This window comes from Niallia oryzisoli (genome assembly GCF_043641075.1).
Lineage (GTDB): Bacteria > Bacillota > Bacilli > Bacillales > Cytobacillaceae > Bacillus_BD > Bacillus_BD oryzisoli_A.
The window spans coordinates 1-57,671 of the sequence record NZ_JBHZRC010000005.1; the positions used below are offsets into that span (position 1 = coordinate 1).

A 57,671-nucleotide genomic window follows, 5' to 3' on the forward strand; every position below is an offset into this window, starting at 1 on the left:
GATCAGGTTGATAGGTTTGGGGTGGAAGCGTGGTGACACGTGGAGCTGACAAATACTAATCGGTCGAGGACTTAACCAAAACGAAATGCAGAGGCGCTTAGGCGTCGTAGCAGGATAAATCAATGTTTATTACTCACGTTTTTTCTTCAGCATTATCTAGTTTTGAGGGAACAATTCCTCAAACCAAATAGTTTGGTGGCAATAGCGAGAAGGTCACACCCGTTCCCATCCCGAACACGGAAGTTAAGCTTCTCAGCGCCGATGGTAGTTGGGGTCTTACCCCTGTGAGAGTAGGACGCCGCCAAGCAAGAGAGTATCCAATAGGGTACTCTTTTTTTGTTATGTAGAAAATTTGAAAAATGGTTGAATGGACTTCAATAACAATTACAAACTGTGACAAAGGTATGCTAGTATGAACAATCCCGTATGTTAAAATAAGTAAAAAAAGTGGTGAGTGAATAATATGACAATTAAGTGGGAAGAAATCACTGATGACCGTAGTAACAATTTAGAAAGAGTATTAAAGTTGTACGACAGCGCATTTCCGATTGATATTAGAGAACCCCATCATATTTTATATAAAGGCCTTGAATACGCAGAAAATAACACGCCTAATCGATTTAGGATGCTCGTCGGATTGAAGAATGATGTGCCAGTTTCTTTTGCGACAGGTCATTATTTAGCAGACGTTAATTGTGGATTTATTGTCTATTTAGGTACTGATCCAAATGAACGATTTAAGGGCTTAGGCTCACAGACTTTAGCTCAATTAGAAGAGGCTCTTAACAAAGATGCGATATTAGCCTCTAATCATCCAATAAATGCATTTATTTTAGAAACCGAAAGAGTAGAATTAGCTAAAACAGATGCTGAAAAGGAAGACTGTAGAAAACGAGACCGTTTTTATCAAAAAAATGGTTATGTACAGTTAAAAGACATTGATTACGTACAGCCTCCACTGAATGGAGGAAACAAGGCGATCCCTCTCAAACTCCTCATCAAGAATAGCGGAAAAATGGACCTGACTAAGACGGCTCGGGAGGTCATTTATTCTATGTATAACCATAAGTATCATGCAGTCAATGATATTCCTCTGGAAGTTCTAAATCACTGTTTACAAAAAATGAATATCTCAGAAGCATTTCAAAAGGTTAAATAAAATAAGTGAAATCCAGCTTTTATTATTATTATGGCTAAATTAGGCATGCATGTAATATATATAAAGGAGCAAATAATGAAGACAGATACCAAATCTGCTGTCTATATTGTGAAAAAAGTACGTTATAAGCATGTAGAAAGGAATCGTACATAATGAAAAATAAGCAACAGAAGAAAGTAACCTATGAAGTACAAGAGAATGAGACTGTTTCGGACTGTCTGGATCGGATACAAAAGGACGGATATACACCCGTTAGAAGAACGGAGGTACCTATTTTTCAAGAAAAAACAGGTGGGAAAGACGTATCTTATGAACCAGTAGGCAGGCAAATAATATTCGAGGTAAAAAAAGCAGATATGCTATAAATCCGAACAATGGAATTTATTACGAATAAATTGTTCGGTGTTTTCTGTTGACAATTGTCGAAATTCATTGTTAAATGGGAGTAACGAAAACAAAATATCTAGCCCTCGTATAATAATAGGAATACGGCCTATGAGTCTCTACCCAATTACCGAAAATAATTGGACTATGGGGGAAAGTAAATTGCCCGGCAAACCAACATGCATTGACATTACGGTCTATTCTTCGATGTCAGCATACTAACCTGCAGCCCGGACAGATTGCTTTCCCATGGGGAGGCTTCTGTCTGGGCTTTTTTCATAAAGCATAATAAAAAATACTTACTAAATAATTTGATTTACGGGGGGATACGATGAAGGCTCAAGTTGGAGTCATTATGGGCAGCAAATCAGATTGGGAAACAATGCGTCTTGCCTGTGAGATACTAGAATTATTTGAAATACCTTATGAAAAGAAAGTCGTATCGGCACATCGAACACCTGATTTGATGTTTGAATATGCGGAAGGTGCAAGAGAGAAAGGAATAAAGGTTATTATTGCTGGAGCAGGCGGTGCAGCACATCTGCCAGGCATGGTAGCAGCTAAGACAACCCTGCCTGTAATAGGTGTTCCGGTTCAGTCTAGAGCGTTAAACGGACTTGATTCCCTTCTATCAATCGTTCAAATGCCAGGGGGCATTCCAGTTGCAACGGTAGCAATCGGTACTGCAGGTGCAAAAAACGCTGGGCTGTTAGCGGCACAAATACTTTCTGCTTTTGATGATAGATTAGCAGTTAAATTAGAAGAATACAGGTTGGAAATGAAGGCACAAGCCATAGAAAGTAGTGATCAGCTTGTCTAATAAAGTGATTTTGCCTGGACAGACAATTGGCATCATCGGTGGCGGTCAGTTGGGAAGAATGATGGCACTAGCCGCAAAAGCAAAAGGCTTTCGGATTGCTGTCCTTGATCCAACGGAAGATTGTCCATGTGGTCAAGTTGCTGATATCACCATTACAGGTGAATATAGTGATCTTGATTCGATTAAAAAATTAGCTGATGTTAGTGATGTCATCACATATGAGTTTGAAAATATTGATGCAGCCTGTTTGCAATGGCTGAATGAGCATACCTATGTTCCTCAAGGTGTCAAGCTGCTAGAAATCACACAGGATCGGACGAAAGAAAAAGCGGCTATTCAACATGCAGGTGTTGAGGTTGCGCCTTACGCAGTGATTGAAACAAAAGAAGATATCACTAAATATCTAAAGGAATTAGGCCTTCCTGCTGTATTAAAAACAGCTAGAGGAGGATATGACGGCAAAGGGCAGTTTGTCATTCGAACTGAAGAACAGGCTGCTGAAGCAGCAGAGCTTTTAAAGGCTGGAACCTGTGTATTGGAAAAATGGATTCCGTTTGAAAAGGAAATCTCGGTTATTATTTGTCGAAATGGAAATGGCGAGCATGCTGTCTTTCCAGTTGGAGAAAATATCCACCGTGATAATATCCTGCATGAGACAATCGTGCCAGCAAGGATAAATGAAGAGTCAAAGAAATCAGCCATACAAAAAGCGATCCAGCTTGCAGAAAGCTTTCAGCTTGTTGGAACGTTGGCAGTAGAAATGTTCTTAACGAGTGACGGTATTTATGTGAATGAATTAGCACCAAGACCGCATAATTCCGGCCATTACTCGATTGAGGCATGTGAGACGTCTCAATTCGAACAGCATATTCTTGCCGTTTGTAACTGGCCTCTCGGAAGTACTGAGCTGTTAAAGCCTGCTGTAATGGTCAATATATTAGGTGAACATCAAGAGGCTGTTATTGAAAAAATACCTGAAGTGAAAGACTGGAAAATTCATTTATACGGTAAAAAAGAGGCAAAATATAAAAGAAAGATGGGTCATGTGACGATACTTAGTCATTCCATCGAAACGGCATTAACTGAAATTGAGGAAAGCGGAATTTGGCAAGAAGCTGTAGAAAAGATCGGAGGATAAAACATGATTGATCGTTATACAAGACCTGAAATGGGCGCTATTTGGACAGAGGAAAATAAATTTAAGGCATGGCTGGAAGTTGAAATTCTAGCAGATGAAGCTTGGGCAGAACTTGGAGTTATTCCTAAGGAAGACGTTGCTAAAATTCGTGAAAATGCATCTTTCGATATTAATCGTATTTATGAGATTGAAAAGGAAACAAGACATGATGTTGTAGCCTTTACTCGTGCGGTTTCAGAAACATTAGGCGAAGAAAGAAAATGGGTTCATTATGGACTAACATCAACAGACGTTGTAGACACAGCATGGTCTTATTTAATCAAACAGGCCAATGATATTCTTTTAAAGGATATTGAAAACTTCATTGAAATTTTGAAGAATAAAGCCCAAGAACATAAATATACAGTCATGATGGGACGTACACATGGGGTCCATGCTGAGCCAACAACATTCGGTTTGAAGATGGCTCTTTGGTATGAAGAGATGAAACGTAATCTAGAGCGATTTAAACAAGCTGCAGCGGGTATTGAATACGGAAAAATCTCCGGCGCAGTTGGAACATACGCTAATATTGATCCATTTGTTGAAAAGTATGTATGTGAGAAGCTTGGTACAACGCCAGCGCCAATCTCAACTCAAACATTACAACGCGATCGTCATGCACATTATATGTCAACAATCGCTTTGATAGCGACCTCTATCGAAAAATTTGCTGTTGAAATTCGCGGCCTGCAAAAAAGTGAAACACGTGAAGTAGAAGAAGCTTTTGCAAAAGGACAAAAAGGCTCCTCTGCAATGCCGCATAAGCGTAACCCAATCGGTTCGGAAAACATGACGGGGATGGCACGTGTTATCCGCGGTTATATGCTGACAGCCTATGAAAATGTTCCACTTTGGCATGAACGTGATATTTCGCATTCATCAGCAGAAAGAATTATCATTCCAGATGCAACGATTGCATTAAACTATATGCTGAATCGTTTCGGAAATATCGTGAAAAACTTAACGGTATTCCCTGAAAATATGAAACGCAACATGGATCGTACGCTTGGTCTAATATACTCTCAACGCGTTCTTCTTGCCCTCATTGATAAAGGATTAGTCAGAGAGGAAGCATATGATACGGTTCAGCCAAAAGCAATGGAAGCGTGGGAAACACAAGTTCCATTCCGTACATTAATAGAAGCAGATGAAAAAATCACTTCTAAGTTATCCGCGGAAGAAATTGCCGACTGCTTTGACTATAACTATCATCTTAAAAATGTAGATTTTATTTTCGATCGTTTAGGTCTGTAAGAGATAAATATAACAGGGGCTGGCGTGAAACATTCGTCAGTCTCGCCAATAAAGAGGAGGCTTTCCAATGGAAAAAGGTGCGCTGCTTTATGAAGGCAAGGCAAAAAGAGTCTATGCGACAAATGATGAACAAATTGTTTGGATTGAATATAAGGACTCAGCAACTGCTTTTAATGGTGAGAAAAAAGCTGAAATTAGCGGCAAAGGCCGTTTAAATAATGAAATCACAAGCTTAATTTTTGAAAAATTAAAAGAAAAGGGAATTGAGTCTCATTTCGTTAAACGTCTTTCAGAAACAGAACAGCTTGTCAAAAAAGTCACAATTATACCTCTTGAAACGGTTGTCCGTAATACAGCAGCAGGCAGCTTTTCAGCTAGATTGGGCATTGAAGAAGGAAAGCCATTACGTAAACCAATAGTTGAATTCTATTATAAAGACGATGCACTAGGTGATCCGCTAATTACGGATTCACATATCGAAGAGCTTCAGCTTGCAAGCGAAGCTGAACGAGAAGAAATTAAAGAGAAAGCCTTAAAAGTAAATACCGTTCTATCAGAGCTATTTGCTGATCTAGGTATTCGCCTAATCGACTTTAAGCTTGAATTCGGTAAAGATGCTTCAGGAGCCATTGTACTTGCAGATGAAATTTCTCCTGATACTTGCCGCCTTTGGGATGCAAAAACAAATGCGAAGCTTGATAAGGATGTATTTCGAAGAGATCTTGGCAGTTTAACGGAAGTATATGAAATCATTTTAACTAAACTAGGGGGCGGCCAGCATGTTTAAAGTAAAAGTGTATGTAACATTAAGAGAAAGTGTATTAGATCCACAAGGTACAGCGGTTATGCATTCTTTGCACGCTATGAATTATAAAGAAGTTTCTGATGTGCGTATTGGTAAATATATGGAGTTAATGGTAGAGAAATCAGATCGTCCGGTAGAAGATGTTGTGAAAGAAGTTTGTGATCGTCTGCTAGCGAATCCAGTTATCGAAGACTATCGATTCGAAATTGAGGAGGCTGTTGCTCAGTGAAGTTTGCAGTCATCGTTTTTCCAGGGTCCAATTGTGATATAGATATGTATCATGCGATAAAAGATGAGTTAGGCGAAGAAGTAGAGTACGTATGGCATACGGAAGAAAGCCTTGATGAATTTGACGGGATCCTTCTTCCTGGAGGATTCTCATATGGAGACTATTTACGTACCGGTGCCATTGCCCGTTTCAGTAATGTCATGAAAGAGGTTAGAAAGGCTGCCGAAGCTGGCAAGCCGATTTTAGGCGTGTGTAACGGATTTCAAATCCTGCTTGAGGCCGGTCTTCTGCCAGGCGCAATGAAGAGAAATGAAAGCTTAAAGTTCATTTGCCGACCAGTTAAGTTAAAGGTTGAAAACAATGAAACGATGTTTAGTAATGTGTATGAAAAGGAAGAGGTCATCACGATTCCAATCGCACATGGTGAAGGAAATTATTATTGTGACGAAGAAACATTAGCAAAATTAAAGGAAAATAATCAAATTGTATTCACATATGAGAGCAATCCAAACGGTAGTCTTGTGGATATTGCCGGAATTATAAACGAAAAAGGGAATGTATTAGGCATGATGCCACACCCGGAAAGAGCGGTTGATGAATTGCTTGGTGGTGCTGATGGTCTGAAAATATTCCAATCAATCGTCAAACAATGGAGGGAATCACATGTCGTTAATGCTTGAACCAAGTCCGCAGCAAATTAAAGAAGAAGAAATTTACAAAACAATGGGCTTATCCTCTGAAGAGTTTGAGATGGCGGAAAAGATTATCGGTCGTACTCCTAATTATACAGAAACAGGACTTTTTGCTGTTATGTGGTCAGAGCATTGCAGCTACAAAAATTCAAAGCCTGTACTAAAAAAATTCCCTGTAACTGGACCACAGGTTCTTCAAGGACCAGGTGAAGGAGCAGGTATCGTTGATATCGGTGATCAACAGGCAGTTGTATTTAAGATTGAGAGTCATAACCACCCATCAGCTATTGAACCATACCAAGGTGCTGCAACAGGTGTCGGCGGTATTATTCGTGATGTTTTTTCTATGGGTGCAAGACCAATTGCCATGTTAAATTCTCTTCGTTTTGGAGAGCTTGATTCATCTGCCCGTGTTCGTTACCTATTTAAAGAAGTCGTTGCCGGAATTGCTGGTTATGGAAACTGTATTGGTATTCCAACAGTTGGCGGTGAAATTCAATTTGAGTCTAGTTATGAAGGAAATCCGCTTGTCAATGCTATGTGTGTTGGTTTAATTGATCATAAGGATATCCAAAAGGGCCAGGCAAAAGGTATTGGCAATACAGTCATGTATGTAGGGGCGAAAACAGGTCGTGATGGAATTCACGGGGCTACATTTGCTTCAGAAGAATTAACGGATGAGTCGGAAAAAGATCGCCCAGCGGTTCAGGTTGGAGATCCGTTTATGGAAAAATTATTGCTTGAAGCATGTCTTGAAGTGGTAAAATCCGATGCGCTTGTGGGAATTCAAGATATGGGAGCTGCAGGTCTTGCCAGCTCATCAGCTGAAATGGCAAGTAAAGCAGGTACGGGAATTGAAATGAATCTTGACTTAGTTCCACAGCGTGAAACAGGAATGACAGCCTACGAAATGATGCTGTCTGAGTCTCAGGAACGTATGCTATTAGTTGTTACAGCAGGTCGTGAAGCAGAAATTAAAGAAATCTTTAAAAAATATGATCTTGACTGCGTGGCAGTAGGGAAAGTAACCGACGATAAAATGCTTCGCCTTTTACATAAAGGAGAAGTAGTAGCAGAAATACCTGCTGATGCATTGGCAGAGGATGCGCCAGTATACCATAAGCCTTCTAGTGAGCCTGCCTACTATCGTGAGTTCCAGGCAATGAATGTGGAAGCACCTGAAATTGACAATCTTGAAGAAACACTTATTAAATTATTGAAGCAGCCAACCATTGCAAGTAAAGAATGGGTATATGATCAATATGATTATATGGTACGTACGAATACAGTTGTTTCACCTGGCTCAGATGCTGCTGTTGTCCGTGTCCGCGGTACAAAAAAGGCACTTGCCATGACGACAGATTGTAATTCACGTTATCTGTATTTAGATCCAGAAACAGGCGGAAAAATTGCTGTAGCTGAAGCAGCAAGAAACATTGTTTGTTCCGGAGCAGAGCCACTTGCTATTACAGATAATTTGAATTTTGGCAATCCTGAGAAACCCGAAATCTTCTGGCAAATTGAAAAATCAACAGACGGCATGAGCGAAGCTTGTCTGACATTAAATACACCAGTTATTGGCGGAAACGTCTCACTTTACAATGAAACAAACGGTGAAGCCATTTATCCTACTCCAGTTGTAGGAATGGTGGGTCTGATTAAAGATACTGACCATATTACAACACAATCCTTTAAAGAAGCTGGAGATTTAATTTATCTTCTAGGTGAAACAAAGACTGAGTTTGGCGGTAGTGAACTTCAAAAATTATTACACGGCAAGATTTTCGGTCAAGCACCTTCTATTGATTTGGACGTTGAAAAGAAATACCAAAAGGCAGTTCTTGAAGCCATTCAAGCAGGTCTTGTTTCTTCTGCACATGACTTAGCAGAGGGCGGCCTTGGAGTGGCTGTTGCAGAAAGTATTATCGGTTCTAATGGATTAGGAGCGAAGATCAATACAGAGGGTAATGCAGTAACTGCATTATTCAGTGAGTCACAGTCACGCTTCCTGCTAACAGTGAAGAAAGAAAATCAAGCTGATTTTGAAAAAATAACAGGCGCTGTTTTAATTGGAGAAGTAACAGGAGAACCAACATTGCAAATTGTGCACAACGGCGAAACTGTTATTAATACCCAAGTTGAAACATTAGAATCTGCTTGGAGAGGAGCTATTCCATGCTTGCTGAATTAAAGGGGATTAATGAAGAATGTGGAGTCTTTGGTATTTGGGGCCATTCCGATGCTGCTCAAATTACGTATTACGGGCTTCATAGTCTGCAGCACCGCGGCCAGGAAGGAACAGGAATAGCAGTTACCGATGGAAAAACAGTAAAAGGGGTAAAAGGTGAAGGTCTTGTTGCTGAAATTTTTACAGCGGAGGCCATGAAGGAGTTAAATCATGGTAAAGCCGCTATTGGTCATGTCCGCTATGCAACTGCTGGCGGCAGCGGCTATGAAAATGTTCAACCGCTTGTGTTTCACTTTCAAACAGGAAGCCTTGCTCTTGCCCATAATGGAAATTTAGTCAATGCTGATCAATTGAAGGGTCAGCTAGAAGGACAAGGAAGTATTTTTCAAACTAGTTCCGATACAGAAGTATTAGCACATTTAATTAGACGCGGCGGTTTTTCGCCTTATATAGATCGTGTGAAAAATGCTTTGAGCATGGTGAAGGGTGCTTATGCATTTCTCATCATGAATGAAAAACAGCTTATGGTTGCTCTTGATCCAAACGGAATGCGTCCTTTATCATTAGCGAAACTCGGAGATGCCTATGTTGTAGCATCAGAAACCTGTGCATTTGATGTTGTTGGAGCTGAATTTATCCGTGACATTTTACCAGGAGAGCTGCTAATTATCGATGATGATGGTTTCCGTTCTGAGATGTTTGCCCATGCTTCCAATCAAGCTATGTGTATGATGGAATATGTGTACTTCTCCCGTCCTGACAGCAATATTAATGGAATTAATGTTCATTCAGCGCGGAAAAGACTTGGCAGGAAGCTTGCAGAAGAGGTCAAAATTGAGGCGGATGTTGTTACAGGTGTCCCTGACTCTAGTATTTCTGCTGCAATTGGTTATGCTGAAGCATCAGGAATTCCTTATGAGTTAGGATTAATCAAAAACCGCTATGTGGGACGTACGTTTATTCAGCCTTCTCAATCATTAAGGGAGCAAGGGGTGAAAATGAAGCTTTCACCTGTACGGGGCGTTGTAGAAGGAAAAAGAGTCATCATGGTAGATGACTCAATCGTTCGCGGAACAACGAGTCGACGGATTGTTAATATGCTTCGTGATGCGGGTGCCACAGAGGTACATGTTGTCATCAGTTCACCGCCAATTAAAAATCCTTGCTTCTACGGAATTGATACTTCAACAAAAGAAGAGCTGATTGCTTCTGATAAGTCTGTTGAGGATATTAGAAAAATTATTGGTGCGGATACATTAACGTTTTTGAGTGTGGAAGGAATGTTAGATGCGATTGGCAGAAAAGACGGGGGAGAAACTCGTGGACATTGCCTAGCCTGCTTCACCGGGAAATATCCGACCGAAACTTATCCTGCCATAACCAGGAATATGAACGAAGAAGAGCTTGTTTAACAAAATAATGAATCTAGCGTAAGAAAGCAAAAGGCGCCTGCCCTCTCTAGAATTTAACTCGGGGGAGGTCAAAGGTGCCTTTGCTTTTCATCACTTTCTAGCTCCAGCGCCTAGCCCCTCGAGGTCATAAGCCAATCCGTCAAGAAGGTTAAAGAACAACCTTCATGCCGGCTTGTCTTATGCTTGTCGGGGCTGGTCAAGGCGCTTGCGCTTTAACATGAAATGGAGGATCAATCACTATGGCGAAAGCGTATAAAGACGCAGGTGTCAATATCGAAGCAGGATATGAGGCTGTTTCAAGAATGAAAAAGCATGTGCAAAAGACAATGAGACCCGGCGTACTTGGCGGGTTAGGTGGATTCGGAGGCATGTTTGATTTATCCACATTAAATTTGAAAGAGCCTGTATTAGTATCCGGTACGGATGGTGTTGGAACAAAGCTAATGCTCGCTTTCATGATGGATCGCCATGACACAATCGGCATCGATGCTGTTGCGATGTGTGTGAATGATATTGTGGTACAAGGTGCAGAGCCAATTTATTTCCTTGATTATATTGCATGCGGCAAAGCGGAACCAGCAAAGATTGAAGCAATTGTAAAAGGTATTGCTGATGGCTGTGAACAAGCAGGCTGTGCACTTGTTGGCGGTGAAACCGCGGAAATGCCTGGTATGTACAGTGAAGAGGAATATGACCTTGCTGGATTTGCGGTAGGGGCATGCGAAAAAAGCAAGATTATTACTGGTAATGAAATCAAGCAAGGTGATATCTTAATTGGCTTAGCATCAAGCGGTATTCATAGTAATGGATATTCCCTTGTACGAAAGCTATTTTTACAGCAGGCTGGAATGGCTTTAACTGATCATGTAGAGGAGCTTGGCTGTACGTTAGGTGAAGAGCTGCTTCGTCCGACAAAAATCTATGTAAAGCCAATTCTTGCTGCTCTTAAGAAATTTAATTTAAAAGGTCTTGCCCATATTACAGGCGGCGGCTTTATTGAAAATATTCCAAGGATGCTTCCGGAAGACCTTGGTGCAGAATTAAATGAAGAAAATTGGGAGCTTCCCCCAGTGTTTAAACTAATGGAAACAATCGGTGAGCTGGAAAGAAAAGAAATGTACAATATCTTTAACATGGGAACAGGCATGGTGATCGCTGTAGACGAAAAAGAGGCAGCGGACGTAGTGGCGTTTTTCAATCAAGCTGGTGAAAAAGCTTATCCTATTGGGGTTATCACAAATAAACCGGGAATTGAAATTAAATTAAAATAGGCTTCCACAAACAAAACAGCCCGATTATTCGGAAATACGGAGGAAAGTCATGAAAAAAATTGCTGTGTTTGCTTCTGGGAGTGGCACGAATTTTCAAGCCATAAATGATGCAATAAAAGATGGGAAGCTTGAGGCGCAAATTGGCCTGCTGGTATGTGACCGCAAAGGTGCGATGTGTATAAAGCGAGCTGAATCAGAAAACATTCCAACCTTTGTTTTTACAGCGAAGGAATATCAGGATAAAACCAGTTATGAGGAAGCAATCCTCCACAGGCTTCATGAGCAGGAAATCGAATTTATTGTTTTGGCTGGTTATATGAGATTAATCGGGCACACGTTATTGAATGCATACCGGGGAAGAATCGTGAATATTCATCCTTCCCTTCTTCCTGCTTTTCAAGGAAAAGATGCAATTGGACAGGCATTAGCTGCAAAAGCAGCGATGACCGGAGTAACCGTTCATTTTGTAGATGAAGGCATGGATACAGGTCCAGTGATCGACCAGCGTGAGGTTGTCATTGATGAAGGTGACACGAAAGAAATGCTGGAAGCGAAGGTTCATGATATAGAACACAAGCTATACCCAGCTGTTTTACAAAGATTGTTTAAAAGTGAAGATGCCTCTATATAAGAAAAGAGCGGCATTCATAGTAAATCATAATCGTTAGTTATTTTTCAAAATGAGTGTGTGTAAATCACCGAGGGGGGACTTTATCATGAAAAAACGTGCGTTATTGAGCGTATCAGATAAAACAGGCGTAACAGAATTTGCAAAGCAGTTAGTTGAGCTTGGTTTCGAATTGATTTCAACAGGTGGTACGAAAAAGGCAATCCAAGAAGCCGGTATTCCGGTTATTGGTGTCAGCGATGTAACAGGATTCCCAGAAATCTTAGACGGTCGTGTTAAAACATTAAATCCGCTTATTCATGGCGGTTTACTTGCGAAATTTGACGAGCCAAGTCATATGGAGCAAATGAGTCAGCATCAGATTGATCCGATTCAAATCGTTTGCGTTAACCTATATCCATTCCAACAGACTATTGAAAAGCCGGATGTAACTGTAGAAGATGCAATTGAAAACATTGATATCGGCGGTCCAACAATGCTTCGCTCTGCAGCAAAGAACCATCAATATGTTGCGGTTGTTGTTGATCCATCAGACTATGAAAAAGTAATTAGTGATTTGAAGGATGCTGGCGAGGTTACATTTGAAACACGCCGTGCCCTTGCTGCAAAGGTATTCCGTCATACTGCTGCATATGATGCAATTATTGCTGGCTATATGACTGAGCTTATCGGTCTTGAAACACCTGAAAAATTAACGGTTACGTATGAATTAAAGCAAGGCTTACGCTACGGAGAGAACCCTCATCAAAAAGCAGCATTCTACAGTAAACCATTAGGCTCTAAGTTTTCCATTGCATATGCTGAGCAATTACATGGCAAAGAGCTTTCTTATAATAATATCCACGATGCGGATGCAGCATTGCAAATCGTAAAAGAGTTTTCTGAACCTGCTGCTGTTGCAGTAAAGCATATGAATCCATGTGGAGTAGGTACTGGAAAGGATATCTTCACTGCATTTGAAAAAGCCTTTGAAGCAGATCCTGTTTCTATTTTTGGTGGAATTATTGCCTTAAATCGTGAGGTAGACAAAGCATTAGCGGAAAAGCTGCATGAAATTTTCCTTGAAATTGTCATTGCACCTTCTTTTACAGAGGAAGCTCTTGCTGTACTGACTACAAAGAAAAACCTTCGTCTATTAACGATTGCATTTGACCAGCAGGGTACAAATGAAATGACATTAACCTCCGTTGAAGGTGGATTGCTTACACAGGATCAAGACAGTTACTCTCTAGATAATGCAACGATTACGATTCCAACAGACCGTAAGCCTACCGATGAAGAGTGGGAAGCTTTAAAGCTTGGCTGGAAGGTTGTTAAACATGTTAAGTCCAATGCGATTGTTGTCACTGATAAACAAATGACGCTTGGAGTTGGAGCAGGACAGATGAACCGTGTTGGATCAGCAAAGATCGCTCTAGAGCAAGCAGGTGAAAAAGCAAAAGGAGCAGCACTTGCATCGGATGCATTCTTCCCAATGGATGATACAGTAGAAGCGGCTGCACAGGCAGGAATTACGGCCATTATTCAACCGGGCGGATCTATTCGTGATGAAGATTCGATTAAAAAGGCTAATGAGTACGGAATTGCGATGGTATTTACAGCTGTTCGCCATTTTAAACACTAAAACAGGCAAATTCGACGGGCGAATTTGATTTATGTAATAAAATTACGGGGAGCTGAACGGAATGAATATATTGGTAATCGGCCGGGGCGGCAGGGAGCATGCCATTTGCCGTAAAGTGAAGGAAAGTCCGAAAGTCGATAAAGTATTTGTGGCACCAGGAAATGCTGGGATGACGGATGTTGCTGAATTGATTCAAATCGACGAAGCGAGCCAGGAGAAGCTTGTTGAATTCGCGTTAGCGAATAATGTAGGTCTTACGATTATTGGTCCTGAAGTACCGCTTTTAGAAGGACTTGCTGATCGTTTTGCGGAAGCTGGCTTGAAGGCCTTTGGTCCAAAGCAAAAAGCGGCTGAAATTGAAGGAAGTAAAGCCTTTGCTAAGGAGTTAATGCAGAAATATCATATCCCGACTGGCGAGTATGCTGTGTTTACAGACTATGAACAAGCGGTTGCCTATATTAAGGAAAAAGGTGCACCGATTGTTATTAAGGCGGATGGGCTTGCAGCTGGTAAAGGTGTAACAGTTGCTTTAACATTGGAGGATGCCTTAGCAAGCATTAAAGAAATGATGGTTGATGCAAAATTTGGGACTGCTTCAGCAACAGTGGTTATTGAGGAATTTTTAGAGGGTGAGGAATTTTCACTCATGGCCTTGGTTAATGGTGAAAAGGTAACTCCGTTAGAAATTGCTCAGGACCATAAGCGTGCGTTTGATGGCGATCAAGGGCCAAATACTGGCGGTATGGGGGCTTATTCTCCGGTTGAACACATTGGTCAAGAAACGGTAAATACAGCAATTGAAACAGTATTAAAACCGGCTGCAAAGGCGATGGTACAAGAGGGCCGCAGCTTTTGCGGTGTGCTTTATGCCGGCTTGATTAAAACAGAAAAAGGTCCAAAGGTTATTGAATTTAATGCCCGATTCGGCGATCCGGAAACACAGGTTGTTCTTCCACGCATGACTTCAGATCTCGTTGACGTTATTGAGAAGGTAATTGACGGTGAAGAAGTAGTAATCAGCTGGGACGAGCAAGCGATGCTGGGTGTGGTTGTAGCATCAAACGGATATCCTGAGGAATATGAAAAAGGTGCGGTATTGCACGATTTAGATAAAGTAAGCAGTGATTTATTTGTCTTCCATGCTGGTACGAAGCTGGGTGATTCCGGTGAATTTGAAACAAATGGCGGTCGTGTGCTTTTAGCCGGCGCAAAGGCAAATTCACTTAAAGAAGCACAAGAGGCTGTTTATAAAGGGCTGGAAAACCTTCAATGTGACGGAGTATTCTACCGTAAAGATATTGGGTATAAAGCAATTGCCTTTATGAACAAATAATAAACAAAAAGGATGGCAGGCCTTTTGGCTACCATCCTTTCCATTATCTATCAGAAGAAGCTTTAAGATGGAACAGTTTCATCAAATGCGTGTCTTGATTCGGTCGGCTCTGATTTCGTCTCTAACAGGTTTGCTCCCTGTCCGTTTTGAATAAGCGCTGTAATTGGACAAAAACGAACAATCCCCTCAGCCACTTTCATTGCTCCACATATGGACATTAATAAATAGGAATTACAGTAGGGTCTTTTAGAAAGCTTTGCTGTACACCAGGATAAAAGAGAGAGACCTATCGTAATTCTAATTAGTGCATTAAGAATCCCAATATTTTTTTCTACCTTTATCATGCTATCAGTCCTTTCTAAGAATGAATAAATTTACAATATTTTTACGTTCAACTTTAGTGCGCTAAACCGTAATATATGTTAATATGGGTTATGAACACCTTGTAAGGGTTTACATTATATCGATAAAAAGGAGGGGCGTAACATGCTTGAACAACGCTACCGATGGAAAAATAAACATTTACGAGAACATGTTGCAGTCATGGATGGTAATCTTGCCCCGACCATACTTCTAAAAAATGCTCGTTACTTAAATCAAACATTTCGCAAATGGATGACAGCTAACATCTGGATCCATGATGATCGAATTGTTTATGTTGGAAATAGTTTGCCGCAAAACACGAAAGGCTGTGAAGTGGTTGATTGTACAGATGTAACACTTGTGCCTGGTTACATTGAGCCGCATTCACACCCATTTCGTTTATATAATCCCCTTTCACTGGCCGCCTATGCATCCCAGTTTGGAACAACGACGATGATCAATGACAATCTTTTGTTATTTTTGCAGCTCGATAAAAAGAAAGCGTTTACCTTCTTGAGGGAAATGAGACAAATTCCATCCACCATGTATTGGTGGAGCCGGTTTGATTCTGAGACAGAAATTAAGGATGAGGAAGTGACCTTTTCCCACAGTCATGTTAAGTCTTGGCTTGAGCATGACGCAGTTCTGCAGGGCGGAGAGTTAACTGGTTGGCCTAAATTGCTGGACGGCGATGATATGATGCTTCATTGGATTCAAGAAGCAAAACGAATGAGAAAGAAAATTGAAGGTCACTTCCCCGGTGCTTCTGAGAAAACATTGGCAAAAATGGTTCTGTTAGGTGCTGACAGTGACCATGAAGCTATTAACGGAGAAGAGGTCTATAACAGACTGATGCAGGGATACACAGTATCATTAAGATATTCAAGCATACGTCCGGATTTACCGAGACTTTTAGATGAAATTCATGAGCTCGGGATTGATGTCTATGATAAATTTATGTTGACGACTGATGGTTCCTCAGCGGATTTTTATGAACAAGGAATCATTGATAATATGATCAGAATAGCAATTGAAAAGGGTGTCCCTGTTATTGATGCGTATAATATGGCGACAATCAATGTTGCTAGACATTACAATATCGATTATTTACATGGAAACATCGCCACAGGCCGGATTGCTAATATCAATTTCTTAACGGATGAAAACAACCCTACACCTGTATCAGTATTAGCAAAAGGACAATGGGTTAAACGTGATGGGGTCATTAATCGAGATAGTTATAAGATATCTCCAGGATATGAATTCGATTTAGTTCCATTGCAATTAGATTGGGATTTAACGTTTGAAGACCTGCAGTTCTCTATGCCTGTTGGAATTTCAATGGAAAATGCCGTTATTACGAAGCCTTATTCACTATCCATTGATGTCTCCGGTGATATTCTAAACAATAGCAAAGATGAATGCTTCTTTATGTTTATTGACAGGAATGGAAAGTGGAGAATCAATACAATTATAAAAGGTTTTGCCGAAAACCTTTCCGGCTTGGCAAGCAGCTTCACACATACAGGAGACATTATTTTAATCGGAAAAAATAAACATGATATGCTAAAGGCTTTTGAGCGGATGAAGGAAATAGGCGGCGGAATTGTTATTGTTGAAAATGGTGAAGTTGCAAAGGAAATCTCACTGCCATTAAGAGGATTAATGTCTAAAAATCCAGTTGAGGAGCTCATAACAGAACAAAAGGAGTTTGTCACATACATGCAGGAAAAGGGATATCGTTATGCAGATCCTTTCCAAACGTTACTATTTTTCTCAGCAACCCATTTGCCGTATATTCGGATTACGCCAGTCGGAATGTATGAAGTGAAAAAGAAAATGGTACTCTTTCCGACTATAATGCGTTAAAATATAAAAGTGGTAAAATAGAACAATGAATGAGGTGTGTTCTATATGTGGAAAAGGTTAGTAACCATTGCAGCCATTTCCTTCTTTATTATTCTAGCAGGCTGCAGTCCGAAAGAACAGACTGTTAAAGAGAATGAAGATGCGTCAGAATCAAATAAGGGAGAGGTTAACGAAGAGGCAGCACCGCAAGAATTACCTTATCAATTTCCGTTAACCGGTATTGGGAGTTCCGAAGCTGTTGATGGAAGAGCGGTAGCCGTTATGGTGAATAACCATCCTAAGTCAAGACCGCAGTCTGGACTTACTAAAGCGGATCTTGTCTTCGAAATTCTGGCTGAGGGAAATGTAACACGGTTTCTTGCTATTTTCCAAAGTGAACAACCTGATATCATTGGATCTGTTAGAAGTGCTCGTGAATACTATATTGAGCTTGCTAAAGGCTATGACAGCCTTTATATCGCCCATGGAAACAGCGCAGGTGCGAAGGATATGCTTGATAGAGGATATATCGATCATCTAAATGGTCTATACTATGATGGAACATTGTTTGAACGGGCTGACTTCCGTGACGCACCACATAACTCCTATATCTCTTTTAAGAATATACTAAAAGGGGCAGAACAAAACAACTACGATATGGAGAAGGCTCCTGAACCACTGGTATTCTTAACAGAGGATGAAGTGAATGCTTTGTCTGGTGATAAAGCTGAGAAGGTTTCAATCTCCTATTACGATAAAACCTTTAGCTCAACGTTTGAATATGACGATAAGTTAAAGAAATATAAGCGTTTTTCAAATGGAGAACAGACAATTGATTATGACACGCAGGAGCCGGTGTTAGTTGATAATGTGTTTATTGTTGAAATGAAACATACCATTATTGATAGTAATAACGGATTGCGTGATATTGATTTATTAAGCGGTGGAAAAGCCTATCTATTGCAAAAAGGACAAAAGATTGAAGTGGAATGGAGAAATGTTGACGGCAGGATTCTACCTTATGCGAATGGTGAAACCGTAGGATTTGTACCAGGAAAAACATGGATTAACGTGGTTCCGACAGATCCTGGACTTGAGCAGCTTGTTTCCTTTGAGTAAATTGTTACTTTTTGTATGCTTATAAAGGAGTAATCTTAATGCAAATCGAAAAATTACGAGGAAAAGAACTAGATCAGTTATTTAATGCTGTCCTGTCATTGAATGATTTAGAAGAATGTTATCGATTTTTTGATGACCTTTGTACTGTAAACGAAATTCAGTCATTGGCGCAACGTTTAGAAGTGGCAAGAATGCTTCGTGAAGGAAAAACGTATCATACAATCGAAACAGAGACAGGTGCTAGCACAGCTACCATTTCCCGTGTAAAACGTTGTTTGAACTACGGAAATGATGCTTACGAAATGGCATTGGAACGAATTAAGGAAGACCAACCAACCGCAGCTGAAGAATAATACACCGAAAACCGATGGAAACATCGGTTTTTTTGTGCTTACAGGCTTAAGTTTATGTAGTTGCAAGGCTCTTTGGCTACCTTTTTTGGTTGATATACAGCACAATGGTCATCAGAAAAGGCTCTTGGTTCCCTTTTTCAACCTCTTACTTTATAACTTGAATTAGTCTGTCAATACAAGGTCCAATTTCTTTTTTCATTTAAATTCTCTAATGCTATAATGATGTAATGTAAACATGGAATGGAGGAAGTTTTGCGTGTATGATGTACGTGAGTGGAGGCATGTTTTTAAACTTGATCCGAATAAATCAATTTCAGATGAGCAGCTCGAAAGGATATGTGAATCCGGAACAGATGCCATTATTGTGGGCGGTACTGATGGAGTCACACTTGAAAATGTGCTAGACTTGATGGCTCGGGTCCGCCGTTACACAGTCCCATGTGTATTAGAAATTTCTTCAATTGAAACAATCACACCTGGGTTTGATCTTTATTTTATCCCGACCGTTCTAAATAGTCGTAACCCAAAATGGATTACAGGTTTGCATCAAGAGGCTATTAAGGAATATGGGGATATTATGAATTGGGATGAATTTTCCTTTTTAGGCTATTGCATTCTAAATAATGATTGCAAAGCAGCCAAACTGACGGAGGCAAACACCGATTTAACTAAAGAAGATGCTGCAGCGTATGCCATGATGGCTGAGAGAATGTTCCATCTGCCTGTTTTTTATTTGGAATATAGCGGTACATACGGTGACCCGGCTGTAGTAAAAGAGGCAAAGAGTGTATTAAAAAATACGCTTTTATTTTATGGGGGCGGTATTTCCAATCGTGAGCAAGCAAGGGAAATGGCGGCACTAGCCGATGTAATTGTGGTAGGAAATAGTCTTTATGAAGATATTGATGAAGCTTTGCAGACTGTAAAAGCAGTTAAAGAAAAATGATTGAATAATGGATGTACGAAGCGTAAAATAAATACAGAAAACTAGAACAAATGTTCGAATGGCGGTGGATAATCAAAATGAATTTTTTAACAGATAAACTGTTAAATGGCCTGAATCCGCAGCAGCAGGAAGCGGTGAAAACGACAGATGGCCCGTTGTTACTTATGGCAGGTGCAGGAAGTGGAAAGACAAGAGTACTAACACATCGAATAGCTTATTTAATGGTAGAAAAGCAAATCAACCCCTATAACATCTTAGCGATTACGTTCACGAACAAGGCGGCGCGCGAAATGAAGGACCGTATCTATCGATTGATGGGCGGAGCGGCAGATGAGGTATGGATTTCTACCTTTCACTCTATGTGCGTACGGATTTTAAGAAGAGATATTGACCGGATTGGCTATAACCGAAATTTTTCGATTTTGGATTCGGGAGATCAGCTTTCCGTTATTAAGCAGATATTAAAGGATAGGAACCTCGATCCGAAAAAGCATGATGCGCGTGCAATTTTAGGCGCCATCAGTTCGGCAAAAAATATCTTAATCGATCCTGAAGAGTTTGCAAAAAATGTCGGAGATTATATGGAACAAATCGTAAGCGATGTTTACAGCGAGTATCAAAAACGCCTGCGTAAAAATCAAGCCCTAGACTTCGACGACCTCATCATGATCACAATCAACTTATTTAAACGAGTCCCAGAGGTACTTGAATTTTATCAAAGAAAATTTCAATATATTCACGTTGATGAGTACCAAGATAGTGCGACACGTTGCTAATTGAAAAGATTAGCCACTAGAAATTTTTTCTAGGAGAACTAAGAATCTGAAGAGTCGAATGATGGAGTAACGCCCTGAAAGGCTCGCCTAATCCTCCGAATAGCGTTCGGACGGTGCAAAACGTCTGAAGGTTATAAGCTCGGTGAAGTCGGTTGAAGGTCATCCTAACGTGAAAGACGAGGAAAGCTCTCTGGAGGCAGAGGGTATGGCTGATAGACCGGGGTTCTACAAGACAATCTATGGTGAGAAATTAGATGTCACAGCCATCTATTGACGAAATTCCGAATGTACGGCTCTAGAGGTATAGCTATTCGAAACGGATAGTCCCGCATGCCGGGGTTAGTGAGGTAGAGTAAAATTTGTCTTTATGAAATACTTTATGATGTTACAGGCATCATCCAGCTAACAGGGCTAGAGGAATCACCTACGGATTGTGTATGTATAGATAGGATTCTTGGAACGTGGTAAGCCGGCAACGTGGAGAGTTTGCACTCTGTGAAGCGGTGGCAGGAAAAGCGTATATTTCGAAAGAATATACGTATAACCTCCTTTGTGTCGGTGAAGGTAATGGCATAGTACCAATGAAACTGTGATAACAAACAGTGGAGGGATAGCCATTAGTCAACTGTTAGAAGACGACATTATTAACACAGAAGTTCAGGTTCGCGTATGACTAAGAGAAATGAAAGCTGAAATCACAAACCAATATGGTATGTGAATGAGGTGAGTAATTGACTGATACCAATGAAAAGCCGAAGAAGTTAAAGTCACAAAAGCTGAGAAACAATGAGTAGTACAACACGCAAGACGTATTTGACAAGTTATATCAACAAAGCTCTGAAGGGTACTCCTTCACGAAACTTTATGAGTTAGTGATAAACCCAGCTAATGTAAAACTTGCTTTTCGCAACATAAAGAAAAACAAGGGAAGTAAAACGTCTGGAGTGAATCAAAATACTATATTCAATATAGGTCTCAGGAGTCCGGATAAACTTGTACAATATGTAAAGAACCGCCTAGAGGATTACAAACCTCATAAGGTAAAACGTAAGGAAATCCCAAAACCAAATGGTGGAGTTAGACTGCTCGGAATACCAACAATCGAAGATAGACTTATACAGCAGTGTCTTAAACAGGTATTAGAGCCAATATGTGAAGCAAAGTTCCACAAACATAGTTATGGTTTTCGCCCAAACCGTGGAACGCTGCATGCATTTTCAAGAGCGGTCACACTAGCTAATAAAAACAAACTACATTATGTTGTAGATGTTGATATTAAAGGCTTCTTTGATAACGTTGACCATGGTAAATTGCTAAAACAACTCTGGTCATTAGGGATTAGGGATAAAAGAATACTTTCAATCATAAGTAAGTTACTCAAAGCTGAAATCAAAGGAATAGGTGTTCCGACAAAAGGAACTCCGCAGGGCGGAATTATTTCACCGTTACTTTCAAACGTAGTTCTAAATGAATTCGATTGGTGGATTAGTAATCAGTGGGAAACATTTAAAACAAAACGGAATTATACGAGAGAACGTGTAATTAGCGGTAAAATGAGAGTTGACGAAACTGGTAAATACCGAACCCTAAGAAATTATTCCAATTTGAAGGAAATGTTTATTGTACGATATGCAGATGACTTCAAAATTTTCTGTCGAGACCACAAAACAGCATTTACAGTGTTCGAAGCGGTTAAAAAGTGGTTGAAAGAAAGATTAGGCTTAGAGATTAATCATGAAAAATCGAAAGTAGTCAACTTACGCAAGAATTACTCTGAATTTCTAGGTTTTAAGTTCAAAGTAATTCAAAAGGGTAAAAAGCGTGTTGTTAAATCACACATGTCGGACAAATCAAAGCGTAATGTAGTTGAGAAAATCAAAACGAAAGCTGAATTTATTCGAAGACTTCAGAGTAAAGCAGAAGTCACTAAATTCAACTCAACGGTTCTAGGTATGCACAACTACTATCGACATGCGACTCACACAACAAAGGATTTCAGCGAAATCTCATACTCAGTCAAACGAATCCTGTATAACAAACTCAAAAAAGTAAAGAGCAAAAATGGACTTATCACTTCCTACTTTAAAAAGACATACAAAGATTACTTGAACAAAAAGAAAAACTTTGTGTGTGGAATGATATTGTTTCCAATAGATGGGGTAAAGCATAAAAGCCCATTAAACTTCACTCAAGAAAAGAATAGTTATACTGCTGAAGGCAGGCTCTTGATTCATAACAGTCAAGAAGCTGTACCACCCTTCATGGTACATTATCTTATGGAGAACCCAATTAAATCCGAGAGTATGAAATACAACGACAATCGGATATCCAGGTATATCGCTCAGTTAGGTAAATGTGCGATAACTGGAAGGGATTTAGAAATAGGAGAAATGGAATTACACCATAAAAAGCCAAAGGTTAAGGGTGGAAGTGATGCTTACAACAACCTTGTATTTATAACCAAGGAAGTTCATAAGCTTATCCACGCAGTAAACGAGAAGACTATTATCAAATATCTTTCGGTACTAAATCTAGAGGGAGATCAATTGAGTAAAGTTAACGCTCTTCGTAAACGAGTTGAAAACTGTGCAATAGATAATGTAACGAGCTAGTAGTTGATGGGGCGCCGTATGAGGTGAAAGTCTCACGTACGGTGCTAAGCGGGGGAAAAGACGGAGATGACTTCAAACTCTTACCTATCGCAACCCAATAAATCCCAATATTTATTAGTTAAATTATTAGCTTCCAGATTCCAGAACCTGTGTGTTGTCGGTGATTCGGATCAATCCATCTATCGTTGGCGTGGAGCGGATATTGCGAATATCCTTTCCTTTGAAAAGGATTATCCAAGAGCACAGGTCATTCTGCTGGAACAAAATTACCGCTCAACGAAGAATATTCTGCAGGCGGCTAATAAGGTTATTGCCAACAATATGAACCGGAAAGAAAAGAATCTTTGGACGGATAATCCAGAGGGGAATAAAATCCAATATTATCGTGCAGACAGTGAACAGGGAGAAGCACAGTTTGTTGTCGGTAAGATGAAGGAACTAGCGCAAAAGGAAAATCGTAAGTGGTCGGAAATCGCTATTCTTTATCGGACCAATGCGCAGTCACGTGTAATGGAGGAAGCATTACTCAAGTCGAATATTGAATATACGATTGTAGGAGGCACAAAGTTCTACGATCGTAAGGAAATTAAAGATATTCTTGCGTATCTTCGCTTGATTGCAAACCCTGATGATGATATCAGTTTGCAAAGAATTATCAATGTTCCGAAGCGGGGCATTGGTTCAAGCTCCTTTGATAAAATGGCTAACTTTGCTGGGAGTTATGATCTATCGATTCACAAAGCCCTTGATTCTGTTGAACTAATGGGATTAAGCCCTAAAATCACTAAAGCAACAGCAGAATTTAGAGATTTAGTTAATAATTTCTCAAATATGCAGGAGTATTTGTCGGTAACGGAGCTCGTAGAAGAGGTTCTAGAAAAAATAGGCTACCGTGAAATGCTTCAGGCAGAGAAATCAATTGAAGCCCAAAGCAGGCTGGAAAATATAGACGAGTTCCTCTCCGTTACGAAAAACTTTGAGGAAAATAATGATGATAAAAGCTTAGTCGGCTTTTTAACGGACCTTGCATTGGTGGCAGATATTGATAGGCTTGATGATGATGGAGAACAGACAGATGCAGTTGTGCTGATGACCCTTCACTCAGCAAAAGGATTGGAATTCCCTGTTGTGTTCTTAATTGGACTGGAAGAGGGCGTGTTCCCGCACAGTCGTTCACTAATGGAAGAAGCTGAAATGGAAGAAGAACGGCGGTTGATGTATGTTGGGGTGACAAGGGCGGAACAGCAGTTATTTCTAACCAATGCCAAAATGAGAACCTTATTTGGACGAACCAACATGAATCCTCCATCTCGTTTTATTAAGGAAATTCCTGTGGAATTATTGGAAGGACTGGAGCCGGCCAAAAAGACTTCATTCTCTCCAAGTACAGGAGCAGGTGGAACGAGACTTCAGTCGCAGCGTAAGGCGGTCATGAGGCCTGCCGTAACGGACACAGGCGGAAATGACGTTCAATGGAAGGTTGGGGATAAGGCCCAGCATGGAAAATGGGGAACCGGCACGGTCGTTAGTGTCAAAGGCAGCGGCGACGGTACGGAGCTCGATATTGCTTTCCCAAGCCCAACTGGTATTAAGAGGCTATTGGCTAAGTTTGCCCCGATTAAGAAGGCATAAGACTATTTAAGTTTGGAGGAAAAGAAGCAAATATGGATCTTCAAACAGCGGAAAAAAAGATAAATGAATTACGCAGTCAGTTAAATCAATATAACTATGAATATTATGTTCTTGATAAGCCATCTGTTCCAGATGCAGAATACGATCAGCTATTGAAGGAATTAGGGAAGCTTGAAGAGGAATTTCCGGCGCTTGTTACCCCCGATTCGCCTACACAGCGTGTCGGGGGACAGGTTATTGACATGTTTCATAAAGTGACACATGACAGTCCGATGCTAAGTCTAGGAAATGCCTTTAATGAAGAAGATTTACGTGATTTTGACCGAAAAGTGCGCCAGGCTGTCGGCGATCAATACTCATATGTATGTGAGCTGAAAATTGATGGGTTAGCAATTTCCTTAAAGTATGAGAACGGTCTTTTCCTACAAGGCGCAACCCGAGGTGATGGAACGGTTGGTGAGGATATTACAGCAAATTTGAAAACGATTCGCTCCATCCCGCTTCGTCTCAAAGAGCCGGTTACATTGGAGGTACGCGGTGAAGCTTTTATGCCAAAGCGTTCATTTCTTAGATTGAATGAGCTAAGAGAAGAAAATGGCGAAGAATTATTTGCAAACCCAAGAAATGCAGCGGCTGGTTCTCTGCGTCAGCTTGATCCGAAAATCGCAGCTTCAAGAAATTTGGATATTTTCTTATATTCGATTGCCAATACAGGAGATACCAGAGTAGAATCTCATAGTGAAGGTCTCGATTGGCTTGATCAGCTTGGATTCAAAACCAATAAGGAACGGAAAACCTGCGCGAATATTGAGGAAGTGTTGCAGTATATAGCAGGCTGGGGTGAAAAACGGCCGAATTTGCCATATGAGATTGACGGGATTGTTATAAAGGTCGACTCCCTGTCCCAGCAGGAGGAGCTTGGTACTACTGCAAAAAGCCCGCGCTGGGCCATTGCCTACAAGTTTCCGGCAGAGGAGGTTGTAACGACTTTACTTGATATTGAACTAAATGTAGGACGGACCGGGGTGATTACACCAACGGCTATCTTAAGTCCTGTAAAAGTAGCCGGTACAACCGTGCAAAGGGCATCCCTTCATAACGAGGATTTGATTCGTGAAAAGGACATAAAAATCGGGGATCAGGTCGTAGTGAAAAAAGCCGGTGATATCATTCCGGAAGTGGTTAATGTTTTGCCGGAAAGAAGAACAGGTGAAGAAAAGGAATTTCATATGCCTACCCATTGTCCAGAATGTGACAGTGAGCTTGTTCGCATCGAGGGTGAAGTGGCGCTTCGCTGCATCAATCCGAAATGTCCGGCGCAAATCCGTGAGGGGTTAATTCACTTTGTTTCACGAAATGCGATGAATATTGATGGTCTTGGTGAAAGAGTCATCAGTCAGTTATTTGCTGAAGAATTAATTCAAGATGTTGCAGATTTATATAAATTAACGAAGGAGCAATTACTTGGATTAGAGCGGATGGGCGAAAAGTCAGTAACGAATTTGCTGGCCGCGATTGCGGCATCGAAATCCAACTCACTTGAGAAGCTGCTATTTGGCTTAGGAATCCGCCATGTTGGTGCCAAAGCAGCGAAAACACTGGCGCAGCAATTTGAGGAAATGGACAGACTATCGCAAGCATCCCGTGAAGAATTAACAGCTATTAATGAAATCGGTGAAAAAATGGCCGATTCCATTGTTACTTTCTTTGAACAGGAGGAGGTCCAAGAGCTCCTTCAAGAGTTAAAAGAATTAGAAATAAATATGAAGTATACGGGTGCAAAACCGATTGCAAGTGAAGAAAGTGACTCTTTCTTTTTCGGTAAAACAATCGTGTTAACTGGAAAATTAGTCGATTTGACAAGAAATGAAGCGAAAGAAAAGATTGAAGCACTTGGCGGAAATGTAGCTGGGAGTGTGAGTAAAAAGACAGATTTAGTGATTGCCGGTGAAGATGCAGGCTCGAAGCTAAAGAAAGCGGAAGACTTAGGCATCACGGTGTGGAATGAGGAGAGACTGGTTGAAGAATTATCGAAATAAGAGGTGTTATACGTGAGGAAAGTCTTAAGTATAGCTCTCTTTTCAGTCTTGTTATTATCAGGCTGTGCACCCAACTTCCAAAAACAAGAAGAGGTTGTACAGGATCAGAAGGAATCAGATGAGAAAGCGATTATTCCTAAGTATAAAATTTCTGATGATTATTATCGGACGATTTTACCTTTTAAATCATCAGAGGCTCGTGGATTAGTCGTAAATAATTTGAATTCGAAATATGATCTGAATGAGTTTGAGACGGGATTGATGAGAGTAGCTCATAATACGTTTGATCCTGATAAGTATTTGTTTCAAGAAGGACAATACTTAAAGGCTGATACGGTAAGATTGTGGTTGAATCGTAAGTTTACTCCAGCGCAATTGGAAGCAAAAGAATTGAAGGAATCACAGAATATCGGTTTGAATCCAATTGATGATGAGCAGGGGAGCATTGAGGAAAGAAACGAAAAGAGCCCCATTTATTTGGCACATATTTTAGAGCATAATTACCTGGTAAAAGGTGATAATGGCAAGGTAAGTCTTGGCGGCGTAGTGATTGGACTTGCCATGAATTCAATACACTATTATCAAAAGGAACAATATGGTGCAACATTTGAAACAAAAATTTCGAAGGAAACAATGGAAACTGAAGGAAAGAAGATAGCGGAAGAAGTCGTTAAACGATTACGAAAAATCGATGGATTGAAAGAGGTGCCGATTACGATTGCCTTGTTCCAGCAGGAAAAAAGAACATCTGTCGTGCCGGGCAACTTTTTCACTTATTCAACTGCTGGGAAAGGGAGCTCTGAATTAGGAGACTGGAAGGCGATTGATGAGAAGTACATCCTATTTCCATCCAGTGAAGCCACAGAGCAGCATAGGGATGATGCTACTTCCTTCTCTAATTTTAAACAGGACGTGGAGACGTATTTTCCAAACTTTAACGGGGTAGTAGGAAGGGCCTTTTATGCAGGTGGGCATTTACAGGAATTAAATATTGATATCCCAATCCAGTTTTATGGTAAATCGGAAGGGATTGGCTTTACACAGTTTGTTACGGGGAAAGTGATGGAGCATTTTCCGGATTACATTTCCGTTCAAGTGAATATTTCCTCTGTAAATGGACCGGAAGCGTTAATTGTGAAAGACGTAGATCAAAAAGAGCCTTTTGTTCATATTTATCATTAAAGCGTAATAAGATAGAGAGACAAGCGTTTCTCTATCTTTTTTCGTTGGTGAAAAAAGTGAGTCTACGTTCATCGTTGGCAGCTGCCTATCTCTAGTATAGGACTTTGTCGAAAAGTATATTTGCTAAATTTTTAAAAAGTTATACATTTTCGAAAATTCTGTTATATAATACTGTACAGAGGACGATGAATGTTTTATAACAGGGAGGGGATTCATTAATATGTCCACACAAAAGGTTGGAATTCAAATTGTCGGAAAATTATTGCCGGGCTATGAGACGATCTTATCTCCAGATGCATTAAGTTTTATCGAGCAGTTGGAAGAGAGATTCGGTAAACGGCGTAAGGAGCTGCTTAAACAAAGACAAGTAAGGCAAAAGGAGATTGATCAAGGAAAGCTGCCAGATTTTCTGCCTGAAACCGCTCATATTCGAAATGGAGATTGGACCATTCGGCCGCTTCCGAAGGATCTTCAAGACCGACGTGTGGAAATAACCGGACCAACCGATCGAAAGATGATTATCAATGCTCTCAATTCCGGTGCTAAAGTCTTCATGGCGGATTGCGAGGATGCCACTGCTCCGACATGGAGAAATATGATTGAAGGGCAGATTAACCTACGAGATGCCGTAAGGAGAACAATTTCTTTTCATAATCCTGCCGGAAAAGAATACAAATTAAAGGAACAAACCGCCGTGCTTCTGGTACGCCCAAGGGGATTCCATTTAGAGGAAAAGAATATTCTTTTAGACGGCCAGCCTATTTCCGGAAGTCTTCTTGATTTTGGCTTGTACTTTTTCCATAATGCAAAGCAGCTAATCGAACGGGGTACGGGTCCATATTTTTATCTTCCGAAGCTTGAAAGCCACCATGAAGCAAGATTGTGGAATGATGTCTTCGTCTTTGCACAGGATTATCTGAATATCCCGCAAGGTACCATCAAGGCAACGGTATTAATTGAAACCATCATGGCTGCCTTTGAAATGGACGAAATTCTCTATGAACTGAGGGACCACTCAGCGGGCTTGAATTGCGGAAGATGGGATTATATTTTCAGTTATTTGAAAAAGCTGCGTAATCAGGATCATGTTATTTTACCTGATCGCTCACAGGTCACAATGACTGTTCCATTTATGAGATCCTATTCTTTATTAACGATTCAAACCTGTCATCGAAGAAAGGCTCCGGCCATTGGCGGAATGGCTGCACAAATTCCGGTCAGCGGGAATCCAAGAGCAAATGAGGAAGCATTTGCGAAGGTTCGTGCCGATAAAGAACGTGAAGCACGTGATGGTCATGATGGAACATGGGTAGCACATCCAGGCTTAGTACCAGTAGCGATGGAGGTATTTAATCGTGAAATGCCTGAAGCTAACCAAATACATTCATCAAAGCAGCAATCGATTAAGGTGAATGCAAGCCATTTATTGGCTGTGCCAACGGGAACGATTACTGAAGCTGGGTTACGCATGAATATCAAAGTCGGTATTCAATATATCGCTTCCTGGTTATGTGGTAGAGGTGCAGCACCGCTCTATCATTTAATGGAAGACGCTGCAACCGCTGAAATTAGTAGAGCACAGGTTTGGCAATGGATTCGTCATCCAAAGGGTGTATTGGATGATGGAAGAAAAGTAACAGCAGAGATGTATGAAAGATTAAAAACAGAAGAGCTGGAAAACGTCAAATCAGAAATCGGTGCAGAGGCCTATCAAAATGGCCGTTTCAATGAAGCGATTCAATTATTTGATAGGCTGATTCTTAGAGATGAATTTGTGGATTTTCTAACCTTACCTGGTTATGAAATTTTAGAGTGATTTTTTTGAACGACCGTTCGTTATAAAGTTAATATTTCTATTAATTCATTCTATAAAAAGTATACATTTTGGTCAATAGATTAGTAGATTCATAGGAAAACATACTCGTCGTTCTCTATGTGATGAATTTTGAATCTATTCTGTATGAACAAAGGAGATGTTTGTAGATGGTACAAAATCGTGTTCAACAATTAAAAGAAAGCTGGAGAAATGAAGAAAGATGGAAAGGGATTAAAAGACCATATACAGCCGAGGAAGTTATTAAGCTGAGAGGTTCGATTGATATCGAACATACATTGGCAAGACGAGGTGCAGAGAAGCTTTGGAAAATGATCAATGAAGAGGATTATGTTGCTGCACTTGGTGCTTTGACTGGTAATCAGGCTGTCCAACAGGTAAAGGCAGGCCTTAAGGCTATCTATTTAAGTGGCTGGCAGGTTGCAGCAGATGCAAACCTTTCCGGGCATATGTATCCTGACCAAAGCTTATATCCGGCAAACAGTGTACCGCATGTAGTAAAGCGTATCAATCAGGCTCTCCAGCGTGCAGACCAAATTCATCATGTAGAAGGCGATAGAAGAATTGATTGGTTCGCACCAATCATGGCGGATGCTGAAGCAGGCTTTGGCGGACAGTTGAACTGCTTTGAATTAATGAAGAGTATGATTGAAGCCGGCGCAGCAGGAGTTCATTTTGAGGATCAGCTCTCCTCTGAGAAAAAATGCGGCCATTTAGGCGGGAAGGTACTACTTCCGACTCAAACAGCGGTTCGAAATTTAGTTGCAGCTCGTCTTGCGGCAGATGTAATGGGTGTTCCGACGATTCTCGTGGCCCGTACAGATGCAAATGCAGCAGATTTAATTACAAGTGATGTGGATCCATATGATGCACCGTTTATTACAGGGGAGAGAACATCAGAAGGGTTCTTCCGCACAAAGGCTGGCTTAGATCAGGCCATCGCACGTGGGCTTGCATATGCACCGTATGCCGATCTGGTTTGGTGTGAGACATCTGAACCGAACCTTGAAGAAGCAAGACGATTTGCTCAGGCAATTCACGAGAAATACCCAGGCAAACCGTTAGCTTATAACTGTTCACCATCCTTTAACTGGGAGCAAAAGCTTGATAAGCAAACCATTGCAGAGTTCCAGAAGGAGCTTGGTAAAATGGGCTATAAATTCCAGTTTGTTACACTTGCAGGCTTCCATGCGTTGAATCACAGCATGTTTGAACTAGCACGCGGCTATCGTGATTATGGTATGGCAGCATACTCTGCATTACAGCAGGCAGAATTCGGCAGCGAGCAATACGGCTATACGGCTACAAGACATCAAAGGGAAGTAGGAACAGGCTATTTCGACCAGGTTTCAATGATTGTTACAGGCGGACAGTCATCTACAACGGCTCTAAAAGGTTCAACAGAAGCCGAGCAGTTTAACTCTAAATAAAGTTGTCCATGCAATCCCCTCTTTTATCCGAAGAGGGGATTTTTTGATTTGAGGATGGAAAAGCTGATATTATTCACTTGTAGAGAATTAGAAACATACATAATAGTAGGTTCATTAGTCAAGGAGGTGTGGCAAATGCCGAAACCAGACGTTGAAGAGTATCTTCAGCAAGGCATTCATGGTCCAAAGGAGACGAATCCCGATGAAAGAAGAAAGTACCTAGGGACATTACGTGAAAGAATCGAAGTTGCCCTAACACAGGGGCAGGTAATGGAAGAGGAGATTTACAGCGATGTGGAGCAGGAAATGAAGGAGCATCCGCAAACACATCTATATTTAAATGGACATATCGATTACAGCTATTTATCGAAATATATTAAAAAGGCCAATCAAAATAACATTGAGTTCACTATAGTGACCAACAATGAGCATAACACGGATATTGGCTTAATTCTTGCTCATTCAGATGCTGTTAATAAAGAAAATATTCTAGTCACAAGAAAACCAGCCTTTACAGAGGTGCAGGAAGAGAAAAAGGGAGTATTTTCCTTTTTTAAAAAACTAATCCCATAATAAAAAAAGTGTCAGGTATTGTCTAATAAGCAGGCCTGACACTCTTGTTTAGCATACTAAAGTTTGATATTATCAAATTATTGTGTGATTGTTCGAATACTGTAGGAGGTGACCAAATTGACAAAAATTACAATTGATGAAGTGAAGCATGTGGCGAATTTAGCAAGACTTGGGATTACTGATGAAGAGGCTGAAAAGTTTGCTGAACAGCTAGGTGCCATTATTACCTTTGCTGAACAGCTGAATGAACTTGACACTGACAATGTAGAGCCAACTTCACACGTATTAGATATGAAAAATGTTATGCGTGAGGATATAGCAAAGCCTGGTCTGCCGGTTGAAGAAGTATTGAAAAATGCTCCAGCCCATGAATACGGACAAATAAAAGTACCAGCCATTATTGAGTAAGGAGGAGAGGCCCTGTGAGTTTGTTTGATCATAAAGTATCAGATCTACATGAGCTGCTACATAAAAAAGAAATTACAGTGTCTGATCTTGTCGATGAATCGTATAAACGAATTCAAGAAGTAGATGACAAGGTACAGGCCTTTTTAACGTTAGATGAGGAAAGAGCCCGGGAAACGGCGAAAAGTCTAGATAATAAAATAGGGACAGACGAATCTAAAGGATTGCTGTTTGGGATGCCAATCGGCGTGAAGGATAATATTGTGACAAAGGATTTACGTACAACCTGCGCCAGCAAGATTCTTGAAAACTTTGACCCTATCTACAATGCAACGGTAGTTGATCATTTACATAAAGCAGAAACGATTACAATCGGTAAATTAAATATGGATGAATTTGCAATGGGTTCTTCCAATGAAAACTCTGGATTCCAAAAGACCTTTAACCCATGGAATCTAGAAAAGGTTCCAGGAGGCTCATCAGGTGGCTCTGCGGCAGCTGTTGCAGCTGGAGAAGTGCCTTTTTCATTGGGTTCCGATACAGGCGGTTCCATTAGACAACCGGCTTCCTTCTGTGGTGTTGTAGGATTAAAGCCGACATATGGCCGTGTATCCCGATTCGGTTTAGTGGCATTTGCCTCTTCATTAGATCAAATTGGTCCAATTACGAGAAACGTTGAAGATAATGCGTACTTACTTCAGGCTATTTCCGGTCTTGATCCGATGGATTCTACTTCAGCAAATGTTGAAGTACCAAATTTTGTCCAAGCATTAACAGGCGATGTTAAGGGATTAAGAATTGCTGTGCCTAAGGAATACTTAGGTGAGGGTGTTGAAGAAGAAGTACGTCAATCTGTTTTAGATGCATTGAAAGTATTAGAAAAGCAGGGTGCGGTTTGGGAAGAAGTGTCACTGCCTCATTCTAAGTATGCTTTAGCTACTTACTATTTACTTTCATCCTCTGAAGCATCAGCCAACCTGTCCCGCTTTGACGGTGTCCGCTACGGCTATCGTTCACCAAACGCTGAAACGCTGATAGACTTGTATAAGAATACAAGAGCAGAGGGATTTGGCGATGAGGTTAAGCGTCGTATCATGCTTGGAACCTTTGCATTAAGCTCCGGGTATTATGATGCTTATTATAAAAAAGCACAGAAAGCTCGTACGTTGATTAAGAAGGATTTCGAAGATGTATTTGAAAAATATGATGTTATTGTAGGGCCGACTACACCAACACCTGCTTTCTCAATTGGTTCAAAGATCTCTGATCCATTAACCATGTATATCAATGATATTTTAACGATTCCTGTTAACCTGGCAGGAGTGCCGGGAATTTCTGTTCCTTGTGGATTTAGTAATGGAATGCCGCTAGGATTGCAGATTATTGGAAAGCATTTTGATGAAAGTACCGTTTACCGCGTTGCCCATGCGTATGAGCAGGCAACAGATTATCATAAGCAAAAGCCTGCACTGTAAGGGGGGAGAACATTGGAATTTGAAACGATAATTGGACTTGAAGTCCATGTGGAATTAAAAACAGACTCAAAAATCTTTTCAGCGAGTCCCAATCAATTTGGAGCAGAGCCGAATACAAATACATCTGTCATCGAACTAGGTTATCCAGGCGTGCTGCCTGTTTTAAACAAAAAGGTAGTCGATTATGGTATGAAGGCTTGTATGGCATTAAACTGCGAAGTAGCATCTGAAACAAAATTTGACCGAAAAAACTATTTTTACCCGGATAATCCAAAGGCGTATCAAATCTCACAATTTGATAAACCAATTGGTGAACACGGATGGATTGAAATTGAAGTGGATGGCTATAAGAAGAAGATTGGTATTACCCGTATTCATTTAGAGGAAGATGCTGGTAAATTGAATCATGGTCCTGGTTATTCACTTTGTGATTATAATCGCCAGGGAACACCGTTAATTGAGATTGTATCGGAGCCGGATATCCGTACCCCAAATGAAGCGTATGCTTATTTGGAAAAATTGAAATCAATCATTCAATATACAGGTGTATCTGATTGTAAAATGGAAGAGGGTTCACTACGCTGTGATGCCAATATCTCACTTCGCCCAGTAGGCCAAGAAAAGTTTGGTACGAAAGCAGAGTTAAAGAACTTAAACTCCTTTAACTTTGTCCGTAAAGGTCTTGAATATGAAGAAAAAAGACAGGCACAGGTATTACGTTCAGGCGGTGTTATTGAGCAGGAAACACGTCGTTATGACGAAGCAACCAATACAACGATCCTTATGCGTGTAAAAGAAGGATCTGACGACTATCGTTATTTCCCAGAGCCTGACTTATTAGATATTTATATCGATGAAGAATGGAAGGCACGTGTTCGTGCAGAAATTCCAGAGCTTCCGGATGAACGCAAAAAACGTTACGTGGAAGACCTTGGACTGCCAGCATACGATGCGGCCGTTTTAACAGTAACAAAAGAAATGTCTGATTTCTTTGAAGCAACTGTTCAAGCAGGTGCAGATGCAAAGCTTGCTTCTAACTGGATCATGGGTGATGTTTCAGCATACTTGAATGCGGAACAAAAGGAGTTACATGAAGTGGCGCTTACTCCGGAATCGCTTGCCGGCATGATTAAATTAATCCAGGACGGTACGATTTCATCCAAAATTGCGAAAACTGTTTTTAAAGAGTTAATTGAAAACGGCGGCGATGCTGCAACGGTTGTTAAAGAAAAAGGACTTGTACAGGTTTCTGATGAAGGCGCCCTTCTAAAATGGGTAACTGAAGCAATTGATGCGAATCCGAAGTCAGTTGAAGACTTTAAAAATGGAAAAGCAAAGGCGATTGGCTCCCTAGTTGGACAAGTCATGAAAGCATCAAAAGGACAAGCAAACCCACAAATGGTTAATAAGCTTTTGATGGAAGAATTACAAAAACGTTAAATAGGTAAAAAGCTGATGGAGGATTCCATCAGCTTTTTTTGATAATATGTCTTTTAAATCCGACAAATTTATCTTTGATTTCCCGGGAAAAGATAGAAAAAGACAAAAAGGAGGGCTTCAATGCCTTCCTTTTTGTCTTTTATTGTTTATCGTGTTTAAGTAAAGCAATACTTTCGTTAAATGATTTCTCGACTGAATCGTTATGCTTGAAGGTCATTAAGCTGACAACGACTGAGAAAATCAGGTTAATAATAAACCCAGGGACAATTTCATATAACTGGAATGGAATGACACCTGCTTCTGTTAAGTTAGCCCAAAGGATAACGGTAACAGCGCCGGAAACCATACCTGCAATGGCTCCCCAGTTTGTCATTTTTCTCCAGAATAAGCTTAAGATGATGACAGGACCGAATGATCCTCCAAAACCCGCCCATGCATAGGCTACTAGATTTAGGATTGTATTATCTTGTTCAAAAGCTAGAATGGCAGCAACTACTGATACGACTAGAACGGCCATTCTTCCTAAGAAGACATATTCTTTATCGCTGCCATCTTTGCGCAATAACACTTTGTACAAGTCCTCTACTAATGCACTTGAGGTGACAATTAATTGGGAAGAAACGGTACTCATGATGGCTGCAAGAACAGCTGCTAATAAGAATCCGGCTACAAGTGGATGAAATAGAATTTGACCCAATGTAATGAATACTGCCTCAGGATTACTTAATGTATACTCTGTATGCTTTTCAAAAAAGGCGATACCAATTAGGGCTGTAAGAATAGTTCCAATCAAGGAAAAAATCATCCAGCTCATCCCAATTCTTCGTGCACTTTTTATTTCCCTGACCGTCGTAATCGCCATAAAGCGGACAATGATATGTGGCTGTCCGAAATATCCGAGTCCCCAAGCCATAGCGGAAACGATACCAATTAAGGTCGTTCCTTTAAAAAGATCAAGATGCGTAGGATCAATTGCCTTAATCGTGTCTAGTGTTTCAACAGGCCCGCCAGTATGGAATATGGCAAGAGCGGGAACAAGTAAAAGGGCAATCACCATCATAAGTCCTTGGAGAAAATCGGTATAGCTTACGGCTAAGAATCCTCCAAAAAGAGTATAGGCAACTGTAACACCGCCAACAATAAGTAATCCGGCATGATAACTAATACCAAAGGAATTTTCAAAGAATACACCGCCGGAAACCATTCCTGAAGAGACGTAGAAAGTGAAAAAGACGAGGATAACAATACCTGAAACAATTCTTAACAGTTTTGTTGTATCGTGAAATCGGTTTTCTAAATAACTTGGAATTGTAATCGAGTCATTCGCCACTTGTGTGTAAGCGCGCAGCCGCGGTGCAACAAAGAACCAGTTACAATAGGCGCCAATGGTAAGACCTATGGCAATCCATGCATCGGCAAGTCCTGTGACATACACTCCACCCGGCAAGCCCATTAAGAGCCATCCGCTCATATCTGCTGCACCGGCACTTAAAGCTGTCACAGCTGGTCCAAGAGAGCGTCCGCCAAGCATATAATCAGTTAAATTTTGCGTTTTCCTATAGGCATACCAACCAATCCACAACATGGCCGCAAGATAAAAGACAATGGCTATCAGTTGATAGGTTTCGTTTGACATAAAAATTCTCCTTTAAAAATCTATTATATTAATATTGTATCTTTACTATTTCTATAATAATTTAAATGGTCTACCTTGTACAAGGGTTCACAATGTGAAATATTAAAATTATCTACATTCTTTATAAAATTCATATAACTAATAGATATAATACTTCTTTTTGGTACGTATTTATAGAATATTTCTAAAAGTTTATGATCGATTGCAAACGTAATACTTGAAATTAGCTACAGGAATATGGGTAAAATGATAGAAGTAGTAATGAAGCAATGATATTAATAGATATTGAGGTGTAACGACGGATGGAATTATTAGATTGGTTTAATAAAGGGTTAACACCAGAAGCATATATTGAAGGAATGAATGTGAATAAGGATGAGATGAATAAAATCTATTCCGCTTATTCATTGAATAGTGAAGAACAGGAGCAAATCCAGGCTATCAAGGATAAGGGGCTGAAGGTTATTGTCCTATCCGAGGATTGGTGCGGCGATGCTATGTTAAATAACCCCATTCTATTAAAGCTTGCTGAGGCTGCAGAAATGGATGTCCGGTTTATTTTACGCGACCAAAACCTTGAGCTGATGGATCAGTACTTAACAAATGGAACATCAAGAGCTATTCCAATCTTTATTTTTATCGATCAGGATGGTGAGGAAAAAGCCGTGTGGGGACCGAGAGCAGAAAAGCTGCAAGAGCTTGTAACAAGTGAACGAGGCAAGCTGCCTGATCAGGAAAGTCCAGATTTCAAAGACAAACAGATGGACATGTACAAAGGATTAAAAGCAAGATATCTCCAAGAGGAAGAGCTCTGGCACACCGTTGCAGGCAGCATTTTAGCCTCATTAAAGTAGTACCTGGTGTCAGGCACCACAAAAAGACAAAATCATTCATTTGTCCATAATCGGTGTCAGGCACCGCAAAAGGACAATATCGTTCATTTGTCCATAAATGGTGCCTGACACCTCTATTGTGACACCTTTATTGGATCTTTTTGGTTTTAATCCGATCTTTGGCTAGGTTTTTATCATTGATTTTCGGTTCTTGATGATGGATAAAATTACGTATGTTTGTCCGATGGAGGAAAATAAGCAGCAACAGGAAAATAATAAAGAGGATATCATTTTCAGAGCCAGCCTCCATAATGGAATAAAGAAGTAAGACAATCCCGACTGAAAGAGAGCCAAAGAAGACGTACTTTGTAATAAAAATAACGAGAAAAAACGTAATATAAGTGATGAGGAATAACCAAAAATTAACGGCAAGCAGTGCGCCTGCAGTGGTGGCAATAGCCTTACCACCTCTAAAGCCTGCAAAGACAGGGAAGCAATGACCGATTACGGCAATCAGCCCAGGGTAAAGTGGATTCATTTCGGTTTGAAAAAGGATGGGTAATGAGGCTGCCAATGCTCCTTTTCCAACATCAACTAATAAGACTATAATGGCTGCCCTTTTTCCCAGCACTCTAAGTGTATTGGTTGCTCCCGGATTATTACTCCCATGCTCCCGTATATCAATGTTAAAGAACACCTTGCCCACGATTAAGGCTGTCGGGATGGAGCCGACTACATATGCAAGTATAGATATAAATAATGTCATAAGATCATCCTTTTAAATAGCTTATCTATAACAAATGTAATAAAAAGACATAAAAAATAGAAGTTATTTTTTTCTTTTTTTTCATAAAATAGAAAAGAGTTTGGAAACATTTATTGCTTCTAATATTCTATAATGGAAATATGGAATAGTTAGGAAATTACGTTTAAAAGGAGTTGGAGTTATGTTTAAGAAAGTAGCATCTGATGTACTAGGATTGAGTGATATTGGGAGTGTCATTAAACCAGCAGATTATGATAAGGTAGATGCCGATGATTATGTAATGCATGAAGAAAATGAAAAAATCTTCTTTTTAATTAAATCAAAAACAGATGAGTATTGCTTTACCAATAAGGCTGTTATCCATCTGGACGGCACAAGTGCAATAAGTAAAAAAAGATCCTTACGCCGTTACAGCTATGCAGAGCATAGCATTACAAATGTTGTTCTTGAAACAGCGGGTACGGTTGATTTAGATGTTGAAATTAAATTCACAATTGGTTCAGTACCGTTTTCTATCGATGTTCATAAAAAGTATATTGAAGAGTTGAAGGACCTGTACAAAGCATTGATTTCCATTGCTGAAATCTGTCGCGAGAATGCACTTTCATTGCAATATGCAGAGCAAAGCTTGAATTTAGCGTCCAACACCTTGGGTCGTTCAGCAGTTAACGGTGAAAATATGGTCGATAACTTCAAGCAAATCAATGATACGGCATTTAATTGGTTGATGGACAGCAGAAAGAAATACAAAGTTAAAGACTTTGGTTATGTGTTTGAGAAATTTATTAATAATTAATGGAAACCGGAAAAAAGGGAACTGTTATCAGTTCTCTTTTTTTGTCTAATGATAGAATAAACCTCGTTCTATTCAAGTTGTAATTTATTGATATAAAGGACATTTGTATGTATAATTCATAAAAAGTATTTCGTTCTGATTGATTTATTTTATAGTGGAGGTCTATCTATTGACGGTCGCAATTATCACACTTATTGTATTAATCCTGCTGAATGCCTTTTTTGCCGCATCAGAGATGGCATTGGTTGGATTAAATGATAACAAAATAAAACGAATGGCTGAAGATGGAGATAAAAAAGCCAACATGCTGCTTCATCTCATCTCTGAACCCAGCCGATTTTTAAGTACCATTCAAATTGGTATCACACTAGCAGGGTTTTTGGCCAGTGCTTTTGCAGCGGATTTCTTTGCAGGTCCATTAGCAAAAGCTTTATATGAGTTAGGAGTTCCGCTGGAGTTAAGTGTACTTGGCACAGCTTCCGTTGTCGTCATCACAATCTTGTTTTCTTTCATTACATTGGTTTTTGGTGAGCTTGTACCAAAGCAGCTTGCACTGCAAAAAGCTGAGACGATTGCCAATTTTGTAGCTGCACCGCTAACCTTTTTATTCAAAATTTTCTTGCCATTGGTAAAATTTCTAACCTTTACAACAAATACTGTTGTTCGGTTATTTGGTGTTGACCCAAACGCAAAAAGCGTTGAAGCAACAGAAGAAGAGATTAGAATGATGGTAGATGTAGGCAGTGAGCGTGGGACCATTCAAGAAGATGAGAAATTGATGATCAACAATATCTTTGAATTTAACGATAAAATGGTTTCTGACATTGTTACACACCGCACAGATATGGTTGCTCTTCCGGTAGATGCAAGTTTACAAGAAACAGTAGAATTAGTGAATCAGGAGAAATATACAAGATTTCCAGTTTATGAAGGTGATTTTGATAAAATCATAGGCATTTTTCACGTAAAGTATTTATTTCAATTTATGGATCGAGAAAATGAGAAGGCGTTTGACTTGAGGAAGTTAATTAGAAAACCATACTTTGTTCTTGAGACCCAAAGAGTAGATACATTATTTTCGGACATGAAGAAAAACAATGTTCATATTGCCATTGTTCTGGATGAATACGGCGGTACAGAAGGACTTGTTACAATCGAGGATGTCATTGAAGAGATTGTAGGAGAAATTTCCAGTGAAATGGATGGTCCGGAAGAGAACGAAATTAACCAATTGGACAACGATAAATACTCTGTTGAAGGCACTACAAACCTTACCAAACTTGCAAAGCTACTAAAGGTCAATCTACCGACAGATAGCTTTGATACACTAAATGGCTTTCTAATTAGTAAAATAGGATATATTCCTACAATGGAAGAACGGCCAGTGGTTATTTATGAAAATCTTCATTTTGAGGTCACTGACGTAACAGAAAATCGTATTGAAAATGTAATTATAACGATTAATGATGATGCTAACGATAAGTCAGGTCAAGGAATACAGGAGCTTGTTAAGCAAAAGGGATAAGGTTCCGAACGGTTCAAAACCTCCTTTTGAAAAATACAAAAGACATACTAGGAAGGATCTGTCATCAGGTCCTTTCTTTGCGGTTTTTTCGTATGAAATAAAACGAACATAGGTATTAAACAAACGTTTGATTGATAAGCTAGGATCTCTTATCGGGTACGGAAAAAGCGATTGTACTAATCAGAATGGGACTCCTGCTGCTGCCATTTACGTTTGGAGTTGTTCAAGAGGGTTCAGTTGGTAAATATTGATAAGTTTGTGTCTTTTAGTTATGATGGTAAATGGAAAACTTATATTAAACGAAAACTCGTATTAACTATGATATTAGGATGATGGGGTAATGAAAAGAGCAAGAATAATTTATAATCCAACTTCCGGGCGTGAAGCATTTCGAAAAAACCTTCCTGACGTATTAGAAACGCTGGAGAAAGCTGGATATGAGACATCAACCCATGCAACAACAGGTCCTGGGGATGGTATAAATGCAGCACGGATTGCTGTTGAACGCCGCTATGATCTTGTTGTGGCAGCAGGTGGCGATGGTACTATTAATGAAGTTGTAAACGGACTGGCAGAGCAGGAGTACCGGCCAAAGCTAGGAATCATTCCAGTGGGAACAACGAATGATTTTGCAAGGGCGTTACATATTCCTCGTGACATCGTGGGAGCTGCTGAGATTATTGCTAGGGGTGAGACAATCCCCGTTGATATTGGCCGTATGAACGATAAATATTTCATAAATATTGGCGGTGGCGGTCGTTTAACTGAGCTGACATATGATGTTCCAAGTAAACTTAAGACCATGCTTGGCCAGCTTGCCTATTATTTAAAGGGCATGGAAATGCTGCCTTCGATTAAGGCGACACAATGCAGCATTGAATATGATGGAAAGATTTATGAGGGAGAGGTCATGCTTTTTCTCGTCGGGTTAACAAATTCTGTTGGTGGCTTCGAAAAGCTGGCTCCAAATTCATCCATTAATGATGGATTGTTTTCCTTGCTCATTTTGAAAAAGACAAATTTAGCTGATTTTATTAGGATTGCGACTCTTGCCCTTCGCGGTGAGCATATCAATGACCCGAAAGTCATTTACACGCAGGCAAATCGCATTAAGGTCACATCTGACGAAACGGTACAATTAAATCTTGATGGTGAATATGGCGGTCTGCTGCCTGCGGAATTCGTCAATCTTTATCGTCACTTAGAGGTATTCGTGCCGCTTGATCAAATCAGAGACGAAGACCGCCCTGACTGATCTGGTTCAGTTAAAGAGGTAAAAATGTAAGAAGGAACTCGTTCTATATTGGAACGGGTTTCTTTTTTTTACGGATGGCTGTTTGATGGATAGATAGGTATTAATGGACACTATCTATCCTTGAGTTCCCATGGGACTGTTCCCAACCTTTTGTTAGTAACAAGCCAACCTTGATAGTACCCATAGGCCTTTTTCCAACCTTTTGTTAGGAACTATCCAATCTTGATAGTGCCCATAGGATTTTTTCCAACCTTTTGTTAGGAACTATCCAACTCTGATAGTGCCCACAGGCCTTTTTCCACCCATACCACGGGAACTATGAAACCCTGATAGTGCCCATAGGATTTTTTCCACCCATGCCACGGGAACTATCCAACCTTGATAGTGCCCACAGGCCTTTTTCCACCCATGTGACGGGAACTATCCAACTCTGATAGTGCCCACAGGCCTTTTTCCACCCATGCCACGGGAACTATCCAACTCTGATAGTGCCCACAGGCCTTTTTCCACCCATGCCACGGGAACTATCCAACCTTGATAGTGCCCACAGGCCTTTTTCCACCCATGTAACGGGAACTATCCAACTCTGATAGTGCCCACAGGCCTTTTTCCACCCATGCCACGGGAACTATGAAACCCTGATAGTGCCCACAGGCCTTTTTCCACCCATGCCACGGGAACTATCCAACTCTGATAGTTCCCAAAGGACCGTTATAAACCTTTCCATGGGGAACTATCCAACCTTCAGTTCCAAATCCTGTAATTTAACACACATCCGTTCAAAATATTTTCCAACTATATTCACCCAATTGTAAAAAGATAAAATTTTTCCAATATAATGACATGGTAATATTAGGGTGTAACAATGTTTGGCATTTTAGGGATATTCTACAAGGAGGAAAATAGGTGATGAAAAAGGATACATAGTACACCCATTATGAGCTTTGCGTAAAAATTACTTAATGAAAGGAGCGTTATCTAATCATGAGTAAAAAGAAGTTTAGAGCTCTATTTAGTATCATACTGATTATGTTTTTATTGGTATCATTAGTAGGCTGCGGACAAAAGGACAAGGATGATGAGTCTACCGGCACGAAAACAACTACGGAATCGAAGTTTAAGCCAGGAACCTATACTGGAGTTGGAAAGGGTAATAACGGTGATATCAAAGTAGAGGTCGAGGTTGATGAAGAATCCATCGTTTCTATCAATGTCTTAGAACATAATGAGACAAAAGGAGTATCCGATGCGGCATTTGATGAGATTCCGGGTTCTGTAATTGAAGGTCAGACGTTGGCTGTTGATACGGTGTCAGGCGCAACCCATTCTTCTGAAGGATTAATAGCAGCTATAACAGAGGCATTAAAAGCGGCAGGCGGAAATATTGAAGAGCTGAGTAAGAAACAGGCTGCGAATAAAACAGCCAAAGAGGATAAGGAATATACAACAGATGTAGTTGTAATTGGTGCTGGTGGTGCGGGACTTGCGGCTGCAGTTTCCGCGCATGAAAACGGCGCAAAGGTAATTGTTTTAGAAAAAATGCCACAGGTTGGAGGGAATACAATCATCTCAGGTGCGGCATATAATGCGGTGGATCCTGTTCGTCAAGGAAAACAAGGTATCGAGGATTCAGTCGATAAACACTTTACGCAAACCTATGAAGGCGGGGATAAAAAAGGTGACCCTGAACTAATTAGAACATTAGTTGAGAATGCCTATCCAACCCTTCAATGGCTTGAGGGTTTGGGCATGGAGTTTAAGGATGAGGTATTTACCGTTCTAGGCGGTTTATGGCCAAGAGCACACAAACCTGTAAAACCACTTGGAACAGGCTACATTGAAACGTATATGAACTATATCGAAAAGACAAATGATGAAATTCAAGTGCTAGTCAATACGAAGGCAAAGGAATTGATTGTTGAAAATGATGCAGTGACAGGCGTAAAAGCAGAGGGTAAAAATGGCAATGTTGTCGTTCATGCAAAATCTGTGGTCATGGCGGCAGGCGGTTTTGGTGCGAATGTTGACATGAGAAACGAATACAATGGTACATGGCCGGATTTAACAAAGCTTAAGACAACGAACCATCCAGGTGCCACTGGTGATGGTATTGTAATGGCTGAGAAGGTCGATGCAAACCTTGTCGGTATGGAATACATTCAGCTATTGCCAATGGGTGATCCTGAGACAGGCAGCTTGAGCGGAAATATTGAACAGGGTGTGGAAAATCGAATATTTGTAAACAAAGAGGGTAATAGATTTGTAGATGAGGGAGCAAGAAGGGACGTAATGACTTTAGCCCTTATGGAACAGACTGACCAGTCGATGTGGGTAATCGTTGACAAACACTCATACCCTACTGGTGATACGAAAAATAACTTTAATGAATCAATCGATGATTTAGTAGCTGCAGGAAGAGCCTATAAAGCAGATACATTAGAAGACCTTGCAAAGCAAATGGGTGTGGATCCAGATAATTTTGTTAAGGCAGTAGAAGGATTTAATAGCGCTGTTGATGCAGGAACAGACGAATTCGGCAGAACCTTATTTGATCAAAAGCTTGATACAGCCCCATTCTATGCAGGTGCAAGGGTACCAACTGTCCACCATACAATGGGCGGTATCCAAATCAATACAGATGCACAGGTTATAAACAAAGCTGGTGAAGTCATTAAAGGATTGTATGCTGCGGGTGAAGTAACCGGCGGGATACACGGTACAAACCGACTTGGCGGAAATGCATTAGCTGATGTTAACACATTTGGTAGAATTGCAGGTCAAAGTGCAGCGTTAGGAAAGTAACAGATATAATGAAGGCGGCTAATTCTCCCATAGCTGCCTTCCTCATTTTCGAAAAAAGGACTAGAGAGAAAATCTCCCTAGCCCTTCTTATTAGAATAGTATAGTTTTTACTTATGAGTATTAAAAGGTTGATTTTCTAACTATTATTTAGCAGCTTTAGCAGCTTCAACTAGTGCAGATACATATCCATGTGTATCAACTAATGTAGCGCCACTTACTACGTCTAGCATTTTTTCGCCTTCGTTATCTTTTAGCTCTTTTTCTAATTCAGCAACTGTTTTTCCAATAACATGGTCTTCAATAGCACCATAGTTTTCTAGAACAGTTTTAGTAGATCCAGCTGCTTCTGCCATATGTGTGCTGTAGTATTTAGTACTTTCTACTTTAGATGCAAGCGGTTTGTTAGCATCTGCGAATCCTTCAGCAAATGCACCATCAGCATTTGGTACTGGTACGACACCATCAGCTGTTTTATCCATAAATTGGAATTCGTCTAAGGATGCTCCAACGATTTTATCGCCATCCATTGCAACCACTGCTACAGCAAATGATTTATCTCCGTGTGCAGCATAGTTCACTCTTCCCATTTTAATTTCGCTAGTTGTTTCAGCAGCAGTAGTTTCTTTTTCTTTTGATGTATCATCTGCTGCTTTGTCATTTGAACAACCTGTAAATACTCCAACAAGACCTAATGCTAATGCAAGTGCTAAAAATTTCTTCATGATTGACCTCTCCTTTTGTAATCTAGAAGTATATTTTTATAAGTTTGTGAAGACTTATACATAAAGTATATAATTTTAAAAGCTTTATTCAATGGGTTTGGTAGCGTTGTCATTAATTTCTCAAAAATGAATTATTACAAAGATACTAAATAATTGGAAAGATATTGATGGAAGTGGGTTTAAAGGAGTTCACAGGTCTGTAAAAAAATAAGGCATTAACGGAGTTTGTGATGAATCTCACATATGTTATAGTTAAACATATAAAGTCTTCACTTTTACATCATGGCAGCTTAGATAGCAAATAAAGTAACTTTCAATGAGGAAGATGATGATGATTAGAAAAAGAGTTGCATTCATAGTGTTCATCGTTTTGGTCCTAATCTTAATAGGTTGGAATTATAGAAATCTAAATACTAATCAGAGTGAAGCAACTGCGTCTATTGAACAAATTAAATCAGGACAAGATATGACAATGTTTGTAACAACAGACATTCATTATTTATCTGAAAGCTTAACAGATCATGGCCAGGCGTTTGAAGAATATGTCAGCTCAGGTGATGGGAAACAATTAAATGATATTGAAGCCATCATCAATGCCTTTTCTTTTGAGGTGAAAAATAAGAAGCCGGATGTTCTTATTATTAGCGGTGATTTAACGAATAACGGTGAAAAGGCAAGCCATACTGATTTAGCCAAGAAGCTTCATATAATAGAAGAAAATGGGATTCCTATCTATGTGATCCCAGGTAACCATGATATTTCAAATCCTTGGGCAAGGAGCTTTAAAGGTGACAAGCAATATACAACAGATATTATTGATGCAAAAGACTTTCGTAGCATTTACGCAGATTTTGGATATGATGAAGCCATCTCAAAAGATAAGAATACATTAAGCTATTTGGCTGCGCCATCAGAGGATGTTTGGTTATTAATGTTGGATACAAGCCAGTATCAGAGTAATTATATGATCGGATATCCTCAAACGGATGGAAAATTAAATTCGGACACTCTAGCGTGGATCAAAGAATGCAGTGATAAGGCGAAAGAAAAGGGCGCAAAGATTATCCCGGTTATGCACCATAATATCCTTAATCACAGTGAAGTGATTCGAAAAGGCTTTACACTAAATAATAACGAAGATGTGCTGAAACAACTTCAAGAGAGTCATATCAAGCTTGTGCTAAGCGGCCATATTCACACTCAGGATATTAGCTCCTATAAAAATGGTGAGGATACGCTATATGACATTGTGACAGGTTCACTTGCGGTAAATCCGCACCAATACGGTGTATTATCTTACTCGGCCAAGAATCAATCGCTTAATTATCAGACGTCAAAGCTAGATGTAGAGAATTGGGCGAGGGAAAAAGGAATAAAGGATAAGGATTTGCTCCGCTTTGAAAAATATTCCGAAGAATTTTTTGGTAAGGCAGCCTATAATATGGCATCTGAACGATTAAGGAGCCAAGAAAGTTTTTCAGAAGAAGAAATCCAGTCAATGTCAGAGGTTATGAAGATATTTAATATTAGATATTTCGCTGGGATAGAGAATGAAAACGCAAAGGATATAATGAATACAGAAGGCTATCAATTATGGTCCAAAGCACCAGATAGCTTTCTTAAGCAATATATCATGAGTGTATCCAGTGATAAGGATACAGATGATAATCATCTCCAAATTGAATTTTAAACATAGGTGTCAGGCACCACAAAAAGACAAATTGTTCAATTTGTCTTTTTGTGGTGCCTGACACCTTCTTTAATGGGAAATTTCCTAATACTTCATGATTTGTGTTACAATTTTGCTAGTTGTGCTGGGTTTTAGTTTATATGTAAAGGAAGTAATCCAATGAGTAGAATTTTACCTGTTCAAAAGAACGAATACATAGATGTCATTTTTGAAGATTTAACCCATGATGGCGCAGGGGTTGCGAAAGTAGAAGGCTATCCGTTGTTTATCCCAAATGGGCTGCCTGGAGAAAAAGCAAAGATTAAAGTGATTAAAGTGAATAAAGGCTATGGATTTGGGCGTATCATGGAAATCTATGAAAAAAGCCCGGATCGGGTGGAGATTCCAAAAGATGAACTGCATAAATATGGCGGCTGTCAGCTGGAGCATATCAGCTATGAGGGTCAATTGAAGTACAAAGAAAATCAGGTACGACAGGTGCTCACTCGAATTGGAAAGCTTGAGGATGTGAAGGTACATCCGATACTAGGCATGGACAATCCGTGGCATTATCGAAACAAAGCACAGGTTCCGGTCGGGGAGAAGGAAGGCAAGCTGATTGCCGGATTTTTCAAGCCAAGAAGTCATGAAATCGTCGATACAAATGAAAGCCTGATTCAATTGCCAGAAATTAATGAGGCCGTGAAGACTGTGAAGGAAATCTGTAATGAGCTAAAGATTCCAGCGTATAACGAAGAGTCACATAAGGGCGTGCTCCGCCACATCATGGCACGCTACGGTAAGCAAACAGGTGAGCTTATGGTTGTTGTTGTAACGAAAACAACGGATATCCCACAGAAAGATAAGCTGGTTGAGGAAATTGTTGCTCGTCTTCCAAAGGTTAAGTCAATCGTGCACAATATTAATTCCAAGCGCACGAATGTGATACTTGGAGAGAAAACGAAGGTGCTTTGGGGAACAGAAGTCATCTATGACTATATCGGTGATGTGAAGTTTGCCATTTCAGCCTTGTCTTTTTACCAGGTAAACCCTGATCAGACGAAGGTACTTTATAACAAAGCTCTTGAATACGCCAATTTAAGCGGAGAAGAAACAGTCATTGATGCTTATTGTGGGATCGGTACGATTTCGTTATTTCTAGCTCAAAAGGCAAAAAAGGTATTTGGTGTAGAAGTCGTCCCTGAGGCAATTGAAGATGCGAAGCGAAATGCCGAATTAAATAACATCACGAATGCGGAGTTCGCTGCCGGGGAAGCGGAGGTTGTCATTCCAAAATGGTATAAAGAAGGAAATATCGCTGACGTCCTAGTCGTTGATCCACCGCGCAAAGGCTGTGACGAAGCACTGCTGCAAACCATTATCGAAATGAAGCCGAAAAAGGTTGTATATGTTTCCTGTAATCCAGCAACACTTGCACGTGATTTAAGGATTTTAGAAGATGGTGGATATAAGACTGTAGAAGTGCAGCCGGTGGATATGTTTCCGCAGACGACACATTGTGAAGCGGTCGTGTGGTTGAAGTTGGTATAATAGAAAAGCAGTTGATATAGAAAAAGTCTATATCAGCTGCTTTTTTGTATTTAAAAATACCATTCAGGACCAATTATCGATTCCGTTATGTAATTTTTCAATTACCCTAATTAGCCAACTCTCAAGGGTTAGAAATAATATTCCCCCTTCGTTCAATAATAATCTTTATGGTACGGATAATTAATTATTACCTATTTACTAATAGCAGAATAGTTCTCTCGAAAGAGCAGATTATATAAGGGGTTGACCATTACTTTCAACGAAGGGGGAATTTTTTATGGCAGATTTTTTAGGATTATTTGGTGATGACAAATCGCAAAACAATGATAATTCAAGCACTCAAGGGACTGATACAACTCCCAATACACAAAACAGTCAAACGGATGGCAAATTAGAACTTCATAAAGAAGAGCTTGATATTACAAAAAATAGTGTCAATGCGGGTGAGGTTGTTCTTTCAAAAGAAATAGTGGAGGAGCATAAAACCTTTGACGTTCCTGTGATGCATGAGGAAGTGGTGATCACAAGAACGCCTGTTAATAACCAGTCTAGCAACGCTACGATTAGCGGTGATGAATCAATTCATATTCCTGTTAGTCAGGAACAAGTAGATGTAAACAAATACACCGTTACAACGGAAGAAATTTCTGCTTCTAAACGCCAGGTTTCAGAGACCCAGCAAATTGAAGAAACATTAAAACGGGAAGAAGCCAAAGTAGATACAACTGGAAGTGTCAATATCGTTTCCGATGGATCTGGTTTTAGCGATATTAACAGCTAATGGTAGTCTGGCCTCACCTACTAGGTGGGGTCAGATCCTGTGCATGGGAGGGATAAAAATTGAACGATGAAACGCAAGATATGTCATTTCAGCTACTTAAAGAAAAGCTGGATATTACCAAGCAGCGCGTTGAGACTGCCGATGTTAAGGTATATAAAAATACATACACAGAAGTGAAGCAAATCATGGTACCGGTAGTCCATGAAGAATTAGTTATTGAAAAAAAGGGGCTCACTTCAGAGCATTCAAATATCGAGGTAACCCGAATACCAATGAGCGAGGAACGTATTGAAGTTACTCTTCACCCTACTGTGTTGCAAAATATAACAGTCGATACGCAGCAATATGAAGAAGTGATCCAGATAAGTGAAACTTTAAAGGAAGAAAAACTCCGTGTTGAAACGATTGGTGATATAAAAGTTGAGGTAGTCGACCCGCTTTCCAATATGTAAAAAAACATCCCTTAAAGGACCTGCTTACCGGCAGGATTTTTTTTTATAACTAATCTGCCCTTCTCCATGATAAGTCTAGTTTCCAGAAGCTTTATTTCGAAAGGAGCATATTTTTATCTTTTTCATTAAAAACCTTTATAATGATAGATGTTGTTATAGCAACATCATAAAAAATAAGTAAATTTTTAACGGAGGTTTTTGTAATAATGAAAGTCGTAGCTATCGTTGGAAGCATTCGTAATGACTCTTATAATCTAAAGCTTGCTCAATATGTTCAAAAACGTTATCAAGACAAATTTGATCTTGAAATCTTAAATATTCGTGAAATTCCATTTTATGACCAGGATATCGAAAACAATCCTCCTGAAGTTGTTACCGAATTTAAAAATAAAGTTAAAACTGCAGATGCTGTTTTATGGGTGACACCAGAATACAACGGTACCGTTCCAGGTGTTTTAGTTAATGTAATTGACTGGTTATCACGTGTCGATAAGGTCATGATCGGCAAACCATCATGGATTATGGGTGCATCAATGGGAAATCTGGGAACAGTCAAAGCTCAAATGCACCTGCGTGATATTTTATTTTCACCAGGCATTAATTCTCCACTGCTTCCAAGTAATGAAGTATATGTTGGCGCTGTTCACACAAAATTTGATGAAGCCGGTAACCTGACAGACGAAGGAACTGTTCAATTCTTAGACACTGTCGTCAATAACTTCATTGATTGGTACAATCGTAGTAACCGTTAATTAAGAGATCCCAACTGAATTCAGTTTCAGTTGGGTTTTTAGTATTCCAAGGGTTTAGCCGGGGGTTGCAGAGACTGATAGGAACACTTAATCTTAAAAGAGTTGACCCCTGTTTCGAATATGGTAGTATCGCGGTCACTTTCCTTTTTCATTCAAAAAGTGAAAGTGTTATTAGTTCGCAAACAATGATATTTGTGTAAAAACTTAAAGACATTTAATATACTAACCACCAATTTTAATAAACCAAAGGATGCTGACTTCACTGTCAGCATTTTTTTATTTAAGAAGAGTATTGAATTATCTTCTTCATAAATGGTCAGTTGACTGTAACCCCCACCTCTAGCTATCTACCAAAACTTGCTTTGTGTGTTATTCGTTTGTATTTTAACACCTTCAGTTCTCCTCATCAGCAGGAGGATTTTGAATACATTTCCTTATATTCTAATTGCTACTAACTGGATATTTTTTACATATTTTGTGTATTGGATGTATAGAAAATAGAGAAATAAAAAGCACTTTTTGTTGTTTTTTTTAATTGTAAAAAAATTTAAACTTTAAACAAGAAAGCGATTTCAATTCTCAATTAGATAGAAGGGAAGGTTTTATTCTATGAGCACTAATTTAGGAAAATGGACATCCGAAGAGATTCGTTCACTTATAGATGAGGAAAATGGAAAGATCGATCCACGTGTTTATACAGATCAGGAACTTTATGAGTTGGAACTGGAGAGGGTTTTTGGTCGTTCATGGCTGCTTCTTGGACATGAAAGCCATGTTCCAAAAGCGGGAGATTACTTGACCACTTATATGGGAGAAGATCCTGTTGTGATGGTACGGCAGAGAAATGGGAGCATTAAGGTGTTTCATAACCAATGCCGGCATCGTGGGATGAAGATTTGTCGGGCGGATTGTGGGAATGCCAAGGCGTTCACATGTACCTACCATGGCTGGGCGTATAATACAGCAGGCGATCTGGTCAATGTACCGTTTGAAGAAGAAGCATTCTCCGGATTTAAGAAGGAAGATTGGGGACCACTGCAGGCTAGAGTAGAGATCTACAAGGGGCTAGTATTTGCCAACTGGGATCCGGAAGCGCCGGATTTGTTGACTTATTTGAGTGATGCAACCCCTTACATGGACACCATGCTGGATCGTTCCGAGGCAGGGACAGAAGCCATCGGAGTCATGCAAAAGTGGGTGATTGACTGTAACTGGAAGTTTGCTGCGGAGCAATTTGCCAGTGACATGTACCATGCCCTATCATCACATTTGGCTGCTGTAGTTGCAGGGTTGCCAGCCGATAAAGATTTGTCCAGTTATGAGCCGCATATGAAAGGACATCAGTTCCGATCCAAATGGGGCGGTCATGGATGCGGCTTTTATATTGATGCAGCAAGAGGTTCGCACCGTATAGGACCCATAGTCGACAAATATTATAGTGAAGGCCCGGCTTTTGAAAAGGCAAAAGAACGTTTGACTCCTCTTTTGCCATACGACAGAATGGCAACAAGCCACATGACCATCTTCCCGAACTGCTCGTTCTTACCGTATGGGATGAACACAGTAAGGACTTGGCATCCAAAGGGACCGAATCAGATTGAAGTGTGGGCCTTCGTCGTTGTTGATAAGGATGCGCCGCAGGAAATCAAGGATGAACTGGCCCGCCAGAATGTCCGTACGTTCAGTGCCAGTGGAGTGTTCGAGCAGGACGACGGAGAAAACTGGGTTGAAGTTCAAAGCGCTCTTCGTGGGTACAAGTCCAGAACGGCACCGCTGGCTATGCAAATGGGGCTGAATCTTGAGGGTAAAAACAATCCTGATTTTCCAGGAAAAACCTCCTATGTATTTTCTGAAGAAGCAGCTAGAGGGTTTTATTCTCACTGGGCCCGCATGATGTCGGAACCAAGTTGGGATACATTGAAACCCCAATCTTAAAGCTTGGGGTCGTTGCCTACACTTATGAAGGATCGGATGCTATACGATTTTGGATTAAAACAAGGGGTGTAAAGGGTATGGAAATAATGGAGTTAATCAAACCGTTTAAATGGGCAGAAAGTAGCTCAAGCCTTGAGCTGCAACATGAAATTGAGCAATTTTACTACAAAGAAGCGCAGCTGTTAGACCACTCGCAGTTTGAAGCATGGTTTGAACTGATGGAAGAGGATATTCATTATTGGATGCCGATTCGCATGAACCGAGTAGGTAGAGAAGTATCGCAGGAGTATGCGGCTCAAGGAAAAGGATCGCACTACGACGATAACTATGAAACAATGCGAGGACGTATTCGAGCGAGAGTATCCGGAGTGAACTGGGCGGAGAATCCGGTGTCACGTACACGGCACCTGATTTCGAACGTCATGATTAAGGAATTAGAGGAACCGAACACGTATGAGGTGGCATCGTCATTTATCGTGTATCGTAACCGTTCGGAGCGTCAGTCTGATATTTTTCCGGGCGAGCGTCGGGATGTATTGCGTCGTTCAGAGGGAGGATTGGGCTTTAAAATTGCTCGTCGAACCATTTTAATTGATCAAAGTACGATATTGTCAAATAACCTGTCTGTCTTTTTTTAATCATCACTACAGATGAAAGGAGATCCATTATGAAATTTACAAAGGTTTGCACGTTGTCTGATCTACCGGCTGATGAGGGGTTAAAGGTAGTAGAAGGAGATACGGCAGTAGCGGTGTTTAACGTTAATGGAGAAGTAATGGCAACACAAGACCGCTGTTCTCACGCCAAATGGTCGTTATCTGAAGGCGGTTATCTAGATGGAGATGTCATCGTGTGCTCATTGCATATGGGAAAGTTTTGTGCCCGGACGGGAGCGGTAAAGATGGCACCTCCTTTTAAACCTTTGAAAAAGTATCCGGTACAGGTGGATGGAGAAGATGTATATGTGGCTTTTGAAGACGGATATTTTGAAAAAAAAGAGTAGCCAACCCATGATCATGTTACAGGTGAATAGTTATATGAGTGGGGAGGTACAAGTATGAAACTAGCCAATGAAGTAGTTTTTATTACAGGTGGTGCATCCGGCGTCGGCCGTGCCATTGTGGAACGATTTGTGGATGAAGGTGCCAAAATCGCCGTGTTTGACAAGTCGGCAGATCGTCTGAATCAGCTAGAAGAAGAGTATGGTGAAAAAGTCATTGGAATAGTTGGAGATGTACGTCGGTTAAGTGACCTCCAGTCAGCGGTAAGCCGGTGTACTGAACATTTCGGAAAAATTGATACGTTAGTTGCAAATGTCGGTATTTGGGATTACAACATGGCGCTGGTGGATCTTCCGGAAGACAAGATCGATCAAGCATTTGATGAGTTGTTCCATATCAATGTCAAAGGTTACCTGCTTGCGGCCAAGGCTTGTCTGCCACAATTGGCGGCAACTCGGGGGAATATGATCTTTACAGTTTCTAATGCAGGCTTTTACACAAACGGAGGCGGACCGCTCTACACATCCACCAAGCATGCCGTTGTTGGCTTGGTTCGCCAGTTGGCATTTGAATTAGCCCCTTATATCCGAGTAAACGGCATTGCCATTGGCGGTGCAATGACGGATTTGAGGGGACCTGCCTCACTGGAAATGGACAACAGGTCCATAACGAGCATGTATAAAGAATGGTACAAAGACGTTGACTTGGAACAGGGTAACGAGAATGTAGAATCAGCCGCTCCGGTCGGGCGTGTATTGTACGGGGAAGATTATGCCGGGGCTTACGTCTTTTTTGCCTCGCGAAATGACAACATTCCAGCTACAGGAGAAGTATTGAATTTCGATGGGGGCTGGGGTATTCGAGGTCTTCGCCAAAGAACGGGAAGTCAGGGATTGCTGGAAAAATTAAAGATCAGGGATTGAAAAAGTACGGTTCATTCCATTTCACCGTTCAGAACGGTTTAGGTGAAGGATGAGATAGTATGGCAATTCAAAGCATTGAATATTTTGGTTTCTCTGTGAAGGATGTCCCTGCAAGAAAAGTTACATGATAAAAATGTTAGGGAAGGCAACGTTGAGGATTCAGATCATCCAGCCTTGTTTCCCAATGGTTCCGTATGCCTGCGATGGCTTGTTCCAATGGATGTTCTTTTCATCCCTATGGACTTTGCTTTGTTCCTCAATGTCTGCCATTAGCGGGATGATCTCTAAGGAATCGACAAGCTCACTCTGGAGCAGTAGAATAATTTAAAAATCGAATGTTTCAGGTGAGCTAATTAGCTTGTGACTTTCTTAAGTGGGTGAATAGATTGAAAAATAAGTTCCATTATCCTAAAGCATTGGAAACATTTGTTCAAATGTCGTCGAATTATGGAGACTACAACTTCACAGAGAAGGAATTAGAATCAGGACTGCCACAAATGCTTCTGAACTGCCTTGATGCAGTTTTAACTGAAAAAAATAACCTGCAGGCTGCCATGGATTTCACTAACCAAGCAATCAGGCAGTTTCTAAATGGCGTTGGGGAAACACGTTTGGCCGATGTATGCTATCAGCTTACAAACATTCCCATCATTCTTGAAGATCTAGGATTTAACTACCTTTATTCGATAGGATTAGACCCGGAACTGGCTAGACAATATAGCGGACGCTTAAGGAAAATCGTTACTAATCAGCACGATGGAGATCATCCCATCAATCTGACTGAACGAATTGAGAAGGAACAGATTGTCGAGCTGGTCCAATCGGATGAACATAAAAGATTAATTGCCCCGATGGTATCTAGAGGCAAGATTGTAGGATACTGCTCCTTTATTAAAACGTCTTTTGATGAGGTTGATTGGTTGAAAATGCAGCAATTGTGTCTCATCGGATCTGTGAGTAATTATAACAAGGAAACAATCCTGGATACAGAACTGAAGTTAAACATCAAAGGCGGATTGTTAGAGGATATGATCAATAATCGTTTAAACCCTGTCATTTTATTCAAAAGGGCCCGATATATTGGAGTGGATTTAGGCAAAGAGTATCAATTTTTAGTTCTGAAAGGCGATCCAAATTTTTATCCAAATGGAAAGGATCCAATTGGCGGTATGAATTTGATCGAAGGTTTTTCAAGATATTTTCTGGAGCGTAATCTGAATATCTTAATCTCGGAAGACTCTCAGAACATAGCTGCGTTGCTGCCTGTTGACCTGTTTTCGAAGTATGGTATATCCGTCGATAAATTTATCAATAAATTACTGTATTTTTTGAAAGAAAAATACCCTACTATCCCTTTTAAAATTGGCATGAGCTCAAGATCAGAGTCTCTTGAAGATATACCGATTCTTTACCAAGAAGCACTCATTTCATTGAACTTGAACGATCAGAAAAAGGACATTATGTACTTTGATGATTTAGGAGCGGTGGGGATTTTATTTCGCGCAGGAAATATGGATGATATCCGGCATTTCTATAACAAAATGCTTTCAAAATTACTTGAATACGATCGAGGGAAAGAATCAGAGTTAACCAAAACGCTATATTATTACATTCAAAGTGGCCAAAATATAGGTAAATCAGCAAAAGCAATGAATTTGTCGATTGGTGGATTACGTTATCGCGTGCAAAAAATAGCTGAAATCTTAGATGCTGATATCAATGATCTTCAAACGAGTTGTCAGCTTTTCTTGGCGCTACAAGCGGGTATCATTTTGGGAGATCTTGAAATGGAGTGAAAACTTCAGCGTTCGGTTGCCGTAATGAGAACTGTTTTCATTTGCAATGACAAAAAATCACTACCTAAGTCACTTAAAAACCGAATGACTGCGATCAACGCATCCTGGGGAGGAGAAATGATATGTCAAACAACAATGTGAGTATTTGGAATGAAATGTCTGGAATCGCTTTTAAACAATACTTCGTTAATGCTGACGGTGTAAATACTAGAATTATCGAAGCTGGTGAGGGAGAACCGTTGATTCTCTTACATGGAGTTGGCGGACATGCTGAAGCATACGCAAGAAATGTCAAGAGCTTGAGCAAGCATTTCAGAGTTCTTGTGTTAGATATGATTGGACATGGATATACGGATAAACCGAATCAACCTTATACGTTAGATGTATACAGTAATCATTTGTTAGCGGTAATTAAAGCCCTCTCACTTGGCAAAGTTCACCTTTCAGGGGAGTCTTTAGGGGGATGGACATCTGCATGGTTTGCTGCCCATCACCCAGAATATGTAAAGTCTTTAGTGTTGAACACGCCAGGTAATATTATGGGTAAACCAGAAGTGATGAAAAAGCTGAAAGAATCCACGATTCAGGCTGTTATGGAAGTCAATAAGGAGAATGTTCGAAAGAGACTAGAGTTTTTGTTCTGGGATACAAGTTTTGTTACAGAAGAACTTGTCCAAGCACGCTATAACATTTACACACAGCCAGAGTTAAAGAATGCGATTGAAAACATCATGATATTACAAGAATGGGAAGTACGAAAAAATTACACATGGGATTCAGAATGGACAAGTAAAATCACCGCTCCTACGATTATTCTAATGTCGGATCATGACCCTACAGCTACAATCGAAGAGGCGGAATACCTTCAGGAATTGATCCCTCATAGCCAAATGGTTGTAGTAGAAGGTGCAGGACATTGGCCGCAATGGGAGAAACCTGAACAATTTAATCAAATCCAAATTAATTTTTCCAAAGGTGTGCAAGTATAATAGTTTTTGCTCAGTACGTGGCAAGAGCTGAAGAGCTGTATATCTAGATTTTTCCAGGAGCCAAAAGGCTCCTTTATTGTACGGGGGAAAGCTCCCTCCCGAATCGCAAAAAATTCAGATTAGAGGAGTGAAAGAAATGGCTGAAATAGTAGCGGGCGTAGCAATGTCGCATAGTCCGATGATCATGACAAATGAAGCTGGCGGTGGAGAAAAGGGGCAGCGCTTTCTAAATACCGTTGCCGATATGAAAAAATGGCTCGAGGATATTGGAACAGATGTCATCGTCTTAATTTCGGATGATCATTTCAATAGTTATTTTTATGATCATATGCCATCCTTCACGATTGGAATCGACCAATGTGAAGGATGGGGAGACTGGCAAATTCCTGAATACCAGATTCCTGTACAGAAAGAATTAGCGAAGCGTATTCTTGAAACCGGATTGGTGAACAATGTGGATTTTGCTTTTTCAATGAGAATG

At 40.3% G+C, this 57,671-nt stretch carries 49 protein-coding genes, 1 rRNA gene, 2 pseudogenes and 1 riboswitch (1 of these 53 running past the window's edge); of the genes and pseudogenes, 48 read left to right on the plus strand and 4 right to left on the minus strand.

Annotated features, from left to right (window positions below; translation table 11 throughout):
- Positions 1-191 precede the first annotated feature (191 nt).
- The 15 genes from rrf (at position 192) to purD (ending at position 14,979) form a co-directional block, all read left to right on the plus strand.
- Positions 192-307 (plus strand): 5S ribosomal RNA (rrf, locus tag ACHUFV_RS15545).
- Between the two features lie 156 nt (positions 308-463).
- Positions 464-1,159 (plus strand): GNAT family N-acetyltransferase, encoded by a 696-nt coding sequence (locus ACHUFV_RS15550; RefSeq protein WP_394235690.1) that lies wholly within the window; start codon positions 464-466, stop codon positions 1,157-1,159.
- Between the two features lie 152 nt (positions 1,160-1,311).
- Positions 1,312-1,524, plus strand: a complete 213-nt coding sequence (locus ACHUFV_RS15555; RefSeq protein WP_394235692.1) for an NETI motif-containing protein — start codon at positions 1,312-1,314, stop codon at positions 1,522-1,524.
- An 85-nt stretch (positions 1,525-1,609) separates the two neighbouring features.
- A riboswitch (purine riboswitch) is annotated at positions 1,610-1,711 on the plus strand.
- Positions 1,712-1,874: 163 nt separating this feature from the next.
- Positions 1,875-2,363: a 5-(carboxyamino)imidazole ribonucleotide mutase gene (gene purE, locus ACHUFV_RS15560; protein ID WP_394235694.1), complete on the plus strand. Its 489-nt coding sequence runs from the start codon at positions 1,875-1,877 to the stop codon at positions 2,361-2,363.
- Positions 2,356-3,501 (plus strand): 5-(carboxyamino)imidazole ribonucleotide synthase, encoded by a 1,146-nt coding sequence (purK, locus tag ACHUFV_RS15565; RefSeq protein ID WP_394235695.1) that lies wholly within the window; start codon positions 2,356-2,358, stop codon positions 3,499-3,501. Before purE ends, purK begins: the two co-directional genes overlap by 8 nt.
- 3 nt (positions 3,502-3,504) lie before the next feature.
- Positions 3,505-4,797, plus strand: a complete 1,293-nt coding sequence (gene purB, locus ACHUFV_RS15570; RefSeq protein WP_394235697.1) for an adenylosuccinate lyase — start codon at positions 3,505-3,507, stop codon at positions 4,795-4,797.
- Positions 4,798-4,864: 67 nt separating this feature from the next.
- Positions 4,865-5,584 carry a phosphoribosylaminoimidazolesuccinocarboxamide synthase gene (purC, locus tag ACHUFV_RS15575; RefSeq protein ID WP_394235699.1) on the plus strand — a complete coding sequence of 240 codons (720 nt, stop codon included), beginning with the start codon at positions 4,865-4,867 and terminating at the stop codon, positions 5,582-5,584.
- On the plus strand, positions 5,577-5,831 hold the full coding sequence (purS, locus tag ACHUFV_RS15580; RefSeq protein WP_394235701.1) for a phosphoribosylformylglycinamidine synthase subunit PurS: 255 nt from the start codon (positions 5,577-5,579) through the stop codon (positions 5,829-5,831). The genes purC and purS overlap by 8 nt, the downstream gene beginning before the upstream one ends.
- On the plus strand, positions 5,828-6,511 hold the full coding sequence (gene purQ, locus ACHUFV_RS15585) for a phosphoribosylformylglycinamidine synthase subunit PurQ (RefSeq protein ID WP_394235703.1): 684 nt from the start codon (positions 5,828-5,830) through the stop codon (positions 6,509-6,511). The genes purS and purQ overlap by 4 nt, the downstream gene beginning before the upstream one ends.
- Entirely contained in the window at positions 6,495-8,714 is a 2,220-nt protein-coding gene (gene purL / locus ACHUFV_RS15590) for a phosphoribosylformylglycinamidine synthase subunit PurL (protein ID WP_394235704.1), read from the plus strand. The genes purQ and purL overlap by 17 nt, the downstream gene beginning before the upstream one ends.
- Complete coding sequence (gene purF, locus ACHUFV_RS15595) at positions 8,699-10,123, plus strand: amidophosphoribosyltransferase (protein WP_394235706.1); 1,425 nt, start codon at positions 8,699-8,701, stop codon at positions 10,121-10,123. The genes purL and purF overlap by 16 nt, the downstream gene beginning before the upstream one ends.
- A gap of 239 nt (positions 10,124-10,362) precedes the next feature.
- Positions 10,363-11,394, plus strand: a complete 1,032-nt coding sequence (purM, locus tag ACHUFV_RS15600) for a phosphoribosylformylglycinamidine cyclo-ligase (RefSeq protein ID WP_394235707.1) — start codon at positions 10,363-10,365, stop codon at positions 11,392-11,394.
- Positions 11,395-11,443: 49 nt separating this feature from the next.
- Positions 11,444-12,025, plus strand: a complete 582-nt coding sequence (gene purN / locus ACHUFV_RS15605) for a phosphoribosylglycinamide formyltransferase (protein ID WP_394235709.1) — start codon at positions 11,444-11,446, stop codon at positions 12,023-12,025.
- Positions 12,026-12,110: 85 nt separating this feature from the next.
- Positions 12,111-13,646: a bifunctional phosphoribosylaminoimidazolecarboxamide formyltransferase/IMP cyclohydrolase gene (purH, locus tag ACHUFV_RS15610; protein ID WP_394235711.1), complete on the plus strand. Its 1,536-nt coding sequence runs from the start codon at positions 12,111-12,113 to the stop codon at positions 13,644-13,646.
- Between the two features lie 61 nt (positions 13,647-13,707).
- On the plus strand, positions 13,708-14,979 hold the full coding sequence (gene purD / locus ACHUFV_RS15615; protein ID WP_394235713.1) for a phosphoribosylamine--glycine ligase: 1,272 nt from the start codon (positions 13,708-13,710) through the stop codon (positions 14,977-14,979).
- Between the two features lie 62 nt (positions 14,980-15,041).
- On the opposite strand, the gene ACHUFV_RS15620 is transcribed toward purD, so the two are convergent.
- Positions 15,042-15,323 carry a YgaP family membrane protein gene (locus ACHUFV_RS15620; protein WP_394235715.1) on the minus strand — a complete coding sequence of 94 codons (282 nt, stop codon included), beginning with the start codon at positions 15,321-15,323 and terminating at the stop codon, positions 15,042-15,044.
- A 142-nt stretch (positions 15,324-15,465) separates the two neighbouring features.
- Between ACHUFV_RS15620 and ACHUFV_RS15625 the strand changes: the two genes are divergently transcribed.
- The 16 genes and pseudogenes from ACHUFV_RS15625 (at position 15,466) to gatB (ending at position 35,006) form a co-directional block, all read left to right on the plus strand.
- Positions 15,466-17,211, plus strand: coding sequence for an adenine deaminase C-terminal domain-containing protein (locus ACHUFV_RS15625; protein WP_394235717.1), 1,746 nt, complete (start codon positions 15,466-15,468; stop codon positions 17,209-17,211).
- A 45-nt stretch (positions 17,212-17,256) separates the two neighbouring features.
- Entirely contained in the window at positions 17,257-18,309 is a 1,053-nt protein-coding gene (locus tag ACHUFV_RS15630; protein WP_394235718.1) for a DUF3048 domain-containing protein, read from the plus strand.
- Between the two features lie 38 nt (positions 18,310-18,347).
- Complete coding sequence (locus tag ACHUFV_RS15635; protein WP_394235720.1) at positions 18,348-18,662, plus strand: YerC/YecD family TrpR-related protein; 315 nt, start codon at positions 18,348-18,350, stop codon at positions 18,660-18,662.
- 256 nt (positions 18,663-18,918) lie between these two features.
- The gene (pcrB, locus tag ACHUFV_RS15640; RefSeq protein WP_394235722.1) at positions 18,919-19,608 is read left to right on the plus strand and encodes a heptaprenylglyceryl phosphate synthase; all 690 of its coding nucleotides are present in this window, start codon (positions 18,919-18,921) and stop codon (positions 19,606-19,608) included.
- Between the two features lie 77 nt (positions 19,609-19,685).
- Positions 19,686-20,369, plus strand: a pseudogene (locus ACHUFV_RS15645) (UvrD-helicase domain-containing protein); the annotation flags it as partial.
- A 157-nt stretch (positions 20,370-20,526) separates the two neighbouring features.
- Positions 20,527-20,658, plus strand: coding sequence for a hypothetical protein (locus ACHUFV_RS15650; protein ID WP_394235724.1), 132 nt, complete (start codon positions 20,527-20,529; stop codon positions 20,656-20,658).
- A 598-nt stretch (positions 20,659-21,256) separates the two neighbouring features.
- Positions 21,257-22,996, plus strand: coding sequence for a group II intron reverse transcriptase/maturase (ltrA, locus tag ACHUFV_RS15655; RefSeq protein ID WP_394235726.1), 1,740 nt, complete (start codon positions 21,257-21,259; stop codon positions 22,994-22,996).
- 96 nt (positions 22,997-23,092) lie between these two features.
- A pseudogene (locus ACHUFV_RS15660) lies at positions 23,093-24,628 on the plus strand (3'-5' exonuclease); the annotation flags it as partial.
- Between the two features lie 32 nt (positions 24,629-24,660).
- The gene (ligA, locus tag ACHUFV_RS15665) at positions 24,661-26,667 is read left to right on the plus strand and encodes an NAD-dependent DNA ligase LigA (RefSeq protein WP_394235728.1); all 2,007 of its coding nucleotides are present in this window, start codon (positions 24,661-24,663) and stop codon (positions 26,665-26,667) included.
- Between the two features lie 12 nt (positions 26,668-26,679).
- Complete coding sequence (locus tag ACHUFV_RS15670) at positions 26,680-27,849, plus strand: CamS family sex pheromone protein (RefSeq protein ID WP_394235730.1); 1,170 nt, start codon at positions 26,680-26,682, stop codon at positions 27,847-27,849.
- Positions 27,850-28,069: 220 nt separating this feature from the next.
- Entirely contained in the window at positions 28,070-29,665 is a 1,596-nt protein-coding gene (gene aceB / locus ACHUFV_RS15675; RefSeq protein WP_394235732.1) for a malate synthase A, read from the plus strand.
- Positions 29,666-29,832: 167 nt separating this feature from the next.
- A complete protein-coding gene (gene aceA, locus ACHUFV_RS15680; protein WP_394235734.1) occupies positions 29,833-31,113 on the plus strand; it encodes an isocitrate lyase in 1,281 nt (426 codons plus the stop codon).
- Positions 31,114-31,248: 135 nt separating this feature from the next.
- Positions 31,249-31,686: a YueI family protein gene (locus ACHUFV_RS15685; RefSeq protein ID WP_394235736.1), complete on the plus strand. Its 438-nt coding sequence runs from the start codon at positions 31,249-31,251 to the stop codon at positions 31,684-31,686.
- 117 nt (positions 31,687-31,803) lie between these two features.
- Positions 31,804-32,094, plus strand: coding sequence for an Asp-tRNA(Asn)/Glu-tRNA(Gln) amidotransferase subunit GatC (gene gatC, locus ACHUFV_RS15690; protein WP_394235738.1), 291 nt, complete (start codon positions 31,804-31,806; stop codon positions 32,092-32,094).
- 14 nt (positions 32,095-32,108) lie between these two features.
- Positions 32,109-33,566, plus strand: a complete 1,458-nt coding sequence (gene gatA, locus ACHUFV_RS15695; RefSeq protein ID WP_394235739.1) for an Asp-tRNA(Asn)/Glu-tRNA(Gln) amidotransferase subunit GatA — start codon at positions 32,109-32,111, stop codon at positions 33,564-33,566.
- 12 nt (positions 33,567-33,578) lie between these two features.
- The gene (gatB, locus tag ACHUFV_RS15700) at positions 33,579-35,006 is read left to right on the plus strand and encodes an Asp-tRNA(Asn)/Glu-tRNA(Gln) amidotransferase subunit GatB (RefSeq protein ID WP_394235741.1); all 1,428 of its coding nucleotides are present in this window, start codon (positions 33,579-33,581) and stop codon (positions 35,004-35,006) included.
- Between the two features lie 139 nt (positions 35,007-35,145).
- Here the strand turns inward: gatB and putP are convergent, their stop codons facing one another.
- Positions 35,146-36,642, minus strand: a complete 1,497-nt coding sequence (gene putP / locus ACHUFV_RS15705) for a sodium/proline symporter PutP (protein WP_394235743.1) — start codon at positions 36,640-36,642, stop codon at positions 35,146-35,148.
- A gap of 302 nt (positions 36,643-36,944) precedes the next feature.
- On the opposite strand from putP, the gene ACHUFV_RS15710 reads away from it, so the two are divergent.
- Positions 36,945-37,496, plus strand: coding sequence for a thioredoxin family protein (locus ACHUFV_RS15710; RefSeq protein WP_394235745.1), 552 nt, complete (start codon positions 36,945-36,947; stop codon positions 37,494-37,496).
- A gap of 127 nt (positions 37,497-37,623) precedes the next feature.
- On the opposite strand, the gene plsY is transcribed toward ACHUFV_RS15710, so the two are convergent.
- Positions 37,624-38,241, minus strand: coding sequence for a glycerol-3-phosphate 1-O-acyltransferase PlsY (plsY, locus tag ACHUFV_RS15715; protein WP_394235747.1), 618 nt, complete (start codon positions 38,239-38,241; stop codon positions 37,624-37,626).
- Positions 38,242-38,422: 181 nt separating this feature from the next.
- On the opposite strand from plsY, the gene ACHUFV_RS15720 reads away from it, so the two are divergent.
- From ACHUFV_RS15720 to ACHUFV_RS15735, 4 genes are all read left to right on the plus strand, one after another.
- Positions 38,423-39,037 carry a PH domain-containing protein gene (locus tag ACHUFV_RS15720; protein WP_394235749.1) on the plus strand — a complete coding sequence of 205 codons (615 nt, stop codon included), beginning with the start codon at positions 38,423-38,425 and terminating at the stop codon, positions 39,035-39,037.
- Between the two features lie 169 nt (positions 39,038-39,206).
- Complete coding sequence (locus tag ACHUFV_RS15725) at positions 39,207-40,562, plus strand: hemolysin family protein (RefSeq protein ID WP_394235751.1); 1,356 nt, start codon at positions 39,207-39,209, stop codon at positions 40,560-40,562.
- Between the two features lie 340 nt (positions 40,563-40,902).
- Positions 40,903-41,817, plus strand: a complete 915-nt coding sequence (locus tag ACHUFV_RS15730; protein ID WP_394235753.1) for a diacylglycerol kinase — start codon at positions 40,903-40,905, stop codon at positions 41,815-41,817.
- A 984-nt stretch (positions 41,818-42,801) separates the two neighbouring features.
- Positions 42,802-44,619, plus strand: coding sequence for a flavocytochrome c (locus tag ACHUFV_RS15735; protein WP_394235755.1), 1,818 nt, complete (start codon positions 42,802-42,804; stop codon positions 44,617-44,619).
- A gap of 143 nt (positions 44,620-44,762) precedes the next feature.
- On the opposite strand, the gene ACHUFV_RS15740 is transcribed toward ACHUFV_RS15735, so the two are convergent.
- Positions 44,763-45,341 carry a hypothetical protein gene (locus ACHUFV_RS15740; protein ID WP_394235757.1) on the minus strand — a complete coding sequence of 193 codons (579 nt, stop codon included), beginning with the start codon at positions 45,339-45,341 and terminating at the stop codon, positions 44,763-44,765.
- A gap of 331 nt (positions 45,342-45,672) precedes the next feature.
- Here ACHUFV_RS15740 and ACHUFV_RS15745 point away from each other — a divergent pair, with 331 nt between their 5' ends.
- From ACHUFV_RS15745 to ACHUFV_RS15800, 12 genes are all read left to right on the plus strand, one after another.
- Complete coding sequence (locus ACHUFV_RS15745; RefSeq protein ID WP_394235758.1) at positions 45,673-47,031, plus strand: metallophosphoesterase; 1,359 nt, start codon at positions 45,673-45,675, stop codon at positions 47,029-47,031.
- 159 nt (positions 47,032-47,190) lie between these two features.
- Positions 47,191-48,561 carry a 23S rRNA (uracil(1939)-C(5))-methyltransferase RlmD gene (gene rlmD / locus ACHUFV_RS15750; protein WP_394235760.1) on the plus strand — a complete coding sequence of 457 codons (1,371 nt, stop codon included), beginning with the start codon at positions 47,191-47,193 and terminating at the stop codon, positions 48,559-48,561.
- 277 nt (positions 48,562-48,838) lie between these two features.
- Complete coding sequence (locus tag ACHUFV_RS15755) at positions 48,839-49,342, plus strand: YsnF/AvaK domain-containing protein (protein ID WP_394235762.1); 504 nt, start codon at positions 48,839-48,841, stop codon at positions 49,340-49,342.
- A gap of 59 nt (positions 49,343-49,401) precedes the next feature.
- A complete protein-coding gene (locus ACHUFV_RS15760; RefSeq protein WP_394235764.1) occupies positions 49,402-49,794 on the plus strand; it encodes a YsnF/AvaK domain-containing protein in 393 nt (130 codons plus the stop codon).
- A gap of 206 nt (positions 49,795-50,000) precedes the next feature.
- A complete protein-coding gene (locus ACHUFV_RS15765) occupies positions 50,001-50,546 on the plus strand; it encodes an NADPH-dependent FMN reductase (RefSeq protein ID WP_394235766.1) in 546 nt (181 codons plus the stop codon).
- A 609-nt stretch (positions 50,547-51,155) separates the two neighbouring features.
- Complete coding sequence (locus ACHUFV_RS15770) at positions 51,156-52,481, plus strand: aromatic ring-hydroxylating dioxygenase subunit alpha (protein WP_394235768.1); 1,326 nt, start codon at positions 51,156-51,158, stop codon at positions 52,479-52,481.
- Positions 52,482-52,558: 77 nt separating this feature from the next.
- A complete protein-coding gene (locus tag ACHUFV_RS15775; RefSeq protein WP_394235770.1) occupies positions 52,559-53,119 on the plus strand; it encodes an aromatic-ring-hydroxylating dioxygenase subunit beta in 561 nt (186 codons plus the stop codon).
- 29 nt (positions 53,120-53,148) lie between these two features.
- Complete coding sequence (locus ACHUFV_RS15780; protein ID WP_394235772.1) at positions 53,149-53,484, plus strand: non-heme iron oxygenase ferredoxin subunit; 336 nt, start codon at positions 53,149-53,151, stop codon at positions 53,482-53,484.
- A 54-nt stretch (positions 53,485-53,538) separates the two neighbouring features.
- On the plus strand, positions 53,539-54,405 hold the full coding sequence (hcaB, locus tag ACHUFV_RS15785) for a 3-(cis-5,6-dihydroxycyclohexa-1,3-dien-1-yl)propanoate dehydrogenase (protein ID WP_394235773.1): 867 nt from the start codon (positions 53,539-53,541) through the stop codon (positions 54,403-54,405).
- Positions 54,406-54,839: 434 nt separating this feature from the next.
- Positions 54,840-56,201: a PucR family transcriptional regulator gene (locus tag ACHUFV_RS15790; RefSeq protein WP_394235775.1), complete on the plus strand. Its 1,362-nt coding sequence runs from the start codon at positions 54,840-54,842 to the stop codon at positions 56,199-56,201.
- Positions 56,202-56,323: 122 nt separating this feature from the next.
- Positions 56,324-57,190: an alpha/beta fold hydrolase gene (locus ACHUFV_RS15795; RefSeq protein ID WP_394235776.1), complete on the plus strand. Its 867-nt coding sequence runs from the start codon at positions 56,324-56,326 to the stop codon at positions 57,188-57,190.
- Between the two features lie 136 nt (positions 57,191-57,326).
- A protein-coding gene (locus ACHUFV_RS15800; RefSeq protein WP_394235778.1) for a DODA-type extradiol aromatic ring-opening family dioxygenase crosses the window boundary here: on the plus strand, positions 57,327-57,671 show its start. Its footprint extends 591 nt past the window's final position; only the first 345 of its 936 coding nucleotides appear in the window; the start codon lies at positions 57,327-57,329; its stop codon lies off the right edge, out of view.

What these genes read in the sequence shown, in the direction of transcription:
- ACHUFV_RS15550 (WP_394235690.1), top strand. Translation starts at nt 464, where the DNA reads ATGACAATTAAGTGGGAAGAAATCACTGATGACCGTAGTAACAATTTA.
- ACHUFV_RS15555 (WP_394235692.1), top strand. Translation starts at nt 1,312, where the DNA reads ATGAAAAATAAGCAACAGAAGAAAGTAACCTATGAAGTACAAGAGAAT.
- purE (WP_394235694.1), top strand. Translation starts at nt 1,875, where the DNA reads ATGAAGGCTCAAGTTGGAGTCATTATGGGCAGCAAATCAGATTGGGAA.
- purB (WP_394235697.1), top strand. Translation starts at nt 3,505, where the DNA reads ATGATTGATCGTTATACAAGACCTGAAATGGGCGCTATTTGGACAGAG.
- purC (WP_394235699.1), top strand. Translation starts at nt 4,865, where the DNA reads ATGGAAAAAGGTGCGCTGCTTTATGAAGGCAAGGCAAAAAGAGTCTAT.
- purS (WP_394235701.1), top strand. Translation starts at nt 5,577, where the DNA reads ATGTTTAAAGTAAAAGTGTATGTAACATTAAGAGAAAGTGTATTAGAT.
- purL (WP_394235704.1), top strand. Translation starts at nt 6,495, where the DNA reads ATGTCGTTAATGCTTGAACCAAGTCCGCAGCAAATTAAAGAAGAAGAA.
- purF (WP_394235706.1), top strand. Translation starts at nt 8,699, where the DNA reads ATGCTTGCTGAATTAAAGGGGATTAATGAAGAATGTGGAGTCTTTGGT.
- purM (WP_394235707.1), top strand. Translation starts at nt 10,363, where the DNA reads ATGGCGAAAGCGTATAAAGACGCAGGTGTCAATATCGAAGCAGGATAT.
- purN (WP_394235709.1), top strand. Translation starts at nt 11,444, where the DNA reads ATGAAAAAAATTGCTGTGTTTGCTTCTGGGAGTGGCACGAATTTTCAA.
- purH (WP_394235711.1), top strand. Translation starts at nt 12,111, where the DNA reads ATGAAAAAACGTGCGTTATTGAGCGTATCAGATAAAACAGGCGTAACA.
- purD (WP_394235713.1), top strand. Translation starts at nt 13,708, where the DNA reads ATGAATATATTGGTAATCGGCCGGGGCGGCAGGGAGCATGCCATTTGC.
- ACHUFV_RS15620 (WP_394235715.1), bottom strand. Translation starts at nt 15,323, where the DNA reads ATGATAAAGGTAGAAAAAAATATTGGGATTCTTAATGCACTAATTAGA.
- ACHUFV_RS15625 (WP_394235717.1), top strand. Translation starts at nt 15,466, where the DNA reads ATGCTTGAACAACGCTACCGATGGAAAAATAAACATTTACGAGAACAT.
- ACHUFV_RS15630 (WP_394235718.1), top strand. Translation starts at nt 17,257, where the DNA reads ATGTGGAAAAGGTTAGTAACCATTGCAGCCATTTCCTTCTTTATTATT.
- ACHUFV_RS15635 (WP_394235720.1), top strand. Translation starts at nt 18,348, where the DNA reads ATGCAAATCGAAAAATTACGAGGAAAAGAACTAGATCAGTTATTTAAT.
- ligA (WP_394235728.1), top strand. Translation starts at nt 24,661, where the DNA reads ATGGATCTTCAAACAGCGGAAAAAAAGATAAATGAATTACGCAGTCAG.
- aceB (WP_394235732.1), top strand. Translation starts at nt 28,070, where the DNA reads ATGTCCACACAAAAGGTTGGAATTCAAATTGTCGGAAAATTATTGCCG.
- aceA (WP_394235734.1), top strand. Translation starts at nt 29,833, where the DNA reads ATGGTACAAAATCGTGTTCAACAATTAAAAGAAAGCTGGAGAAATGAA.
- ACHUFV_RS15685 (WP_394235736.1), top strand. Translation starts at nt 31,249, where the DNA reads ATGCCGAAACCAGACGTTGAAGAGTATCTTCAGCAAGGCATTCATGGT.
- putP (WP_394235743.1), bottom strand. Translation starts at nt 36,642, where the DNA reads ATGTCAAACGAAACCTATCAACTGATAGCCATTGTCTTTTATCTTGCG.
- ACHUFV_RS15710 (WP_394235745.1), top strand. Translation starts at nt 36,945, where the DNA reads ATGGAATTATTAGATTGGTTTAATAAAGGGTTAACACCAGAAGCATAT.
- plsY (WP_394235747.1), bottom strand. Translation starts at nt 38,241, where the DNA reads ATGACATTATTTATATCTATACTTGCATATGTAGTCGGCTCCATCCCG.
- ACHUFV_RS15720 (WP_394235749.1), top strand. Translation starts at nt 38,423, where the DNA reads ATGTTTAAGAAAGTAGCATCTGATGTACTAGGATTGAGTGATATTGGG.
- ACHUFV_RS15730 (WP_394235753.1), top strand. Translation starts at nt 40,903, where the DNA reads ATGAAAAGAGCAAGAATAATTTATAATCCAACTTCCGGGCGTGAAGCA.
- ACHUFV_RS15735 (WP_394235755.1), top strand. Translation starts at nt 42,802, where the DNA reads ATGAGTAAAAAGAAGTTTAGAGCTCTATTTAGTATCATACTGATTATG.
- ACHUFV_RS15740 (WP_394235757.1), bottom strand. Translation starts at nt 45,341, where the DNA reads ATGAAGAAATTTTTAGCACTTGCATTAGCATTAGGTCTTGTTGGAGTA.
- ACHUFV_RS15745 (WP_394235758.1), top strand. Translation starts at nt 45,673, where the DNA reads ATGATTAGAAAAAGAGTTGCATTCATAGTGTTCATCGTTTTGGTCCTA.
- rlmD (WP_394235760.1), top strand. Translation starts at nt 47,191, where the DNA reads ATGAGTAGAATTTTACCTGTTCAAAAGAACGAATACATAGATGTCATT.
- ACHUFV_RS15755 (WP_394235762.1), top strand. Translation starts at nt 48,839, where the DNA reads ATGGCAGATTTTTTAGGATTATTTGGTGATGACAAATCGCAAAACAAT.
- ACHUFV_RS15765 (WP_394235766.1), top strand. Translation starts at nt 50,001, where the DNA reads ATGAAAGTCGTAGCTATCGTTGGAAGCATTCGTAATGACTCTTATAAT.
- ACHUFV_RS15770 (WP_394235768.1), top strand. Translation starts at nt 51,156, where the DNA reads ATGAGCACTAATTTAGGAAAATGGACATCCGAAGAGATTCGTTCACTT.
- ACHUFV_RS15775 (WP_394235770.1), top strand. Translation starts at nt 52,559, where the DNA reads ATGGAAATAATGGAGTTAATCAAACCGTTTAAATGGGCAGAAAGTAGC.
- ACHUFV_RS15780 (WP_394235772.1), top strand. Translation starts at nt 53,149, where the DNA reads ATGAAATTTACAAAGGTTTGCACGTTGTCTGATCTACCGGCTGATGAG.
- hcaB (WP_394235773.1), top strand. Translation starts at nt 53,539, where the DNA reads ATGAAACTAGCCAATGAAGTAGTTTTTATTACAGGTGGTGCATCCGGC.
- ACHUFV_RS15790 (WP_394235775.1), top strand. Translation starts at nt 54,840, where the DNA reads ATGTCGTCGAATTATGGAGACTACAACTTCACAGAGAAGGAATTAGAA.
- ACHUFV_RS15795 (WP_394235776.1), top strand. Translation starts at nt 56,324, where the DNA reads ATGTCAAACAACAATGTGAGTATTTGGAATGAAATGTCTGGAATCGCT.